Source organism: Solihabitans fulvus, assembly GCF_008386585.1.
Classification (GTDB): domain Bacteria; phylum Actinomycetota; class Actinomycetes; order Mycobacteriales; family Pseudonocardiaceae; genus Solihabitans; species Solihabitans fulvus.
In genome coordinates this window covers 228160-285124 of record NZ_VUOB01000022.1, presented here as the reverse complement: position 1 = coordinate 285124, position 56965 = coordinate 228160, and the positions used below count along the sequence as shown (strand labels likewise).

Below are 56965 nucleotides of genomic sequence, written 5' to 3'. Positions count from 1 at the left end.
ACTTCGTCGGACTGCGCAACTTCGTCTACCTGTTCACCGGGGACGAGATCGTGCGCACCGCCGCGTACAACACGCTGTGGCTGGTGGTGGTGCTCACTGTGCTGCGCGTCGCCTTCAGCCTCGGCGTCGCGGCGGTGCTGGCGAGGGTGCAGAAGGGCGGCGGCCTGTTCCGGGTGCTGTGCTACCTGCCGTCGCTGGTGCCGCCGGTCGCGGCGACCCTGACGTTCGTGTTCGTGCTGAACCCGCAGATCGGGCCGGTCAACACGCTGCTGCGGCACGTCGGCATCGACGGGCCGCTGTGGTTCAACGACCCGAATCTGTCCAAGCCGGCGCTGACGCTGCTGACGCTGTGGGGCTCCGGCGAGCTGATGATCATCATCCTGGCCGCGCTGCTCGACGTGCCGAAGGATCTCTACGAGGCCGCCCAGCTCGACGGGGCCGGGGCGTGGACCCAGTTCCGCAGGATCACGCTGCCGACGATCGCGCCGGTGCTGCTGTTCGGCATGGTGAACTCGATCATCTTCGCCCTCCAGTACTTCACCCAGGCGATCGTGGCCGGTTCGGTGGCGTCCGGCTCGGCCGACATGGTCGGCAACAGCCAGATCATCGGCTATCCCAACAACTCGACGCTCACCTTCCCGGTCTGGCTGTACCAACAGGGCTTCCGGGCATACCACATGGGTTACGCCTCGGCCATGGCCGTTGTGCTGTTCGTCGTGTCGTTCGCGTTCACCGCACTGCTGATCCGGCAGCTGCGCGGCGCGGCGCACACCGAGGGGGCGAGGTCCTGATGACGGCTCTGCTCGAAAGCTCGCCCCCGGTCACCCCGGCGGTCCCCAGGCGCAGGCGCAACGGGCGGCGCACGCTCGACTTCATCGCCGTGCACAGCGTCGCGCTCGCGCTCGGCCTGATGTTCACGCTGCCGCTGGTGTTCGTGTTCCTCACCGCGGTGATGTCCGACCAGCAGGCGCTGTCCTCGGAGCTGTGGCCGAGGGAGTGGCACTTCGAGAACTTCGTGGCCGTGTTCCAGAAGGCCCCGATGTTCACGTACCTGACCAACTCCCTGGTGTACTCGGTGCTCGCCACGGCCGGCATGCTGCTGTCGAGCATCCCGGCCGCCTACGCGCTGGCCCGATTCCGTTGGCGTGGCGGCAACCTGGCCTTCATGCTGGTCATCGCGGCGATGATGCTGCCGCCGCAGGTGACCGCCGTGCCGCTGTACAGCATGTGGGCCAGCGGGCACCTGACCGGCACGCTGTGGCCCCTGATCGTGCCGTACTTCGTCGGCGACGCGTTCAGCATCTTCCTGCTGCGTCAGTTCTTCCTGACCATCCCCGAGGACTATCTCGACGCGGCGCGGATGGACGGCTGTTCGGAGTTCCAGGTCCTCTACCGGGTGCTGCTGCCGATGACCAAGCCTGGCATCGCGGCCGCGGCGCTGTTCACCTTCCTGTACACGTGGAACGACTACTTCGGTCCGCTGCTCTACGTCGGCGAACGCCAGGAGAGCTGGACGCTGTCCGTCGCCCTCGCCTCGTTCCGCGGCATGCACCGCACCACCCAGTGGAACCTCACGATGGCCGCGACGACGCTCGTCCTGGTCCCGGTCGTCGTGCTGTTCCTGTTCGCGCAGAAGTCGTTCGTCCGGGGATTGACGTTTACGGGAATCAAAGGTTGACGTTTCCCGTCCGGCAGGGCCGGATTTTCCGCACGCCTCACGGCGCGCAGTTCCTGTTTCCGTCTCCTTGAAGGGAGGGTTGCGACAGATGCCTCGCCGACTTACGCCGGGTAGGTCTTGCTCCGTCTCCGCAGGCTGCAACCGCCCGTCCGGCGGCCAGAATATTCACCGCTGCGTTCACATCACGATCGTGAGCCGTTCCGCAAGCGGAGCAGGTCCACTCCCGAACGTGCAACGGCAACGTGTCGAGCAGATGCCCGCACTGCGAACAGGTCTTCGTGCTGGGCAGCCACCTGTCCACCGCGATCACCGTCCGTCCGTACCACCTGGCCTTGTATTCCAGCATCAGCCGGAGCGTCGACCAAAACGCGTCGGATATGGCGCGGGCAAGGCAGTGGTTACGCACCAGATTGCGGACCGGCAGGTCCTCGATCACGATCGTTTGGTTCTCACGAACGAGTCGAGTGGACACCTTGTGCAGAAAGTCTCTGCGTCGGTCGGCGATCCGCGTGTGGACACGGGCCGCTCTGCGATTGGCCTTGGCCCGATTGTTCGAACCCTTCTGCTTGCGGGCCGCAGCGCGTTGCACCCACGCCAAGCGGGCACGATCCCGTTTCTCGGGTTTCGGATTGACGATCTTCTCACCGGTCGGCAGGGCGAGGAGCGTCGTGATCCCCACATCGACGCCGACCGCACGTTGATTGCCCGGCAGGTGTTCAATGCTCGCGTCCACCAGGATCGACACGTGCCAGCGACCTGCCGCGTCCCGCGACACGGTAACCGTCGATGGCTCGCTTCCCACTGGCAACGGCCGCGACCACACGATCGCCAACGGCTCGTCCATCTTGGCCAGCCACAGTCGCCCGTCACGCCAGCGGAAACCCTGCCGGGTGTACTCCGCCGACGCCCCCGGCCTCTTCTTACTCTTGAATCTAGGATACCTGGCACGCTTGCCGAAGAAGTTCACGAACGCTCTCTGCAAGTGCCGCAGGCATTGTTGCAATGGCACCGAGGAGATCTAGTTCAGGAAGCCAAGTCCTTCCGTCCGCTTCCATCCGGTCAGCATCGCCGACGTGTCACCGTAGGTGAGCTGCCGTTGCTGGGCCCGAGCAGCCGTGCGGGCAGCCAATGCCTTGTTGTAGACCAGACGCACGCAACCGAAGGTGCGCAACAACTGCCGCTCCTGCCCCTCGGTCGGATAGAAGCGGTACTTGAATGCCCGCTTCGCGCGTGTCCTCGACATGCTGATCACGGTATCGAGATCGTCAGCCAATATAGAACATACGTTCGATATTTGACTCGATCGTGTCTGGCCTTCCCCGTGGATCAGCCCCGCTCCGGCCAGTGGGCCGGAGTTTCCCTCGATCGGAGTTCACGATGAAGCTCACCGTCGTCGGAGGCGGATCTACCTACACGCCCGAGCTGATCGACGGCATCGCCGGCCGCCGCACCAGCCTCGCCGTGGACGAGATCGTGCTGGTCGATCCGGACGAGCAGCGCCTGTCCATCGTCGGCCCGTTCTGTCAACGGCTGCTCGACCACGCGGGACACCCCGCACGGGTGCGCACCACGACGAACCTGGAGCGCGGCGCGGAGGGCGCGTCGGCGGTGCTGCTCCAGCTTCGGGTCGGCGGCCAGACCGCGCGCCGCTCCGACGAGACGTTCCCGTTGGCCTGCGGCTGCATCGGCCAGGAGACCACCGGGGCCGGCGGGCTGGCCAAGGCGCTGCGGACCGTGCCGGTGGTGCTGGACATCGCCGACCGGGTCAGGGCGGTCGCCGGGGAGAACGCCTGGATCGTCAACTTCACCAACCCGGTCGGCATCGTCACCCGCGCGCTGCTGTCGGCCGGGCACCGCGCGGTCGGCCTGTGCAACGTCGCCATCACCATCCAGCGCTGGACGTCCACGCTGCTCGGCGTCGAGCCGGACGCGGTGCGCCTGGAACACGTCGGGCTCAACCACCTGAGCTGGGAGCGGTCCGTGCACGTCGACGGCGTCGACGTGCTGCCGACGCTGCTGGCGGACCACGCGGACGGCCTTGCCGAGGAGATCGGCCTGCCGGCCAACCTGATCCGCAGGACCGGCACGATCCCCTCCTACTACCTCAAGTACTTCTACGCGCACGACGAGGTGTTGGCCAAGCAGCAGAAGGAGAAGCCGCGCGCGGAGGTCGTCGCGGAGACCGAGCGCGAGCTGCTCGCCCTGTACGCCGACCCGGCCGTGGTGACCAAGCCGGAGCAGCTGGCCAAGCGCGGCGGCGCCTACTACTCGGAGGCGGCCGTCCAGCTGGTGCACGCGTTGACCGGCGGCGCGGGCGCCGAACAGCACGTGGTCAACGTGCGCAACTCCGGCACGCTGCCGTTCCTGCCGGACGACGCGGTGATCGAGGTGTCGTCCACAGTGGACTCAACTGGCGCGGTGCCGAGGCCCGCCCGGCCGCTCGATGCCGGCATCGCCGGCCTGATCTCGCACGTCACCGCGTACGAGCACCTGGCGCTCGAGGCCGCGCTGCACGGCGGCAGGGATCGGGTGTCCGACGCGCTGCTCGCGCACCCGCTGGTCGGCCAGTACGCGACGGCCGAGCGGCTGACCGACGAACTGGTCGCCGCGAACCGCGACTTCCTGCCATGGGCGAAGGCATGACGGCCGACCGGGTGCTCGCGATCGACGGCGGCAACAGCAAGACCGACGTGCTGTTGATCAACGCCGAGGGCAGGGTGCTCAGCCAGGTGCGCGGCCCTGGCGCGTCGGCGCAGAACGTCGGCCTCCCGCGCAGCATGGAGGTGTTCGGCGGCCTGGTGCGCCAGGCCGCCGAGCTGGCCGGGCTGCCGGCCGGCGCGCGGATCGCCACGCACACCGCCGCCTACCTCGCCGGGGCCGACCTGCCCAAGGAGGAGGACGAGCTGCGGCAGGCGATCGACTCGCTCGGCTGGTCGACGACCACCGTGGTGGCCAACGACACGTTCGCGCTGCTGCGCGCCGGCACCCCGGACGGCGTCGGCGTCGCCGTGGTCTGCGGTGCCGGCATCAACTGCGTCGGCGTCGCCAAGGACGGCCGCGTGCACCGCTTTCCCGCGCTCGGCCGGATCTCCGGCGACTGGGGCGGCGGCGGCCACCTCGGCAGCGAGGCGCTGTGGCTGGCGGTGCGGGCCGAGGACGGCCGAGGACCGTGGACCGCGCTGCTGCCCGCGGTGCTCAGGCACTTCGGGGTGGACAGCACGGCGGAGGTCGTCGAGCGGCTGCACTTCGGCGAGCTGCCGATGGAGTGCCTGCACGAGCTGAGCCCGGTGCTGTTCGAGGTCGCCGCCACCGGCGACGCGCTGGCCGGCCAGGTGGTCGAGCGGCTGGTCGAGGAGGTCACCGTGCTGGCCACGGTGTCGTTGCGCCGCCTTGACCTGCTGGCCGAACCGGTCGACGTGGTGCTCGGCGGCGGCGTGCTGACCAGCACCGGCGAGACCGTCGTCGCGCAGGTCGCGAGCCGCTGCCGCGAGGTGGCCCCGCTGGCACGGATCCGGGTGGTCGACCTGCCGCCCGTGGTCGGCGCTGCGCTGCTCGGCCTTGACTCCGTCGGCGCCGGTCCCGCCGCCGAGCTGCGGCTCCGCTCTGCCTACGACGCCCGCCAACCGCCCGCCGATTCGATCGGCCTGGCGGCAGGCGGCTGAAGCCCCCGTCGCCGGGGACCTGTTTGGCGGCGGCGCTCCCCGGCGGCGGGCCCAACCCTTGACTATGTCCAACCTTAAATATGTCGGAGATCACGGAATACGGAGGCGCAACTTACGGTCGGGTAGGTGACGGTGGCGTAGGTCCGATTCCCGGGTGCATGCTGTCAGATCGGTCAGGGGGCCGAGCTACGCAGCAGTAAGGGGGAGGGAAGGCCGTGCACCACTGGAACACCATGGTCGCCATCGGGGACAGCTTCACTGAGGGCCTCAACGATCCGGCGCCGGACAGCGGTTTTCTCGGCTGGGCCGACCGGCTCGCGGCGATCATGTCCGAACGGCAGTCCGACTTCCGGTACGCGAACCTCGCGATCAGGGGCAAGCTGCTCGGCGAGATCGTCGAGGAGCAGGTGCCGCTGGCCGCGAAGCTGCGGCCCGCGCTGGTCACCTACGCGGCGGGCGGCAACGACATCCTGCGGCCCGGCAGCGATCCCGACGCGCTCGCCGAGCTGTACGAGCGCGGCGTGCGGGAGCTGGTCGACGCCGGCAGCGAGGTCGTCGTGTTCACCGGCTTCGACACCAGGTCCACCCCGCTGCTTCGGCAGCTGCGCGGCAAGATCGCCACCTACAACACGCACCTGTGGGGCATCGCCGACCGGTACCACTGCCGCGTCGCCGATCTCTGGTCGATGGGCGTGCTGCACGATTCGCGCGCCTGGAGCGAGGACCGGCTGCACCTGTCCTCGGCCGGCCACCAGCGGGTCGCGCTGCGGGTCGCCGACGCGCTCGGCCTCGACGACGTCGACGACTGGCGCACGCCGTGGCCGCCCGCCGGCCACCGGGACTGGATGACCATGCGCCGCGACGACCTGAAGTGGGCCAGGGAGCATTTCGTGCCGTGGGTCAGCCGCAGGCTTCGCGGGCAGTCCTCCGGTGATGGGATGGCCGCCAAGCGGCCGGACCTGCTGCCCCTGTAGGGACTTCCCCCGGCATTCGTGCCAGGGAATGCGGCTGGCCGGCGACCTCCCCCGGCGCCGGCCAGCCCATTCAGGTGGCTTCCCCCCTCATCCCCCAGTAACCACCCAGCACCAACCACGCGAGCCTGGTCAGCGCCTGACCACAAATTGCCACGACGGGCCAATTGGCGACTAAACATCGACTAAACGTCGGAAGCCAGTGCCGCCAAGTGCACCCTGATCTGACTCACCCTGGGTGAGTTGACCTGCTGGTACAGGCGCAGGGATTCCTCCAGCTCTACGATGGCCGCCCCGGTCTTCCCGAGCTCGGCGAGCACCTGGCCCAGAATCTGCCGCGCGAAGCCCTCCTGGCTCGTCATCCCCTCGGCCTCGGCGAGCGCGGCGCCCCGCCTGGCCAGCTCCTCCGCGTCGGCATGCCGACCGAGTTCCGCGTACAGCTCGGCCAGGTTGCACACCGCGATGACGTGGTTGTGCCGGTCGCCGGCCGCGAGGTTCAGCTCCATCGCCTCGAACTGGTGCGCGGCGGCCGTTTCGCGCCGCCCGAGCCCCCGCTCGACCTGGGCGATGTTGTTCAACGACCTGGCCTGCGCCGCCTTCTCGCCGCGATCCCTCGCCAACGACAACGCCTCCCGGTACCTGGCGAGGGCGTTGTCCTTGCGCCCCAACTCGAACAGCACGCCGCCAAGCTGCTCCAACGCGAGCCCGAGGTATCTGGCCTCGCCGAGTTCGGTGGCGATCTCCAGGGCGGCCTCCGCGTCGGCCAGGGTCTCCGCCATTCGACCGAACCGCTGGTGCGCCCCGCAGAGCGTGTTGAGCATCAGCAGTTCGCCGAGCCGGTCCCCGGCCAGCCGCGCCGAGGCGAGCCCGAAGCGCACGAGCGGGAACCACGCGTCGGCGGTCGCCCGCTGGTAGCAGTAGCTGTGCAGCAGCCGCACGAGCTGCCACACGTGCCGGTGCTCGCCCGCCTGGGCGGCCGCGTGGGCGAGCGCCACCTGGCTCTGCCACTCCAGCTCGAACCACTCCAGCGCCCGCGCCGGCGTGTCCAACGCGGGCAGCGCGGTGGCCCCGCCGTCCCGCGCGGCGAAGTCCAGCTCGTCGCGCGGCGGTTGCAGCAGCCGGCGACCGTGGTCGCAGGCCACCAGGTGGTAGTCGAGTAATCGGAGCAGGGCGAGGCGTCGCGTCGACTCGTCCAGCTCCGCCTCCGCCAACTCCCTGGTGTAGAGCCGAACGAGGTCGTGCATGGCGAACCGGCCCGGCCGCGGCCTGGTCAGCAGGTGCGCCTGGGCAAGCTCCTCCAGCCAGCCCCTGGCGATCTCCGGGTCGACCCCGCACAGCGCGGCGACGGTGTGCGGGCCGACCGAGGGCAGCTGCACCGCGCCGATCAGCCGGAACGCCTCGCGCAGCCGGCTGGGCAGGTTCCGGTATGAGACGTCCAGCGCGCAGCTCACGCTCGCGTCGGCCTCCTCGATATCCAGCCAGCGCAACCGGTTCCGCTCGTCGGACAGCGCGTCGACCAGTCCCCCCAGTGTCCACTGTGGACTTGCGGCGAGCCTGGCCGCCGCGATGCGCAGCGCGAGCGGCAGGTAGCCGCACAGCTCGGCGAGCTTGCGGGCGTCGGCGGGCTCGAACGCCGACGGCGGCGCGCCGATCGCGTCGTGCAGCAGCGCGACGGCGGCGTCCTCGGTCAGCGTGTCGAGGCCGAGCAGCCTTGCCCCGCTGCTGACCGCCAGCCCGTCCAGCCTGCGGCGGCTGGTGACCAGCACGACCGACCCGGAACCGGCCGGCAACAGCGGCCGGACCTGCTCGGAGTCCCGCACGTCGTCCAGCACCACGAACACCCTGCGGCGCGCCAGCAGCGAGCGGTACATGGCCGCCCGGTCGTCGACGTCGGACGGCACCCCGTCGGCCGGAACACCAAGGGCGACAAGGAACTTCGTCAGGACGTCGGCCGGGTCGACCGGATCGTGCCTCGGGTCGAACCCGCGCATCGAGCCGAACAGCTGCCCGTCGGGGAACCGCTCGGCGCGACGGTGCCCCCAGGTGATGGCGAGCGCGCTCTTGCCCACGCCGGGCGCGCCGGTCAGCACGCCGACGGCGGCCGCGCCGGGCCGGTGCTGCGCGCCGAGTTCGTCCAGCCAGGCCAGCTCGTCGTCCCGGCCGGTGAAGCCAGTCGCCGCGGGCGGCAGCTGGGCGGGGACGATCACCCCGACCCTCGGCGGCACGGTGCGCGCGGCGGAGTCGACCCGCAGCGCGGGGTCGTCCCGCAGCACCTGCTCGTGCAGGGCGCGCAGGTCCGGCCCTGGGTCGAGCCCCAGCTCCCCGACTACCCTGCGGTGGAACTGCTGGTAGGCGGCCAGCGCGTCGGCCCGCCGCCCCGACCGGTAGAGCGCCCGCATGATCTGGGCGACCAGCCGCTCCCGGAACGGGTGCTCGGTGACCAGCTGGCGCAGCTCGCCGACGAGCTCAAGGTGCCTGCCGAGCTCCAGCTCGGCCTCGATGCGCTCCTCCAGCGCGGCGAGCCGCAGTTCGTCGAGGTCCGCGGTCACCGGCCGGCCGGGCACGTCGGCGAGCACCGGGCCGCGCCACAGGCCGAGCGCCTCCCGCAGCAACCCGGCGCGCACCGCGGGCTGCTTGCCCCGCGCCGCGCTGACCAGCCGCATGGCCCGGTTGACGTCCAGCCGCTCCGGCTCGACGGACAGCAGGTAGCCGGGCGGCCTGGTCAGGATGCGGGCGGACCCGCTGGGGTCCACCTGTTCGAGCAGGCGGCGCAGCCGGGACACGTAGCCGTGCACGATGGTGCGGGCCGTGGCTGGCGGGTCGTCCTCCCACAGCCCGTCGACGATCCGGTCGATCGGCACGATCTGGTTGGCCTCGAGCACGAGCATCGCCAGCAGGCCGCGCATCGCGGGCCGTCCCAGCGTGATCTGCCGCCCATCCGCGAGCACCTGGACCGGACCGAGCACCCCGAACTCCAGCCCGCCCTCGGACCGTTCCGACGCACCGGCGGTTGTCTCCACGAACATGTCCCTCCCCTGGTCGTGGCCCCGAAGCCCTGGCTCGGCCGCCGCCGATCAGCAAGGTCACTCACGGTAGAAAGAGACCTCTGCCGTTCCGCAGATACGCGTTAGCGAACGCTCCGACTTGGCCCGGACCCACACACCGAGCGCCTCGGCCAGCTAGGGTTTTCGCCCTGGGACGCTGGCGCGCCGTGCCGGCCGGCCCGACAACGACCGGCCATGTGACGCGGCGCAGGAGGGGTTGTGCCACGAGATTCCGCCACCGTTGTCGACCGTGGTGCCGGCTGCCTGCTCGGTGGCGCGCTCGGTGACGCGTTGGGCGCACCGGTGCAGTTCCTCAGCAGCAGCGACATCCAGCGGCAGCACGGGCCCGCCGGGGTGATCGCGCCCCCGCGACCTGCGCTGATCACCGACGACACCCAGCTCACGCTGTTCACCGCCGACGGCTACTTACGGGCGTTCGTGCGCGGCAGGGACATCGGCAGCTGGGAGCCCGCCGAGACGGTGTGGCGCAGCTACCGGCAGTGGCTGACCACCCAGCAGCAGGAGCGGCCGGCCGTCGACGCCGACGGGCTGTTACGCCACGACGAGCTGTACGCCAGCCGGTCGCCCGGCCTGACCTGCCTGCGGGCGCTGGCCAGCAACGGGCCCCGGCACCACGACGATCCGCAGAACGACGCCAGCGGCTGTGGCGGGGTGATGCGCACCGCGCCCGCCGGGTTCGCGCCGAGCCCCCGGATCGCCTACGACCTTGGCAGCCGGTTCGCGGCGCTCACGCACGGCAGCCCGTCCGGTTGGGCGCCCGCCGGCGCGCTCGCGCTGCTCGTGCACCTGCTCGCGATCCGAGGCCGGCCGCTGCGAGACGCCGTCGACCAGGCGATCGGGCGGGTGCTGCGGGACGACCCGGAGACGGCGCGGCTGTTGACGACCGCGGTGCTGTTGGCCGAGGCGCACCGGGGCACCACGACGACGGCCGTCGGCGCCGACCGGCTCGGCGGGGGCTGGACGGGCCCGGAGGCGCTGGCGATCGCGGTCTACGCGGTGTTGTTGTTCCCGAGGGCGGGAGACTTCACGGACGCGGTCAGGGTGGCCGCGAACCACTCCGGCGGCAGCGACTCGACGGCGTCCATCGCCGGCAGCATCCACGGCGCGCTGCACGGGACGGCGTCGTTACCAAGCGATTGGTTGGCCAGGCTGGAACTCGCCGACGTGATCAGGGATCTCGGTCACGATCTCGGCAGGTCGGCGGCCGGGCTCGACTTCGACGAAGAGCGCTACCGCTGAGCGCCACCGGGAATGACTGGCGGGGATGATCGGCGCGCAAATGGTTGGCGCGCAACGACTTCAGCGTGACGAGAACATGACAGCGGCCCCGTCTCGCCCGTTCCCGATTACGGACGAAACAGGGCCGCTCTCCAACGGCTTGGTCGACAGCAGTTCGGGTCTCAACCCGAGCGTGAGCCCCGACTTGCTCTTGATCAACGCAGGTGGAGTTGGCAGCTAACCAGATCTTGGTGGACCTCGTCGCTCCCTGACTTGCTTGTCCAACCTAACAGAACGCGTGCGAACAGTCACACGCGCCCGCCCCTTGTTCCACCCGATCAGACCACCGTGCGCGAAATAATCTAACGACGTTAAGCTTTTGCCTAACGTCGTTAAGGATCGGAGAGCCGTCGCGCATGGGACTGGACCGCGAGTCGGTGGTGCGCACCGCCCTCCGGCTGCTCGGCGAGGTCGGCCTCGACGGCCTGACCCTGCGCCGGATCGCCGCCGAGCTGAACGTCCGCGCGCCGGCCCTCTACTGGCATGTAAAGGACAAGCGGGCGCTGCTGGACGCGATGGCGGCGACGATCTTCACCGACGCGCTCGCCGGGCTGGAACTGCCGCTGCGCGGAGAGTCCTGGGTCGAGTGGACGGCGGAGACCGCGCGGCGACTGCGGCGCGCGACGCTGCGACACCGGGACGGCGCGCGCGTGCTGTCCGGCCGCTACCTCGACAACGCGTGCGCGGGCCGGCCGATGGAACTGGCCCTGCGCACCCTGTGCGACGCGGGCTTCAGCCCCCGCGAGGCGGCCAGGGGCGTGACCTCGATCTACGCCTACGTGCAGGGCTTCGCGATCGAGGAGCAGGCGGCGCGCCAAGATCCGCCCGACGAGCAAGCCGAGCGCTTCCCGCTGGCCGCGCAGGCGCGACTCGACCTGCTGCACGCCGACGCCGACGCGCGTTTCGAACACGGCCTCCAGCTACTGCTGTCCGGCCTGCGCCTGTCCCGCTACGGCCGCTGACCCACCGCCACCGGTCGGCATCCAAGACCGACACAGCGAAGATCCTCGGCGAGCTGTGCGCGCTGACCGGCTGGCACCGCGACCACGCCCGCAAAGCCCTCCGAACAGCCCTGGCGTCGAAATCTGGTGCCAGGAAACAGAAGCCCCGCGACCCGGTCTACGGACCCGAGGTGATCGAGGCCCTGCGGAAGGTCTGGTCGATGCTGGACGCGCCGGACGGGAAGCGCCTCGCACCGTTCCTGCCCCAGATCGTGGACCGCCTCACCGCCTGCGGAGAACTCCACATCACCGACGCGACCCGCCACCAGCTGGCACGGATGTCCGCGGCCACCATCGACCACCGCCTGGCCGACGACCGCGTCCGCTGGCAGACCCGGGGCCGGTCGCTGACCAAACCCGGGTCGCTGCTCAAGTCGCAGATCCCCATCCGGACCTGGGCCGGCTGGGACGACGCCAGGCCGGGGTTCGTGGAGATCGACCTGGTCTGTCACGAGGGCGGCGACCCCGCCGGCGAGTTCGCCTGCACCCTGACCGTCACCGACATCGCCACCGGCTGGACCCCAGGTCCGCGCCGTCCGCAACAAGGCCCAAAAGTGGGTCCTGGCCGCGCTCAAGAACATCACCGCGGGGTTCCCGTTCCCGATCCTGGGCATCGACTCCGACAACGGCACCGAGTTCATCAACCACCACCTGCTCGACTACTGCCAGGACCAGGAGATCACCTTCACCCGGTCCCGACCGGGCAACAGCAACGACGGCTGCCACGTCGAGCAGAAGAACTGGTCGGTAGTCCGCCGCGCGGTCGGGTATCACCGCTACAGCGGCGACCTCCATGCCCGACGTCCTCAACGGCACCTACGCCCTGCTCCGCGACCACATCAACTTCTTCACCCCGCAACAGAAACTGGTCGCCAAGACCCGCCACGGCGCGAACGTGACCCAGAAATACGACACCGCCCGAACTCCGTTCGAACGGGTCTGCGCCCACACCGCCGTCGACGTCGCCGACAAGGCCGCCCCTGCACGGCCACTACCTGACGCTGAACCCCGCCGCCATCCGCCGCGAGGTCCTCGCCCTGTCCGACGCCCTGGCCACCGAGGTCACCCGCGACCATTTCCCCGTCAAGCCCTATCTGGGGCCGCGCGTCGCGGGCATTTCTCGTGAGGCAACGACCCCACCCACCTGTGAAGACACCCCCACCCACCTCGGGGGACGGCCCCTGGCCAGTCTATCGGCGCCTCCCGACCGGAGCCGTCCAACGGCGGTCGCCTGTGGACAGAACAGCAGGTTGTGGACAACTCGCCTGCGGGCCGGCCACCAACCCGCAGGCGGGCTGTCCACAACCGAGGGAATCGCGCCGCCGGTCAGCTACGCGAGCCGGCCCACAGGTCGATGCCGGACTCCACCGCATGCCGGTCGATCTCGGTCAGCTCCTCCGCGCTGAGGGGTTCCGCGCCAAGCGCGGCGAGGTTCTGCTCCAGCTGGCGCACCGAGCTGGCCCCGATGAGCGCCGAGGTGACCCGCTCGTCGCGCAGCGTCCAGGACAGCGCGAGCTGCGCGAGCGACTGGCCGCGCCGCTGCGCGATCTCGTTGAGCGCCCGCACCCTGGCCAGGTTCTCCTCGCTGAGCAGGTCGGTGGACAGCGACTTGCCCTGGCTGGCCCGCGATCCCGCCGGCACGCCGTTGAGGTAGCGGTCGGTCAGCATGCCCTGGCCGAGCGGGGAGAACGCGATGCAGCCGGCGCCGACCTCGGCGAGGGTGTCGAGCAGTTCCGGCTCGATCCAGCGGTTGAGCATCGAGTACGACGGCTGGTGGATCAGCAGCGGGACGCCCGCCTGCCGCAGCAGTTCGGCGGCCTCGCGGGTCTTGGCCGGCGAGTAGGAGGAGATGCCGACGTAGAGCGCCTTGCCCTGGGTGACGGCCGAGACCAGCGCCCCGACGGTCTCCTCCAGCGGGGTCTCCGGATCGAACCGGTGCGAGTAGAAGATGTCGACGTAGTCCAGGCCAAGCCGGCCGAGCGACTGGTCGAGCGAGGACAGCAGGTACTTGCGGGAGCCCCACTCGCCGTACGGGCCGGGCCACATGTCGTAGCCGGCCTTGGTGGAGATCACCAGCTCGTCCCGATACGGGCGCAGGTCCTCGGCCAGCATCCTGCCGAAGTTCCGCTCGGCGGAGCCGTAGGGCGGGCCGTAGTTGTTGGCCAGGTCGAAGTGCGTGACGCCGAGGTCGAAGGCGCGGCGGACGATGGCCTGCCCGGTCTCGAACGGCGTGTCGTTGCCGAAGTTGTGCCACAGGCCAAGGGAGATCGCGGGCAGCTTCAGCCCGCTGCGACCCGAACGGCGGTAGGTCATCCGGTCGTAGCGCGACTCGTCGGCGAGGTGGGGCATGACGCTCCTGATCTTGCTCGGGGCGGCGGATGGCTTGAACAACAACCATCTCACCACGCGCGTGCCAACCGAGCCTGCCCCCGCGCCTCGACAGGCGCGGGGGCAGGGGCGGGGTGCGAGGGCGAGGGTGCTGCCCAGGCTCGGCGATCGTTACTCGACGACGATCTCGACGGGGATGTTGCCCTTGGTGGCGTTGGAGTACGGGCACACCTGGTGGGTGGCCTCGACCAGCTTCTGGCCGGCCTCACCGTGCAGGTGCTCCGGCAGCTCGACGCGGAGCACCACGGACAGGCCGAAGGCGCCGCCCTCGAGCGCGTTCAGGCCGACCTCGGCGGTCACTGCGGCGTCCGAGGCGTCGACCTTCTGTCGCGACGCGACGAGCTGCATGGCACTGGCGAAGCAGGCGGAGTAGCCGGCCGCGAAGAGCTGCTCGGGGTTGGTGCCGTTGCCGTCGCCGCCCAGCTCGGTGGGGCGGGCCAGCGTCAGGTCGAGCGTGCCGTCGTTGCTGACCGAGCGGCCGTCGCGGCCGGACGAGGTGGCGATGGCGGTGTAGATGGCGCTCACGATGACTCCCTATACAGACCTGTCTGTTCGGACTGCCTAACCATAGACAGACCTGTCTGGTAGTGTCAAGGGCGTGAGTGAAGCCCGTCGCCGACTACTGGACACCGCCTCCCGGCTCTTCTACGCCGAGGGCATCCACACGGTGGGCATCGACCGGATCATCGCCGAGGCCGGCGTGGCGAAAGCGACCTTCTACCACCACTTCAAGGCCAAGGACGACCTCGTCATCGCCTACCTGACCGAGGAGTACGGGCGGCAGCGCGTGGTGTTCGAGGCCATCGAGGGATCCGGGACCGAGCGCATCGGGGCGATCTTCGACATGCTCGGCACGGCGAGCTGCGGTCCGGGCTTCCGCGGCTGCCCGTTCCTGAACGCCGCCACCGAGTTCGCCGATCCGACCCACCCGGTCCGCGGAATCGTGGACGACTACCGCGCCTGGTTCCGCGACTTCATGGGGACCCTGCTGACGGAGGCCGGCCGCGTCGAGGCCGCCCCCACCGCCGAGTTCCTGCTCGTCATGCGCGACGGCATCGCGGTCAGCGGCATGCTGAACGACGTCACGGCGGTCCGCTCCGGCGTCGCCACCGCGATGGCGACCATCTAGGCACGCCTTAGCTGACGGTCGCCTGCGTGATGGTGACCGGCAGGACCGGCTTGCCGTCGCCGGCGCCCTGGTCGCCCGGCACGACACCGCCCTGCACGATCTTGTCGAGCACGTCGAGGCCCGAGCTGACCGTGCCGAGCACGGTGTAGGACGGCGGGATCTCCGCGTGGCTGTGCACGATGAAGAACTGGCTGCCGTTGGTGCCGGGCCCGGAGTTCGCCATGGCCACCACGCCCCGGCCGTAGATTTCCTTGCCGGTCAGCTCGTCGTCGAAGGCGTAGCCGGGCGTGCCGGTGCCGACACCGGACGGATCACCGCACTGGAGCACGCCGAGCTGCGCGGCCGTGGTCAACCGGTGGCAGGGCGTGCCGTCGTAGAACTTCGACGTGGCCAGGAACACCAGGCTGTGCACCGCGCACGGCGCGTTGGCCTGGTCGAGGGCCAGCACGATCTCGCCCTGGTTCGTGGCGAGCCGCACCGTCGCCGTCCCGGACTTGGGCGCGTCCGGGGCCGGCATCCCGACATCGCGCGCCGCGCTGGTGGGATCCGGGCGGTAGGTGCACTTCGTCGTGGACCCGGCGGCGGGGGTCGCCGAGCCGGTGGGAACCGAGCCGGTGGGAACCGAGCCGGTGGCGCTCGACGAGACCCGCCCGACGCCGACGGGTGCGGAGGCGACGCCGGCCACCGTCGTGGCGCAACCGCTCAGCGCGACCGCCGCCGCGCACAGGGCGATGGCCAGGGCGCCGGTACTGGAGCGGATCATGGCCAGACCGTAGCGAGTCGGAGCGACGAACGAGCGCGTGTGGAGCCGGTGAGGGGAATCGAACCCCTAACCTTTCGCTTACAAGGCGAGTGCTCTGCCAATTGAGCTACACCGGCATCGGCCGCGAGGGCCTCGCACATCGTAAGCGCCCGCACGGCGTGCCACCTGCGGCGAACGGTCTGCTCAGGGTGTGCGCGCGTTGGTCCGACCGGACGGGCGCGCACCGGCCGAGTGGCCGAGCGTCGGACGGAAAGCCCTGCACAATGCCCTTGACCAGGCAACAGAGGGACGACAACACACAGTGAGACGCGTCGCCTGGTCGGGCTACCTCGGGCGAGGGTGTTCGACGCCACATTTGGCGACGTGCCCAGGCGGCCACTCCTCGAACGGGATCATGGAAACGAACGAGGAGGTACCGCACGTGCGGTTCGGGCGCCAGGGCAGGTGGAGGCAGCGCGCGGCCAGCCTGCCCCCCGCTGAGCAGGGCATTTCCGCCAGTGCCGTGGAGGGACCCGCGCTGCCCGAGGACTCCACGGTGCACCTCGTGCTGCAACTGGCCCTCCGGGTCGGCGAGGCGCAGTCGGCCAGCGGCGCGGGCGCGGCGGACGTCACCGCGACGATGTTGGCGATCACCGCCGCTTACGGCCTGCCACACACCGAAGTGGATGTGATCTACACCTCCATCTCCGTGTGCTGCCACCGGGGCACCGACAAGGCGCCGGTCACCGCGCTGCGCGTGGTCCGCTCGCGCGGCCTCGACTACACCCGGCTCGCCGCCGTCGACGGGCTGGTCCGCGCCATCACCGCCGGCACGATCGCCGCCGACGACGCGTGCGCCGAGCTCGGCCGGATCACCAGCGCCCCGCACCCCTACCCGCGCTGGCTGTCGACCCTGGCCTGGGCCGGCATGGCCGCCGCCGTCGCCGTGCTGCTCGGCGGCGACGCGCTGCTCGCGGTGACCGCCGCGGCGATCACCGCCGTGATCGACCGGGTCGGCAGGCTGCTCAACCGGCGCGCGCTGCCGTTCTTCTTCCAGCAGGTCGTCGGCGGGGTGCTGGCCACGGCCGCGGCGCTCGGCGTGTTCGCGTCCGGGCTGCTGCCCGGCGTCCGGCCGTCGCTGGTGGTCGCGGCCGGGATCGTCGTGCTGCTGTCGGGGTTGTCGCTGGTCAGCACCGTGCAGGACGCGATAACCGGCTACAACGTGACGGCCGCCGGCCGGACCATGGAGATCGCCCTGATGACGGCGGGGCTGATCGCCGGCGTCGCCCTCACTCTGCACACCGGGGTGCGGCTGGGGCTGCGGACCTCGATCACGGAGCCGCTGCCGCCGCTGATCAGCGACCTGCCGGTGCAGGTGCTCGCGGCGGCGGCCACCGCGGCCTGCTTCGCGCTGGCCAGCTACGCCAGGCCGAAGGCGCTGGTCGTCGCCGCCGTCGCCGGGGCGGTCGGCATGGCCAGCTACGGACTGCTCTACCTGGTCGGCTCGGACATGGTGACCAGCTCCGCCGTCGCCGCGGTGATCGTCGGCTTCGGCGGCGCGCTGATGTCCCGTCGGTTGCGGATCCCGCCGCTGGTCGTCGCCGTCTCCGGGATGACGCCGCTGCTGCCCGGCCTGACCACCTACCGGGCGCTCTACCAGCTCACCGCCGAACGGGACGCCGCCGGGCTGTCCACCCTGGTGCTCGCCGTCGGCATCGGGTTGGCGCTGGCCGGCGGGGTGGTGCTCGGCGAGTTCCTGGCGCAGCCGGTGCGCAGCGGCCTGAGCCGCCTCGAACGGAAGCTGGCCGGGCCGAGGCTGCTCGGCCCGCTCCGCCCCGCGCGACGCCGCCTGGAATGAGTTGGTCGGGACGGGTGCACTTCATGTGACCGGAACAACGACGAATGACCCGCGTCGACGGCTCCCACTAGCCTCGATGACAGCTCGTGAGCACGTGGGCCCCAGTGATACCACCCCAGCGACACCACCCCCAGTGACACCACAAGGAGGCGCGTCCCCGGTGAACAGCAACGCAGGTGATGCAGGCGCGGAGTTCATCGTCGTCGCGAACCGCCTGCCCGTCGACCTGGAGCGCCTGCCCGACGGCACCGAACGGTGGAAGCACAGCCCCGGAGGCCTGGTCAGCGCCCTCGAACCGTTCCTGCGGTCGCACAGCGGAGCCTGGGTCGGTTGGCCTGGTGTCGCCGACGCCGTCGCCGAGGAGTTCGAGGACGAGGGCCTGCGGCTGTACCCGGTGACGCTGTCCGCCGACGAGGTGCGCGACTACTACGAGGGCTTCTCCAACGCCACGCTGTGGCCGCTCTACCACGACGTGGTCGCGCCGCCGGTGTTCGACCGCGCCTGGTGGGAGTCCTACGTGCGGGTCAACCGCAGGTTCGCGGACGCGTGCGCCAAGATCGCCGCCGAGGGCGCCACCATCTGGGTGCAGGACTACCAGCTCCAGCTGGTGCCGGCGATGCTCCGCGAGCAGCGGCCCGACCTGCGCATCGGCTTCTTCCTGCACATCCCGTTCCCGCCGACCGAGCTGTTCATGCAGCTGCCGTGGCGGACCGAGATCGTGCGCGGCCTGCTCGGCGCCGACCTGATCGGCTTCCACCGGCCGGGCGGCGCGCAGAACTTCCTCTGGCTGGCGCGCCGGCTGGTCGGCCTCGAACCGAGCCGGGGCGCGGTCGGCGTGCGCACACGTCCGGGTGTTGTCCAGGTGGGTGACCGAACTGTCCGGGTTGGCGCGTTCCCGATCTCGATCGACTCCGCCGGGCTGGACGCCATGGCGCGGTCCAAGGAGGTCCAGCAGCGCGCCAAGGAGATCCGCTCCGAGCTCGGCAACCCGCGCAAGGTGCTGCTCGGCGTCGACCGGCTCGACTACACCAAGGGCATCGACCTGCGGTTGCGCGCCCTGCACGAGCTGTTGGAGGACGGCAGGGTCAACCCGGACGACGTGGTGATGGTCCAGCTGGCCACGCCGAGCCGCGAACGCGTCGAGCACTACCGCCAGATGCGCGGGGACATCGAGCAGGTGGTGAGCCGAATCAACGGCGAGTTCGCGAGGGTGGGTCACCCGGTCGTGCACTACCTCCACCAGTCGGTGGATCGAAAGGAACTCGTCGCGTTCATGAGCGCGGCGGACGTAATGGTGGTTACGCCGGTTCGGGATGGTATGAACCTGGTGTGCAAGGAGTACGTGGCCTGCCGTTATGACCTTGGCGGCGCGCTCGTGCTCAGTGAGTTCGCCGGGGCCGCCGCCGAACTCACCAGCAGCTTCCTGGTCAACCCGCACGACCTGGACGGGGTCAAGAACGCTCTGCACGCGGCCCTCACCGTTGATCCGGCCGAGGGTCGTCGTAGGATGCGCGCTTTGCGGCGCCAAGTGCTCACCCACGATGTCGACCGCTGGGCGCGGTCGTTCCTCGAAGCGCTGGGGACGCAGCACTTGAACTGAATCAGTTCAGCTCGTAGCTTCACCCATATAGTTCGCTGCTTCACCCAATGGTGTTAAACGTCTGCCTGAAACAAGCCGAGGAGATGGCGTGACTGCCGAGGCCCTCCCCGCTGAGCTGCGCCGTGCCATCGTGCAGTTGGCCCGTACTCCGCGACTGCTCGTGGCCTGCGACTACGACGGGACGCTCGCGCCCATCGTCGCCGATCCAGAACAGGCCCGGCCGCTACCGGAATCGGTCGGCGCGCTGCGCTCGCTGGCCGGCCTGCACGAGACGACCACCGCGGTCATCTCGGGCCGCGCGCTGCGCGACCTGGCCACACTGTCCCGTCTGCCCGGCGAGGTCCATCTCGTCGGCAGCCACGGATCGGAGTTCGACGTCGGCTTCGTGCACGCCCTCGACACCGAGGCCAGGGCGCTGCACCGGCGGATCGAGGCCGAGCTCGAACAGATCGTCACCGGCCAGGAGGGCGTCCAGCTGGAGGTCAAGCCGGCCAGCGTCGCCGTGCACGTGCGCCGCGCCGACCCCGAGACCGGGCAGCGCGTGCTCGACGCGGTCCGGTCGGGGCCGTGCACCTGGGACGGCGTGCAGGTCACCGAGGGCAAGGCCGTCGTCGAGCTGGCCGTGGTGCAGACCGACAAGGGCCACGCGCTCGACGTGCTGCGGCACCGGGTCGGCGCGACCGCCGCGATGTTCCTCGGCGACGACGTCACCGACGAGAAGGCGTTCGCCAGGCTGACCGGCCCCGACCTCGGGATCAAGGTCGGCGAGGGCAAGAGCCTCGCCGAGTTCTGCATCGAGGACACCACCGACGTCGCCACCGTGCTGGCGTTCCTGCTGGAGGAGCGGCGCGCCTGGCTCTACGGCGAGCAGGCGCCGCCCATCGAGCGGTTGTCCATGCTGGCCAACGAGCGGTCCGTCGCGCTGGTCACCCCCGACGCCAGGCTCACCTGGCTGTGCCACCCCGAGCCCGACTCGGCCGCGGTGTTCGCCGACCTGCTCGGCGGGCCGAGCGCGGGCCACTTCTCGATCAAGCCCGAACGCAACGGCCTGCCGCTTGGCCAGCGGTACCTGCCGGGCACGATGATCGTGGAGACCCGCTGGTCCCGGCTGCTGGTCACCGACTACCTCGACCACTACACGGCGCCGCACCGCACCGAGCTGGTCAGGGTGATCTCGGGCAGCACCAACGCGGTGGTCTCCTTCGCGCCCCGCCCCGAGTTCGGGCACGTGCCGGTGCGGCTGGAGCCGACGGGCGACGGCCTGCGCGTGCTGGGCACGTCCGACCCGATGGTGCTGCGGTCGCCTGGCGTCACCTGGGAGATCACCTCCGACGGCATGCAGGAGTCGGCCCGCGCGGTGGTCACGCCGACGCAGGACAACCCCGTCGTGCTCGAACTGCGCTGCGGCACCGACGACCTCGACACGAACGCGCTCACCGAGCCGGAGCGGCGGCAGCGGGCGGGCGCGTACTGGTCGGAGTGGCTGGCGGGCCTGACGCTGCCCAGCCGCGAACAGGACCTGGTCGCCAGGTCCGCGCTGACGCTGCGGGGCCTCTGTTACAACCCGACCGGCGCGATCATGGCCGCCGCCACCACCTCGCTGCCCGAGGAGATCGGCGGCATCCGCAACTGGGACTACCGGTACTGCTGGCTGCGGGACGCGGCGCTGACCGCGCAGGCGCTGGTGTCGGTCGGCTCGACCGCGGAGGCCGAGGCGTACCTGGGCTGGGTGCACGGCGTGCTGGCCACGCTGCCAGGACCGGAGCGGCTGCACCCGCTCTACACCCTCAACGGCACCATGCTCGGCCCGGAGGCCGTGATCGACACGCTGCCCGGCTACGCGGGCTCGCGGCCGGTGCGCGTCGGCAACCTCGCCAACCAGCAGGTGCAGCTCGACGTGTTCGGCCCGGTCGTCGACCTCGTCGCGCAGCTCGCCGAGACGCGCGGCAAGCTCACCGACGAGGACTGGCGGATGGTGTGCGCCATGACCGAGGCGGTCGCCAGGCGCTGGCACGAGCCCGACCACGGCATCTGGGAGGAGCGGCACGCGCCGCGCCACCACGTGTACTCGAAGGTCATGTGCTGGGTGACGGTCGACCGCGCGGTGAGCCTGGCCGAACGGTTCGGCCGGGAGGGCGAGCCGAGCTGGGTCTCGCTGCGGGACACGATCGCGGCGGACGTGCTGAAGAACGGCTGGAACGACGAGGTCGAGGCGTTCACCACCGCCTACGACGGGTCCGATCTCGACGCGGCCTCGCTGCACGTCGGGCTGTCCGGGCTGATCGACCCGAGCGACGAGCGGTTCCAGTCCACGGTCACGGCGATCGAGTCGGAGCTGCGCAGCGGCTCCACGGTGTACCGGTACCGCAGGGACGACGGCCTGCCCGGCGACGAGGGCGGCTTCCACCTGTGCGCCACCTGGATGATCGAGGCGTACCTGCTGACCGGCCGGCGCACCGAGGCCGAGGAGCTGTTCGAGCAGCTCGTCGACGCGGCGGGGCCGACCGGGCTGCTGCCCGAGGAGTACGACCCGATCGCCGAGCGGTCGCTTGGCAACCACCCGCAGGCGTACAGCCACCTCGGCCTGATTCGCTGCGCGCAGCTGCTTTCCCGCTAGTGCTCTAGTGCGCTAGCCCGTTCGGCCCGTGGCAGGGCGCAGGAAACCCTGCCACGGGCCGAATGTCGCGCAACCTTGATCCTAGCCCCGCGTCCTTTGGCTAGGTTGTCCGAATTGGGCACTGCCGAAGTTGGGGGCTCTCTTGCGCAAACCGATCCTGCTCCGCTTGCTCGTGCTCTCGGCGGTCCTGGCCGGTACGGCGGCGTGCACGGCGGCCAGACCGGAGCAGGCCAATCCCGAGTTAGCACAGCACGGCAGGACGATGACGACCGTCAAGCCGAGCCACCAGGACCTGTCGAACAAGGTGAGCCTGGCCGGGAAGGTCGCGCTGAGCCCCGTGTTCGGGGTCGTCGCGCCGATCGACGGCCAGGTGCGCTACCTCGACGTGAAGCCGCCGGACAGCACACCGACCAAACCCACCAAGATCGCGAACATCTGGGCGGGCGGCAAGGCGACCAGCGTCGAGATCCCGGCCGGCACCACGTTCTCCGGCAGGCTGGTCGACGACAAGTCCACCGTGACCGCAGGAATGCCCATCGCCTCGGCGAAACACGTCGGCTACGGCATCGTCGCGGACGTCGACGGCGCGCAGGCGTACCGGGTCTCCGGCGCGATCGCCACGGCGCAGGCGCAGATCAAGGACGGCCCGGGTCCGTTCCCGTGTGCCGTGCTCGGCCCGATCGCCGCACTGCCGGCCGGCACCATCCCGGATCCCCCGCCGCCCGCCGACCCCGGCACCGGCACCGGCACCGGCACCCAGCCCGGCCAGCAACCCGGCCAGCAGGGCCAGCAGCCGCCGGTGAAGTTGCCGCAGACTCCCGGCAAGGACAACGGAACCAAGCCGTCCGACCCGACCGGGCTGCGGCTCGTGTGCACCGCGCCGGACGATGTGAAGATGATCAACGGCGCGACCGTCACCCTCGAGGTGGTCACCGAGACCGCGACGAACGTCCTCGTGGTGCCGGTCGAGGCCGTCGCGGGCTCGGCAGGCAAGGGCAAGGTCGACGTCGTCGGCGCCGACGGCGCTCGCCAGACGAAGGACGTCACGCTCGGCCTGACCGACGGCAAGGTCGTGGAGATCAAGACCGGTCTGACCGGCGACGAGTCGATCGCGGTGCCCGGCCCGAACCTGCCGGCCGCTCCCCCCGGCGCCGACGGCAAGCCGGGGTCGAAATGACGCCACTGATCCAGCTCACCGGAATCACCAAGACGCTCAAGGGTCAGTCGGAGCCGAGGACGATCCTCGCTGGCGTCGACCTGACCGTCCACAGTGGAGAGAGCGTCGCCATCCTCGGTCGGTCCGGTTCGGGCAAGAGCACGCTGCTCAGCCTGATCGGCCTGTTCGACCGGCCCGACGGCGGCCAGTACCTGTTGGGAGACAGGGACATCACCAAGCTGTCCGAGCGCAGGTCCGCCGCGCTGCGCAGCGCGGAGTTCGGCTTCGTGTTCCAGCGGTTCTTCCTGCTCAAGCACCTCACCGCGGCCCAGAACGTGGCCATGGCCCTGGTCAACGGCCAGGGCTGGCGGTCCCGCCGCAAACGGAAGGCGCTCGTGCTGGCCGCGTTGGAACAGGTCGGCATCGGCCACCTGGCCAAGCACAAGCCGCCGAGGCTGTCCGGCGGCGAGCAGCAGCGCGTGGCCATCGCGCGGGCGCTGGTGCGCGAGCCGAGGATCCTGCTCGCCGACGAACCGACCGGCGCGCTGGACACCGAGACCGGAAACCTGGTGGTCGACGTGCTGCGCGCGGCGACCGAGCGGGGCTGCGGGCTGATCCTGGTCACCCACGACCGGGACCACGCCGACAAGATGGGCCGGGTGCTGCGGCTCAACGACGGGCTGCTCGCCCCGGCGCCCCAGCGGGTGCCCGCGTGATCGGGATGTCCGGCAGGCTGCGCTCCGCGCTCATCATCGGCGGCCAGGGCATCAGGGCGCGCAAGCTGCGGACGTTCCTGTCGATGATCAGCCTGTTCCTCGGCGTGCTCGCGGTGGTGATCGTGCAGGCCGGCTCGGAGATCGTGCAGCGCGCCTCGATCGCCGACATCGAACTCCAGTCCGGCAAGGACGGCACGCATCAGATGTACGTCGGCGGACAGGACCCCGGCGCCCTGACCACCGCGCTGGACACGGTGCGCGACAGGCCCGACGCGGTCGCGTTGTCGAGCGGCAAGGCCGTCATCGGCGAGCCCAACGTCACCCCGATCAACCCCGGTGGTTCGTCGTTCGACAACCTCGGTAGCCGCCCCGGCAGGGTGGACGTCATCTGCGACCAGACGGGCTGCTACCCCGATCCGAGCAGCCAGGGCGCGCCGAAGCCGAACGGCAAGGCCATCGAGTTGCGACTGAACGCGATGACCGGCGACGTGCGGCAGTTCAAGCCGTACCGGCAGGAATCCGGACAGTGGCTGGACTTCGCGTCGGCGCCGTCGCTCGCGCCGAGGATCGTGCTGAACAAGAAGGCCGCCGTCGGCTTCGCCAGGTACCAGGTGCCGGCGCAGCTGCACATCGACGGCGGGACGTCCGATCCGACGCCGCAGATCGTCGGCGTGGTGGACGACGGCAGCTACCAGCCGGAGGCGTACGTCCGCGTCGACGAGCTGACGAACTGGCTGCCGGCAGGGGGTTTGGGCAGCAGCCGGGGCAGCAGCCTCCAGGTGCTGATGTCGCCGGGGGCGGCTGACCTCGAACAGACCCTGCGCGCCAGGCTGGTCGCCGCCGGCATGAAGGCCGAGCAGATCAACATCAACGTGGTCCAGTCCAAGCAGCGGATCGAGTCGCAGCTGGCACTGATGCGGTGGATCTTCCTCGGCATGGCGGCGCTGGTGCTGCTGATCGGCGTGGCCGGCATCCTCAACGTCGGCCTCGCCACGGTCGGCGAACGCGTCGAGGAGTTCGCGCTCAGACGCGCCGTCGGCACGCCGAGGATGCTGCTGGCCGGCATCGTGCTCGCGGAAACCCTGCTGACGGGCCTGATCACCGCCGCGGCCGCGATCGGCGCGAGCGCGCTGGCCCTGCGCGCGGCACCCACGCTGGCCGGCGGCCGGGGTGCGTCGTACTTCCAGGACCTCACGTTCCCGTGGCAGGCCGGGGTGGCCGGTGTCATCGCGGGCCTCGTCGCCGGCCTGCTCGGCGGCGCGATCCCGGCCATTCGCGCGGCGCGAATCCCAATCGCCACGGTTATGCGGGCATAATGGCCTCGTTGCATTTCCTGCCTAGGTGGGAGATGACCGATTGAACGACCCTCGCCCGGATCGCGCGGAATTGTCGGACGACCGCGATGGTTCGGGCGAGGGAATCGGGCGCGACACCGGTGCCACACCCCCTGAATGACGCTACGATTCGCCCGAACGGCAATCGTGCGTCCAGGGGGATGTATGGCGAACCAGCCGGGCGATGCAACCGTGCAGGCTGCCCAAATGTCAGCGCAACAATACGCCGAACAGGCCAACCGACAGCTCGACAGTCCAAGCGACAATGCGGCATTCGGAATCGTCGGCGTGATCCAGGATTTCGGCGCACGTGCCGACGGGCTCGCGGCCGCGGCCAGGGCCGGCCAGTTCGCCGTCAGCCCCGACCTGGCCCAGGCGATGGCCAAGCAGTTCGACGACATGATCGACACGATCTCGCTGATGCGGGAGAAGTCGCGCATCCTCACCACCAAGACGCCACTGGGCGGCGGTTATGCCGACCAGATCGGCGATGTCAACGCCAAGGTGGGGCAGCTGGCGGCCGACCTCCTCACCGACTTCCACAAGAGGGTCCAGGGGCTCAGGGAGTCGGTCCTGAAATCGGTGGCCAACTACCGGTCCGTCGACCAGAACGCCACAAACGCCCTACAGAAGCCAGGACAGGGCGCGTGAGGACGTCGATCATGCGGACTCGCGGCGGCCGCTCCGCGCTGATCGCGCTGGGTATTGGGTTGGCGCTGTCAACAGCTGCCTGCGACGGGACTAGCTCGGGCACTCCTCGGCCGGTCTCCGACGCGGGAAGCCCAAGCGCATCGGGCACACCGACTGGCAGCAGTGCCAACGCCTCGCCCCTCGCGAGCATCAAGCCGTGCGACCTGTTGACCGCGTCGGACACGACCCCGGTCGGCATCACCACGCCCGGCAGGCCCGAGTCGGTCGGCGGTTCGCCGACCTGCCGGTGGAGCACCCCAGGAAAGTTCAGCTTCACGCTCGCCCTGAACCTCGACGCGAGCATCCGGACCTTGAACTACGCGGGAAAGTCCCCCACTCCGGTGTCAATCGGCAGGCATTCTGCCGCCGAACTTCCCGACAGTATCGAGACGAGGGCGAATACGGGCGACTGTAGCGTTTATATCGCCGTCTCCGACTCGTCAAGTGCCCAGATCGAAAGCACTGTGCAGGACACCAGCGACACCGCGCTGTCGTGCAAACGGGCCGAGCAAATCGCCAAGTTGATCGACTCGAAGCTGCCGTAGGGCCGGGGAGGGCTGCGCCATGAGCACGAAAGACAAGCCGGACATCCCGGCGTCGAACGCGAACTATCCTGGCATGCAACATCGCGATATGGAGAACCAGGTCGCCCAGAACAACAACCCCGGTGCGGCCGGCGAGATCGCCGACGCCTGGCGGCAGATCGGCCAGCAGTGGACGGACGTGTCCGTCGGACTTCAGATCGTCAACACCGGCTCGGAGGCGCAGTGGTCCGGCACCGCCGCCAGCGCCGCCCGCGACCAGTTCAGCAAGTTCCAGGACGCGGCCCAGCAACTCGGACAGCAGCACGCCATCGCGGGCGGTGCCGTCGAACTACAGACCTCGGCGGCGGCCACGGCGATGAACGCCATGCCGAAGCCCGTGCCGTACGACCCCGGCCAGATGATCAAGGATGCCGCCAGGACAGGGAATCCGCTCACCATGGCCGCGCTGCTGGTCACGATCCCGGCGCAGAAGAACAAGTCCGACGACGCCAGGAACCAGGCCGTGCAGGTGATGCAGTCGCGCGACACGTCGCTCCACACGGCCGCGTCCTCGCTCCCCGCGTTCACCGACCTGCCGACCACCGACGACGGCAGCGCGCCGGGCCAGACCCCAGGGCAGCTCAACCAGGTCCGGCCGCCGAGTGGGCAGATTCCCTACTACGGCAACACCATCAGCCACCCGTCGTACCGCACCACCACCCAGGGCAGCGACCCGAACCGCGGCGGCGTCGACAGCATCGGCGCCGCCCCGCAGGTCGGGCGCGGCCCGAACCCCGGCTATCCCAGTCCGAATCCGGTGGTGCCGCCCGGTTCCCAGCCAGCGCCCTACCCCCGCGACCGGACCACGGTCTCCGACACCACAGCGCCGCCACGCGGCGACTACGGTGATCTCCGCCCGCCCGATGGCGGCCGCGACGTCGTCAACCCCCGAGGCTCGAACCCGCCCGGCTTCGACGGCTTCCCGCCCGGTGGAACGGGTTTCGGCGACGGCCGGGGCCGTGGTGCCTCCGGGATCGGCCCGCGGGGCGTCGGGTCGCGCGGCGTCGGCCCCGGCAGTGGCGCGCCGGGATCCGGCAACGCCGGCAACCGGGCCGGCGCGCTGCCGGGTGGGCCCGGTGAGTCGGCTGGCGGTGCCGGTGGGCGCACCGCGGCCGGATCCCGTGGTGCGGCTGGACAGTCCGGCATGGGGGCCGCCGGCGGCGGTCGGGGCGGCCGGGGCGAGGAGGACCTCGAGCACAGGTCCGCCGACTACCTGATCGAGTCCGAGGACATCTGGGGCGACGGCGAACTGGTCGCGCCGCCGGTAATCGGCGAGTAAGAGCTCCTAACACAATGACTGTTCGGCTCGCGACGCCCAGGCAGACGATCTGCGGCGTTGTCGTCAGTCACCATGACTCCGTCATGCCTCCTTCCTCCGGTCACGACCCCTGCGAGACATCTCGCCCACCTGGCCGCCGCTCCCTGATCGAACGCCATTGTGTTAGGAGCTCTAAGCGTCCATGGACTCGATCGCAACGCTGTCCCTGCCCGCCTTCGACGTGCTCTGGGAGGATCTGCGGCTCGGCCCGATCCCCTACCCGCTCGAGGTCCGCGCGCACGGCGAGACGCTGGACGAACGCGCCGGCATCCGAGCCGCCGTGCACGCCGAGCTGGCCCGCGTCGGCCTGTTTCGGCACGGCCGCGTGGCACCCGACCTCGAGGACGCGCTGCGGTTGCTCGCCGGGCCCGCACTGCGGCTGGACGCCCTGATCATGCTCGATCTCGACGACGAGGAGCCGGTGAAGGCGACGGTGGCGGTCCGGCGCGGCCACGCGGTCCGTGCCGTGCAACGGGATCGCGCCATCGGCCTCGACCGGGTGCGCGACACCGCGGCGGCCGCCTCGGTGGTGGAGTTGGCCCCCGCCAACCGTCCCGGCGCCGGCCGCTCGGTCACGCTGCCGGCCTCGGCGGTCGACCACGGTCGCGGCAACCACGCGCGGCTCAGCCAGCAGGAGCGCGCCCAGCTGCGGGAGCTGGAGGTCATCATGGCCCGTCCCGTGCTGCGCACCGGACAGTTCGGCGTCGCGGCCGGCCACGGCGCCGCGCTGCCCGGGGTGAGCTGGTTCGACACCGACGCGGGCCGCTATCTGAACTCGGTGCGCGCCGGCCGGGACGGCGAGCGGTGGGTCACCGTCGCGCCAGCCGACAACCCGCGCATCGCGCACCGCCTCGGCGAGATCCTCGCCGAGGCCGCCGGCCGCTGAGTGGGGCGTGCAAACCTGTCCACGGGGCGTTCCGGGAACGTTTTGCGCGGCTGCGACCAACCAGCAGCGTGCGCACGAAGAACGCACGGACAGGAGCCTGACGTGGCAGGCGGAGACGAGCTCGTCTCGCTGTACGACACGCACGCGCGGCCGCTGCACCGCTACCTGGCGGCGCGGGTCGGCAGCCAGCTCGCCGACGACCTGGTCGCGGACGCGTTCCTGGCGATGTGGGCGCAGCGCGACCGCTTCGACCCCGAGCGGGGCAACGCCAAGTCGCTGCTCTACGGCGTGGCGACCAAGCTGGCGAGCAATCACGCGCGGGCGGAGGAACGGCGGCTGCGGGCGTGGACCCGAAGCGGCGCAAGGGATCTGCCGATCGCCGCGCCGGACGAACGGCTGACCGAGTCGCTGGACGCCGGCGTGCTGGCCGGTCGGCTCAGCCCGGAACTGGCCGCGTTGAAGGCGGAGCAGCGGGACGTGCTGCTGCTGGTGGCCTGGGCCGATCCGAGCGTGACGGAGGCGGCCGAGGCGCTGGACATCCCGGTGGCGACCGCCCGCACCCGATTACATCGCGCGCGAACCCGGCTGAAGACGTTCATCCAGGCGAGGGAGGGCAGCAATGCGTGACGCGATCGACGACCTGCTTGACGAGGCGCTGCGCGAGATCCACCGCAGCGCCCCCGAGATGAGCGAGCAGACCTTCGAGGAGGGCCGGGCGTGGTTGCTCTCCTCGGACGCCGAGGGCGCGGGTGTCCGCGTGACCGAGCCACGGCCGAAGCGACGACGAGCCTGGTTGCTGGTGGCCGCAGCGGCCACGGTGGTGATCGGGCTGGTCGCGGTCCTGGTGGTGGAGAACCATTCTCCGCCGGGCACCGCTTCAGCGACCGCACCACTCGTCGACCAGTTGAGCCCGGCATCGCGACGGCTGAACCAGCTCGCCGACCAGACATCACAGCATCCCGAACCGCCGCTTCGGCCCGGCCAGTACCGCTACACCATCGAGACCCAGCAGATCATGCAACCGGTCAAGGGCGGCCAGCTGACGGCTGAGCTGTGGGTCCCCGGCGACCGGTCCAGCGACTGGATGATCCGCGTGAAGCCGTTCGCCGACAAGGCCCCGACCGTAGTGCGGGCACCCTGTGGAAGCGTCGACGCGGCCCGTCGGGCAGCCTGCACGTCGCTGCTTCCGGGCTATGTGTTGCTCGATCAGCCCCACGACCCACACGGGATGCTCGACGAGCTGCGCCGGGAAGCGAGCAAGGCCGGCAGCTCTGACGACGCGGGACTGTTCACCATTGCGGTGCGGCTGCTGGGCAGCGGAACCTTGGCCGTCGACTCCCGCGCCGCGCTCTATCGAGCACTGGCGGCCCTGCCAACGCTCACCGCCACCGACGGCGTGCCGAACCTGGCGGGTCAGCGTGGTCTGGCCCTGCGCGTCACTGTTCCCAGCAAGGCCGCGTCGGAAATCCTGGTCGATCCGGACAACGGACAGTTCATCGGCCTGCGGCAGCTCGCGGGCGACGCTCTCGCCCCGATGGTTCCAGTCGGCGAGGTTCAGTCGATCTCCTCCATCAGCACGGCCGTCGTGAACGGGATCGGGGAAACGCCGTGATCTGGTCGCCTACTTGGCGGCGTTCTCGTAGAGGACCTGGAGCGCGCTGCCCAGGTCCGGCACGACGATGGCCTTGACGTCCTGCGGCAGGTCGCCCGACTCCGGCGGCACCAGGGCCCTGGTGAAGCCGAGCCTGGCGGCCTCCGCCAGCCGCCGCCCGACACCCGTCGCGCGCCGGACCTCGCCGGCCAGGCCGACCTCGCCGATGGCGACCATGTCCGGCGGGAACGGGATGTCCCTTGCCGCCGAGGCCACCGCGAGCGCCACGGCCAGGTCGGCGGCCGGCTCGACCACCCGCATGCCGCCGACCGTCGCGATGTAGACGTCCTTGTCGGACAGGCGAACCCGGCCGCGCCGTTCCAGGACCGCGAGCACCATCGCCATCCTGGCCGAGTCGAGGCCGCTCACCGCGCGCCTCGGCGCCGGCAGGTTCGTGGCCGACACCAGCGCCTGCACCTCGCTGAGCAGCGACCGCTTGCCCTCGACCATCACGGTGATCGCGGTACCCTCCACGGCGGTCTGCCGCTTGTTGAGGAACATCCCGGACGGGTCGGGCACGCCGACGATGCCGTCCTCGACCAGCTCGAAGCAGCCGACCTCGTCGGCGGGGCCGAACCGGTTCTTGACCCCGCGCAGCAGCCGCAGCGCGGAGTGCCGGTCGCCCTCGAAGTGCAGCACGACGTCCACCAGGTGCTCGAGCACCCTCGGCCCCGCCACGTCACCGGCCTTGGTGACGTGGCCGACCAGCAGCACGGGCAGGCCGCGCTCCTTGGCCAACGCCACCAGCCCAGCCGTGACCGCGCGGACCTGGGTGGTGCCGCCGGACGCGCTGTCCACGGTCGGCGAGAACATCGTCTGCACCGAGTCCACGATCAGCAGCCCCGGCTTGACGGTGTCCACGTGGCTGATCAGCGCGCCGAGGTCGCTCTCGGCGGCCAGGTACATCTCGCCGTGCACGTTGCCGGTGCGCTCGGCCCGCAGCCGCACCTGGCCCGCGGACTCCTCGCCGGTGATGTACAGCGACCGGCTCAGGCCCTCGCCCCGGTTCGACCACTGGTAGGCGACCTCCAGCAGCAGGGTCGACTTGCCGACCCCTGGCTCGCCGGCCAGCAGCACCACCGCGCCGGGCACCAGGCCGCCGCCGAGCACCCGGTCCAGCTCGTCGACGCCGGTGCTCTGCGCCCGCGCCGACTCGATGTCGACCTCGGCGATCGGCCGGGCGGGTGAGCTTGGCGCGCCAGCGGCCACCGTGCCGAGCGTCGGGCGGGACGGGGCGGACTCCTCGACGGAGCCCCACGCCTGGCATTCCGGGCAGCGGCCCACCCACTTGGCCACCTCGTGGCCGCATTCGGCGCAGCGGTAGCTCGGTCGGACGGGCTTGATGCTCTTCACCACGGCCGCAACGCTAGGGCACACCCCCGACATGTCATGAAGGGTCCCGCCAGGACACCGAGTGTCGTGACGGAACCCTTCGTGACTTGTGTCAGGCGTGCGAGGAGCGCGGGTCGGCGGGTGCGCCGATCGGCAGCGACAGCTCGAGCGTGCCGGCCTTCTCGAAGACGAACTTGACCTTGACGTTCTGGCCGGACCGGACGTCCCGCGACAGGTTCGGCAGGGTGATCCGGATCTTGCCGACCGGCAGGGCGACCGTCGAGCTGGTCGGCACGACCGAGCTGGCGGACGCGGAACCCGACGGAGCCGAGGACGCCGAGCCGGACGGGACCGACGAACCCGAGGACGGCGTGCTGCCCGAGGAGGGCGCCGACGGCGTCGAGGTCAGCGACGGCGCGCTGCTGGACGGGCGGGCCGAGGAGGCCGTGCTGTCGTCCTTGTCCACGCCCGCCTGGACGGCGACGCCGCCCGGCAGGTCGGTGGTGCCGACCACGATGGCCGCGTCGGAGGCGTCGCTGGTGACCGAGACCAGCCGGTCGGCGGTCTCGCCGTTGTTGGCGATCGTGACGATCAGCGGCGCGTTGGACTTCGCCGAGTAGAACGTGTCGCCGCTGGCCGGGAAGGCAAGCTGGGCGTCCCGCACGGCGATCCGCCCGAGCTGGCCCGACGCGCCGTTCACGGAGGCGACCTGGGTGTCGGTCTGGGTGATCTGGCCGGCACCGCAGCCGGCCACGGCCACGCCGAGGCCGATGGCGAGCGCGGCCACCGCGACCACACGCCTGCGCGCGGTGACGCGGAGGCCCTGCGGGCTCACCCCCGCCGGCGAGTTCTGCTGTGCACGGCTCACGGTTGCAGGATCCTTCCTGGTTTACCGGCGACCTTAGAACGAGTCGGAGCGGCCGGCACCGCGCGGCGCGCGGCGGTGGCCGTTCATCAACTCCGGAGCCTAACCGGGCGCATGACGCGGCCGGCACCAGGTGCCTCCTCCGCCGCGTGGAACGTCCACTGTGGATGGCTGTGCTGGGCCGATGCTTGCCCGATTGAGGGCCGCTTGCACGCGAACGTGTGGTTTGTCAACCCCTCAAGTGGCCGCTGACCTGCGGTTACCGATCGTTAGCGACTCGAAGAGGGATTGCTGGCCGTGTTAAGATGGGAGGTAGCGAAAGGGGCAGAGGACACATGGTTTTCAAGGTCGGAGAGACCGTCGTCTACCCGCACCACGGTGCCGCTCTCATCGAAGCAATTGAGACCCGAGTGATCAAGGGCGAGGAGAAACAGTACCTCGTCCTCAAGGTCGCCCAAGGCGATCTTACGGTCCGTGTCCCAGCCGACAACGCCGAGATCGTGGGCGTGCGCGATGTGGTCGGCCAGGAGGGTCTCAACAGGGTCTTCGAGGTCTTGCGTGCTCCTCACACCGAGGAGCCGACCAACTGGTCGCGGCGGTACAAGGCCAACCTCGAGAAGCTCGCCTCCGGCGATGTGAACAAGGTGGCCGAAGTGGTGCGCGACCTCTGGCGGCGCGAGAAGGATCGTGGGCTTTCCGCTGGTGAGAAGCGGATGCTGGCGAAGGCTCGGCAGATACTGGTCAGTGAGTTGGCGCTGGCCGAAGGCACCGACGAGGACAAGGCCGAGGTTCTTCTCGACGAAGTCCTCGCCACCGCATCCTGAGCACAACACCCTCCCGTCCCGGATTGCCGACATGAGCGTGGTGGCGCTCGTGCCGGCGGCCGGGCGGGGTGAGCGTCTTGGTTTCGGCATACCCAAGGCACTCGTACCGGTCGACGGGGTTCCACTGCTGGTCCGCGCGGTGCGCGGGCTGCTCGCCGCTGGTTGCGTGCGGCACGTGGTCGTGGCCGCCCCGCCGACCGATCTCGACACCGTCACCGCCGCGTTGGCCGAGGTCGGCGCGGCGGCGGACGTCGTTGCGGGTGGTGCGGAACGCACCGACTCGGTGCGGCTGGCGCTGGAGTTCGCGCTCCGCACGTTCCCCGACACGCGCGTCGTGCTGGTGCACGACGCCGCCCGCGCGTTCACCCCGCCCGAGGTGGTGCGGGCCGTGGTCGACGCGGTGCTCGGCGGGTCGCCCGCCGTGATCCCGGTGCTCCCGGTGGCCGACACCATCAAGCAGGTCGACGCGGACGGCGTGGTCATCGCCACACCCGACCGGTCGGCGCTGCGCGTCGTGCAGACCCCGCAGGGCTTCGATGCCGACGTGCTCCGTCGAGCCCATGTCACCTGCGACGGCCCGGCCACCGACGACGCGGGCCTGGTCGAGCGGCTCGGCGTGCCGGTGTCCACCGTCGCAGGCCATCCGAACGCCATGAAGATCACCACGCGGTTCGACCTCGCCGTGGCCGAGGCGATCCTGTCCCGGGGAGTGGGATGAGTCCGAGGGTCGGCATCGGCACCGACGTTCACCCGATCGAGGCCGGCCGGGAGTGCTGGATCGCCGGGCTGCACTGGCCGGACGTGGCAGGCTGCGCCGGGCACTCCGACGGCGACGTGGCCGCGCACGCCCTGTGCGACGCCCTGCTGTCGGCCGCCGCGCTCGGCGACCTCGGCTCGGTGTTCGGCACCAGCGATCCCCGCTGGTCCGGCGCGCACGGCGTGGTGCTGCTCGCCGAGGTGCGCAGGCTGGTCGAGGCGGCGGGCTACCGGGTCGGCAACGCCGCGGTGCAGGTCATCGGCAACGCGCCGAGGATCGGCACCCGCCGCGCCGAGGCCCAGGACGTGCTGTCGGCCGCCGTCGGCGGGCCGGTCGCGGTCTCCGGGACGACCACCGACGGGCTCGGGCTGACCGGCCGAGGCGAGGGCATCGCGGCGATGGCGACCGCGCTGCTGCTGCCCGCCTGAGCAACCGGCCGAGGACGCGAGGACGGTCCGGGAGCGGCGGCTCACGGCGAGCCGCCGCCCTCGGGCAGCCAGGCATTCAGGCCGGGAAGGTGATCTCCGGGAAGGCCTCCGACGGGCCGTCCAGCAGGCTTCGGTGGCAGCCGCGCAGCTGCTGGTCGAGGAACGCGGCGACGTAGGCCCGCTGCGCCGCGAGCGAGCGCCCCGCGTCGACCGGGCCGAACATGCCGCGCACCTCGTCGGGCACCGGCCTGCCCAGCCTGCCGTAGGCGTCGGCGACCAGCGCGTGGAAGTCGCTGAACGTGCCGTTCACCGCGCCGGCCAGGTTCAGCTCCCGCTTCCAGCCGGTCAGCTTGGGCCACAACGGCTGCCAGGCGGGGTCGGTGACGTGACTGCCGCGCGTGGTGGTCAGGTACAGCACCGAGCGGTCCAGGCCGTCCCGCTGTACCGGCAGGTCCAGGCCGGTGACCGGCCCCGACAGGTCCGACAGCGCGGCGACGGCCGCGAACCGGCGGTCGTCATGTGCGAGCTGCAACACGGTGACCGGCCCCATGGCGATCCCGCCGACCGCCGCCGCGCGGGAGGTGTCGAGCGAGCCGCGCAGGCCGCGCGGCAGCGGCTGCCGCTCCGCGTCCGGGTTGTGCCCTGCGTTGGCGAGCGCGAGCTGGTCCAGCACGAACCGCGCGTCGGCCACCCTGGTCTGCGTGGTCTTGACCAGCAGCGCCGGCAGCTTCGCCGGGTCGAGGTCGCCACTGGGCAGCCGCACCGGAACCGCCGAGAGCTGGACGGTCGCCACCCGCCCGCCGGGGAACTGCACGACGGGCGCCTCGTAGGTGTCGTCGACACCGACGACGACGTACCCGCGACTGGCCAGGTCCTCGGCGAGCGCGGTCATGGTGTCGACCGAGCTGAAGTGCGCCGGCGAGACGAACACCACGGGGTGTGGACCGCCGCTCCGGTCCATCGGCGCGCCCTGGTGGGCGTTGCCTCTGGTCGCGGCCCAGTCGACCGAGCCGGCGGGCAGCCCGAACGCCCCCTGCGCCAGTCCGGCCGCCTGCGGGGCGGTGAGGTAGGGCGCGACCGGGTGCCGATCCGCGTCCCGCGCCGGGTACCAGACGTTCGCCATCACCTCGCGGTCCGAGTGCTCGGGCAGCCACGGGTCGGGCCGGGAGTGGTCCACCAGGTGCAGGTCCACCCTGCCGACCTGGTGCGGTCCGGTCGGCGCCGGCAGCACGGGAGTGACTGGAGCGACGGGAGTGACTGGAGCGACGGCAGGGTCGGCCGAGGCAGGCGCGGCGGCCACGACGACGGCGGCGGTGGCCGCGGCGAGCGTGAAGGAGGCCAGGAGTCTCGTCCTGAGCATGTGTCCCCCTGTGGTTGCGCAGTTGTTGACGGACCAGACCTTGATCCGCTTCCGCTGAGAAACCGCTGAGGCGCTGAGAGAACCCTCAGGCTCGGCGGATCCGTCACGTCTCGTTGATCGCAGATGTCTGGACCACGTAGCGTGCGGTCGTGACGATCCGCGCGGTGCTGTTCGACTTCTCCGGCACGCTGTTCCGGCTGGAGCACGAGTCCTCCTGGTTCGACGGCCTGCTGGACGACGCCGGCGCGCCGATGGACGTGCGGGAGCAGGCCGAGCTGATGCGCAGGCTCACCGCCCCGGTCGGCGTCGCCGACGACTTGTCCGAGGAAATGCAGCTGGCCTGGGAGAAGCGCGACCTGGACCCTGAGCTGCACCGCGAGGTGTACGTCGCCACGCTGCGGGCGGCCGGGGTGACCGGCGAGGGCATGGCCGAGCTGCTGTACGAGCGGCTGCTCGACCCCGCCTACTGGCAGCCCTATCCCGACACGCTGGAGGCGCTGCGCCGCCTCTCCGACGCGGGGATCCCGGTCGCGGTGGTCAGCAACATCGCCTGGGACATCACCTCGGCGTTCGACCGGCACGGCGCGACCGTGCTGGTCGACGAGCTGGTGATGTCCTACCAGGAGGGCGTGATCAAGCCCGACCCCAAGATCTTCCTGCTGGCCTGCGACCGGCTCGGCGTCGACCCGGCGGACACGCTGATGATCGGCGACAGCGAGGAGGCCGACGGCGGCGCGGCCGCGGTCGGCAGCGTCGTGGCCATCGTCGAGCCGCTGCCGACGGCGCAGCGGCCGACCGCGTTGCTGGACGCGCTGACGGCGCACGGGGTCCTGTGACCCACACCGTGGGACCGTTCCTGCCCGCGTAGACGGTCCGGGGGCACATCGTCAAGCGGACGCCCGTACCATTCTGGCGTGAGCCTCCACCTGTACGACACCGCGACCCGGAGTATGCGGGAGTTCCACCCGCTGCGGAACGGAACGGCGTCGATCTACGTGTGTGGGGCGACCGTGCAGGGCGTGCCGCACATCGGCCACGTCCGCAGCGGCCTCAACTTCGACGTGCTGCGCCGCTGGCTGGCCCGCGACGGCGACGACGTGCTGCTGGTCCGCAACGTCACCGACATCGAGGACAAGATCCTCACCAAGGCCGCCGAGGCCGGCAGGCCGTGGTGGGAGTGGGCGGCCACGCACGAGCGCGCGTTCGAGTGGGCCTACGACGCGCTCGGCTGCCTGCCCGCTTCCATCTCGCCGCGCGCCACCGGGCACGTGCCGCAGATGGTCGAGCTGATGCAGCGGCTGATCGACAACGGGCACGCGTACGCGGCCGATGGCGACGTCTATTTCTCGGTGCGCTCGTTCCCCGAGTACGGCGCGCTGTCCGGGCAGCGGCTCGACGAGGTCAAGCAGGGCGAGTCGGAGGGCAGGGGCAAGCGCGACTCGCGCGACTTCACGCTGTGGAAGTCAGCCAAGCCCGACGAGCCGTCCTGGCCGACGCCGTGGGGCCGGGGCAGGCCAGGCTGGCACCTGGAGTGCTCGGCGATGGTGACCGCGTACCTCGGGTCCGAGTTCGACATCCACGGCGGCGGGGTCGACCTGGTCTTCCCGCACCACGAGAACGAGCAGGCGCAGTCGCGGGCGGCCGGTGACGGGTTCGCCAGGTACTGGATGCACAACGCCTGGGTCACCATGAGCGGCGAGAAGATGTCGAAGTCGCTCGGCAACGTGGTGTCCATCGAGCAGCTGCTCGACCGGGTGCGGGCGCAGGAGCTGCGCTACTACCTGGTCAACCCGAACTACCGGTCGACCATCGAGTACTCCCCGGCCGCGCTGGCCGACGCCGCGTCGGCCTACCGCAGGATCGAGTCGTTCCTCGGCAGGGTCGTGCAGCGCACCGGCGCGGTCGAGCCGGGCGCGCTGTGCGCCGAGTTCGTCGCCGCGATGGACGACGACCTGAACACCTCCGCCGCGCTGGCCGCCGTGCACAACGCGGTCCGCGAGGGGAACGCGGCGCTCGACGCGGGCGACGACAGGGGCGCGCGCGGCGCGGCCGGCTCGGTGCGGGCCATGACCGGCCTGCTCGGACTGGACCCGCTCTCGGACAGATGGCACGATGCGTCCACTGTGGATAGTGGCGCCGTGCGGGCGTTGGACGTCCTGATCAAGGCCGTGCTCGAAGAGCGGCAGCAGGCAAGGGCGGAGCGCGACTTCGTCCGTGCGGACCTCGTGCGGGACCGCCTGCTCGCCGCCGGAATCGCCGTCGAGGACACCCCCGACGGTCCACAATGGACATTGAAGGACGGCTGATGGCTGGCAACTCCAGGCGCAAGGGCGCGATGCGCAAGCCTGGCAGCAAGAAGGGCATGGTCGCCGGGTCCGGCGGCCAGAAGTCCAAGGGGCTCTACGGCAAGGGGCCGACGCCGCGCGCCGAGGAGCGGCCAGGGCACCCGAAGCAGCGTCAGGCCGCGATGAAGGCAAAGGTCGACCAGTCCAAGCAGCGCCGCCGCGACGCGAGCGAGTCCGGCCCCGAGACGGTGGCCGGCCGCAACCCGGTGGTGGAGTGCCTGCGGGCCGGCATCCCGGCGACCGCGCTGTACGTGGCCCTCGGCGTCGAGGCGGACGACCGGGTGGCCGAGGCCGTCCGGCTGGCCGCCGACCGCGGCATCTCCGTGCTGGAGGTGGCGCGCGGCGAGCTGGACCGGATCACCGGCGGCGCGCTGCACCAGGGCCTCGGCCTCCAGGTGCCGCCGTTCGAGTACGCGCACCCCGACGAGGTGCTCCAGCTCGCCGAGGAGTCCACCGAGCCGCCGCTGCTGGTCGCGCTCGACGGCGTGACCGACCCGCGCAACCTCGGCGCCGTGGTGCGCTCGGCCGCGGCGTTCGGCGCGCAGGGCGTGCTGCTGCCGCAGCGCCGCAGCGCGAGCATCACCGCAGTGGCGTGGCGGACCAGCGCCGGCACGGCGGCGAAGGTGCCGATCGCCATCGCCACCAACCTCACCAGGACGCTGCGGGACTGGGCCGCGCGCGGCCTGATGATCGTCGGGCTCGACGCGGACGGCGACGTGGACGTGGACGGCCTCGAGCTGGCCACCGGACCGCTGGTGGTCGTGGTCGGCTCGGAGGGTCGGGGCCTGTCCCGCCTGGTGCGGGAGACCTGCGACCAGACGGTGTCCATCCCGATGGCGGCCGGCGTCGAGTCGCTGAACGCCTCCGTCGCTGCGGGCGTGGTGCTCGCCGAGGTCGCCAGGAGGCGGCGCGCGGCCGGCCGCATCTGAGTCTGAGCTGGGCTTTTCCACCGCGCCCGCCGTCCCGATCCGGGGCGGCGGGCGCGGTACGTCGGCTAGGTCACGGTAGGAAACTGGCCAAGCTGGCGGAATGCGAGCACCGCGCGGATTAGAGTCGCTGGCCGTCCCCTAGTTGCAAGGCCAGGTCATGTCCTTCGCTACCCCGCTGTTCCTCTGGTACTTCATGCCCGCGGTGCTGCTTGCCGTGCTGGCGACGCCGAGGAGCTGGCGCAACGGGGTGGTCGCCGTGGCGAGCCTGGTGTTCTACGCGGCCGGCGCCGGGGCGACGACGCTGCTGCTGCTCGGCTGCATGGCGGTGAACTACCTGGCTGGCCCGGCGCTGGAGGTGCGCCGCGAGGAGCCATGGCGGCGCAGGCGGCCGCTGCTGATCGCGGTGGTCGGCATCGACCTCGCCGTGCTGGTGGTGTGGAAGTACGCGGGCTTCGCCACGCAGCAGTTCGCCAACCTGGCCAAGGTGTTCGGCGCGGACCTCGCCGTGACGCACCTGGCGCTGCCGATCGGCATCTCCTTCTACACCTTCCACCACATCTCCTACGTGGTGGACATCTACCGGGGCGAGCGGACGGCGCAGCGCAACCCCGTCTCGTTCATCGCCTACATCGCGATGTTCCCGCAGCTGGTGGCGGGCCCGATTGTGCGGTACCGGGAGATCTCCGACCAGCTGCCGCAGCAGCGCACGCACCGGCTGGACGACATCGCCGCCGGGTTCCCGCGCTTCGCGCTCGGGCTGTGCAAGAAGGTCATCGTCGCCGACTCGATCGCGCCGCTGGTCGACGCGTGCTTCGCGACGCACGGCGCCGACCTGACCTTCGGCACGGCGTGGCTCGGCGCGATCGGCTACACACTCCAGATCTACTTCGACTTCTCCGGCTACTCCGACATGGCGATCGGCCTCGGCCGGATGCTCGGGTTCCGGCTGCCGGAGAACTTCGCCAGGCCGTACTCCTCGGTGACGGTCACGGAGTTCTGGCGCCGCTGGCACATGTCGCTGTCCAGGTGGTTCCGCGACTACGTCTACATCCCGCTCGGCGGCAACCGGCGCGGGGTGGCCAGGACCTACCGGAACCTCGGCATCGTGTTCGTGCTGACCGGATTCTGGCACGGCGCGAACTGGACGTTCCTGATCTGGGGCCTCTACCACGGCGGGCTGCTCGTGCTGGAGCGGCGCATGCGCTGGGACCGCACCCCGGCCGCGAGGGGCAAGCGTCTCGCCAGGCGGGCACTGACCATGGTGCTGGTGGTGTTCGGCTGGGTGCTGTTCCGGTCCGCCGACATCGGCGAGGCGCTGAACCTGTTCGGGCACATGCTGGTGCCGGACTTCGACGGCGTCAGCAGGACGGTCGCCTCGGCGGCCACCAACCAGCGGGTGGTCCTGCTGCTGCTCGCCCTGGTGATCGTGGTGCTACCGACGCACCCGGTGACGGGGCCGTTCATCGAGTCCTCGCGCAGCAGGGGCGCGATGGCGGTGCGGATCGCGGTCATGACGGTCGGCGTCGTGTACGCGTCGATCCTGGTCGCCGCCGGCACGTTCAGCCCGTTCCTCTACTACCAGTTCTGATCCCCTGCGACGGCGGGCCGCTCACCTGCCCTGGTCGCGCAGCACGTCTAGGTCGACCTCGCCGGTGATCCCGGCGACGTGGGCATTGCCGTGCAGCTGCCAGATCAGCCAGTCGACGTCCGGTCGGGCCTCGGCGCGCAGGTACCACAGCGGGCGGGCGAGCGGCTGGCGCACCGGGTACATGACGTCGAAGTCGTCGCCGACGTACAGCACGACCTTCCGTGACCAGGCCGCCTCGACCTTGTCCAGGAACGCCGCGATCTCGCGCTGGATCACGGCCCGCTCGGGGCGCGCCGCGCAGTTGCCGGCCAGCTCCAGGTCGAGCGCCGGAGGCAGCGCGGTGGGGTCCGGTGGCGCGGTGTCCAGGAAGAACTTGGCCTGTGGTTCGCCGGCCGAGCACAGCGAGAAGAAGTGGTAGGCACCGCGCGGCAGGCCCGCCCTGCCCACGCCCGCCCAGTTGTTCGCGAACGTGCGGTCGAGGAAGTCCTCGCCCTCGGTCGCCTTGACGTAGGCGAAGGAGACGTCGTCGGCGGCCACCTTGGGCCAGTCGATGTCGCCCTGGTGGGCCGACACGTCGATGCCGTAGCGCTCCCCGGAGCGCAGCGCGGGCCAGCCCTTCGACGGCTTGGTCGGGTGGGCCAGCCACCAGACGCCCGCGACCGCCGCCAACACCATCGCGACGCCCGCGACCAGCAACCAGCGCCTCGCCATGAAATCCCCCAGACCACCCGAAACCACCCGATTGGCGGCGGGCCGAGCATAGGCGACCGACGCGGCGGGTCTCGACGGTGCGAGCGGACCCGCCCGCAGAGCACTCGCCTGTCGGCGGGTATTTCGGCCCGGTCGCGTCGCGCCCGGCGCGGGTTACCCGCTCACCGCGAGCCGCCGTCGACGCCATGCGACTCGACATCACTGGTTCCAGGTTCGAATGGCGGTCTTGTCCGACAAATCCTTAGTCACTGTGCGAAGTCGTCGACACAGTTGGGCTTTTCCGGTATCAATCCGAGTTCGCAAATTTATCGGCAACCCGGGATTCAACTACTATCTGTCACCTATATGCTCCGTTCAGGTAAACCCTGAGGTAGGGAGGGGATTGACCTACCACCAGCTTCTACCGTTCTTGCAGGCGAAACGGTTACTTCGTGCGGGGGTAACGTGACTCGGTCACCAGCGCGGTCACGCCGGGAGGCGGCGTGAGACAACCGGGTGCCCTCCGTGCCGTGATCGGCTGCCGCGAGTTCAGCGGGCTGTGGATCTCGGCGACCGTGTCGACGGCCGGCGACCAGCTCGCCGCCGTCGCGCTCTCCCTGCTGGTTTTCGAGCGAACCAGGTCACCGGCCTGGACGGCGCTGACCTACGCCATGATGACGCTGCCGACGCTCGTCTCCGGGCCGTTGCTCGCCTGGATGGCCGACCGCTACCCGCGCCGCGCGGTGATGCTCTGCTGCGCGTGGCTCCAGGCCGGCCTCGTCGCCGCGATGGCGCTGCCCGGCACCCCGCTGCCCGCGATGATCGCCCTGCTGATCGCCGTCCAGATGGTGGCCTCGCCGTTCCTGGCCGCCCAGGAAGCCACGTTGCCGCTGGTGTTGCCCCCAAAACACTACGACGACGGGATAGCGCTGTTCGGCTCATCGGCCGACCTGGCGCAGATGGTCGGGCTGGCCAGCGCCGGGGTCGTCGCCACCGCGTTCGGTCCGCACGTCGCGCTCGCCGCCGACGCGGTGACCTTCGTGTTGGTCGCGGTGCTGGTGCAGGTCACCGTGCTGCCCCGCCCCGCTGCCGCCCCGGTCCGCGTCCGCAGGGTGACCCCGGACGGTTCGCCGGCGCCGCACGCCCCGCTCGACGGCGGCGCGCTCGGCCTCATCTTCGGCAGCCCCCGGCTGCGCAGCATTCTCGGCCTCCGGCTGCTCGCCGGCTTCGCGATGGTCCCGCAGGGACTCGCGGTGCCGCTCGCCACGCAGCTACGCGCCCCGTGGGCCGCTGGCCTGATCCTCGCGGTCGAACCGGCCGCGAACGTCCTCGGTGTGCTCCTGCTCTACCGGCTCGTGCGCGACGAACGCCGGCGGGAACGCCTGGTCGGGCCGCTCGCCGTGCTGTCGCTCGCGCCCCTGGTGGTGCTCGCCGCCCATCCCAACCTGGTCGGCACCGTCACGCTGCTCGCGCTGGCGGCCATGGCCGGGGCCTATCACACGCCGGCCCGCTCGGCCTGGGGCCGCATCATGCCCAACGCCTACCGGGGCAGGGCGCACGGCATCGCCCGCACGGCGTTGCGCGCCAGCCAGGGCGGCGGAATGGCGCTGGGTGGGGTCCTTGCCCAGCTCCTCGGTTCCGTCAGCACTGCGGTCGCGGGCGCTGGCGGTGTCGGTGTGCTCCTGGCGCTGCGCGCGGCGCTCGGCTGGAACCGGGCGCGACGCATCGCGAACGCGGAGGTGACGACGTGAAACGCCTTCACCGGCACGCGCGATTACGAGGCAACACGCCCAGTTCGGACGATGCCCGCTGCGCAGCGGGAAACGGCCGGCCGACTCACCACTCACGGTCCTTACGCACGGTGCTCACCTCCCGGGCGACAACTGAAAAGACGACGGACTTCGACGGTGTCTGTTCACCACTCGCGGTCCTCGCGCATGGGACTCACCTCCCGGACGTCGACGCAGAAGAGGGGGGCTCCAATGGGATTCACCACTCACGGTCGTAACGCACGGCACTCACCTCCAGCCATTCCTGGGGACGCGCAGCCACTGTCCGTAGCTGGCTTGGGTTGTGTCGCTGGCGACCGCGTCGAACAGACCCGGTTGAGTAGGATTTTGACCGGCCAGCGCCATATTTGGGGTAACCGTACGCTCACAGATCCGCGCGCCTGGCAGCTGTGGTCACTCCCCGGCAAGGCCGTCGCCTATGTGCTGTGTTTCGAAGTGGCCGTCCTGGCCGGCGTGGTGTGGCTCGTCGCGACCGGCGGCGTGCCCGGTCACGCTGACTGGCTGCGGTTCGGCACCCTCGCTGCCGCGATAGTCGTGCACCTTTCCGTGGTCAAACGGGCCGAGGAGGACCGCCGCGATTCGGCCGCGGGGCCACATTTCACACTCACCTCGGTCTGGATGTTCGCCGCCGTCGTCGTGCTGCCTGCGGCGCTCGCCGTGCTCGTCGCGGTGCTGATCCGCGCGCTCACCTACCCGATCGCCCGCCGCCAGCCCTACCGCTACCTGTTCAGCTCGGCCGAGATGCTCGGCAGCATGCTCGCCGCGAGCACGCTGGTCCGCGTCACCGGCGTGCAGGCCCACGCTGGTGTGACGGGTCTGCGCGACCTGCTCGTCATCGCGGTGTTCGTGCTGGCGGGCGCGGTGTACTACGGCGCGCAGGCGCTGGCCGTCGGCGGCGCGATGAAGCTGACCCTGCCGGCGACGGCGTGGCGCGACGTGCTCGGCACCCGGTCCGAGAACCTCATGGAGATGATCACCCTGGCCGGCGGCGCCATTCTCGGGCTGCTGATGTCGGGGCACTGGGCCGCGCCGCTGCTGGTGGTGCTGCCGCTGAGCTACGCCAACCGGATGCTCGACGACGCCCGCCAGCGCCAGCAGCACCTCGAGCGGCTGGTGCGCGAGCAGTACCAGGCGCACCAACGGCTCAGCAAGGACGCGCACACCGACTTCCGCACCGGGCTGCTCAACTCCAACGGGCTGGCCGAGCAGGCGGGGCGGCTGGTCACGCGATGTCGCGAACTCGGCAACGAGGTCACCGTGCTGGCCATCGACCTCGACCACTTCAAGCGCATCAACGACAGCTGGGGCCACCCGGCCGGCAACGCGGTGCTCGCCGAGATCGGCCGGATCCTGCGCGAGAAGCTGCGGCCAGGCGATCTCGCGGGGCGGGACGGCGGCGAGGAGTTCGTCGTGGTGCTCGCGGACACCACCCTCGCGGCCGGGGTCGCCGCGGCGGAGCGGATCAGGCACGCCATCGGCGCGCTCGCGGTGCCGACCACCGACAAGCACAGCAACGCCATCACGCTGCTCGGGCGCGGCGAGGCCACCCCGGCCGAGTGCCGCGACGAGCTGCGCGCCATCTCCGCGTCGATCGGCGTCGCGTCCATCCCCACCTGCGGCGCGACCATGGCCACCGCGCAGCACGTCGCCGACACGGCGCTGTACGAGGCCAAGGAGAACGGCCGCAACCAGGTGCGCGCCGCGGAGGTCGGCGAGGTCGAGAAGCCCGTGCCGGCCCCTAGGTCCGGGGACCAGGTGGAGTCGGCCCTGTTCTGAGCCCCGAGCGGGCGCGCGCCACGGGTCCCTGCCGTGGCCGCGCTACGCGTCCCCTGCCGTCGCCGCGCCCTCGTCCGCCTCGCGCTCGTCCGCCGCGGCCGCCCGCTCGTCCCGCACCGCCATGAGCGCGAACCCGAGCAGGTTCTCGCCGCGCCACCGGCTGGGCGAGGCGGCGCGCTCGTCGTCGGCCGCGAGGCCGATCCCCCACACCCGGTCGACCGGGCTCGCCTCGACCAGGATCCGCCGCCCGGTGCCGCGCAGGTAGTCGAGCAGCTCAGGATGCTGTCCGAACTTGGCCCGGTTGGCGGCCACCACCAGGTCGAACCGGTGCCTCGCCCACACGTCCTCGGCGAACCCCCGCACCTGCCGGCCGAGCGCCTTGGCCTCCCCCGGCGAGCTGGCGTCGAGGATCCTGGCGACCATCCGCTCGTGCCCGAACAGCCGCGCCTTGCCCGCCATCATGTAGTGCTCGGCGGTGGCGTAGGCGACGCCGTCCACGGTGAACCGCGCAGGCCACCACTGGCTCAGGCAGCCCGGCCCGACGCCGCCGCCTGTCTGCGGCCGATGCCCCCAGAAGAACAGGAACTTCAGCCGCGCACCCCGCCGCTCGGCCGCCACCAGCTCCGCCACACTGCGCGGATTCGTCGTCGCGTCGCCCATCCACCCACTCTCGCCTGCCGAAGGTCACCGGGGCGACGGCTTTTCCGGCGACGTGTGGGACGCCACGAAACCGGGGTTCGGGGCATCCCCCTCGGCCGGCCGGGCTAGCGTGGGGTCGTGACAGCGCCCAACCAGCAGCCTCCGTCGCTGCCGCCGCTGCACGAGTCGCGGCTGCCGAACGTGCACCCGCTGTACCGGCCGAGGCACGGCGGTCACCAGTGGGTCGCGCTGGTCTGCGCGCTGGTCTTCTTCGTGCCGCCGGTGCTGGCGCTGCTGCTCGGCGCGCGCCCGGTCGAGTTCGAGAACCGCAAGCTCGCCGACTTCCCCAGCCTCGGCGCGGACTTCTTCCCCGGGCTGTCCCGGTGGGCGACCGACCACCTGCCTTTCCGCCCCGACGCGGTGCACGCCGCCAACGGCATCAGCCGGGGCGTCTTCGGCGAGCCCGCGCCGTTCAACCAGGGCCACAACGACCAGGCCGGTCCGTTGCCGGCGCCGAGCCCGGAGACCGAGACGCGGCCGGCGGTGCCCAACGGCCCCGACCCGAACCGCCCCAACCTCAACGACCCCAACCTGTACCGCAAGGTGTTGGAGGGCAAGGACGGCTGGCTGTACTACGGCTTCGACGCGGACGCCAAGTGCACGCCTGCCAAGCCGCTGGACGAGACGATCCAGCGGATCCAGCGGCTGCGGCAGGTGGTCGAGGCCTCCGGGCGGAAGTTCGTCTTTCTCGTCGCCCCGGACAAGTCCACGATGGAGCCGGACAAACTGCCGGACTCCTTTGCCGGCAAGGACTGTTGGGACGCCGCGAGCACGACGTTCTGGCAGCGGGTGCCGACGGAGACGGGCGCGATCGACGTCCGTCCCCGGTTGATCCAGACCGAGCAGGCCGTGCACCACCCGGTCTACCACCAGCTCGACACGCACTGGACCGACGAGGGCGGCATCGCGATGGCCAGGGTCGTCGCCGAGCGCCTCCAGCCGGGGATCACCGGGACCTGGCGGACCGAGCAGGGCAAGGAGTGGGCGAGCTACGCCGACCTGCCGCCGCTGCTGGGCAGCAGCGGCGCGAACCGGGGCAACTACTACAGCCTCGAACCCGACGGCCACGACAACCGCACGCAGGAGCTGAGGTCGGACTACAACAAGTCGATCGTGCACTTCGGCTCGGCCCCGACCACCGGGACCATCGCCGACCGGGTCGGGCTGCTCGGCGACTCGTTCACCCAGCCTGCGGCGCGCTACCTCGCCGCCGCGTTCAACGACATCCAGCTCGCCCACTACGGGATGCTGAGCACGAACCCCGACGACGTGCTGCGGATGCTCGACAGCCAGCAGACGATCGTCGTCGAGATGGTCGAGCGGACGGTCACCAACGGGAAGGCCGAGCTGCTCGACCCGGCGATCATCGACCGGATCGGGCAGGAACTGGCGAAACACCCGGTGCGCTGACCGCCCTGCGGTCGCGGGAGCGGCGGGCGCGGGCGGCACCGATCACCCGGCAGGCCAGGTAGATCACGAACGAGATGACGGTGACGAAGCCGCTGATCGGCAGGCCGGGCGCGAGCGAGAGCACGATGCCGCCGAGCACGGCCGTCTCGGCGAACACGACGGCGAGCACGGTGGCCAGCACCGGGTTCGCGGTGACCCGGCAGGCCGCGGCGGCCGGCGTGACCATCAGCGACAGCACCAGCAGCGAGCCGACGGTCTGCACGCCGAGCGCGGTCGCGACGCCGACCAGCACCGCGAACAGCGGCGACAGCAGCCGGACGGGCACCCCGCGCGCGGTGGCCACCTCGGCGTCGACGCTGGCGAACAACAGCGGCCGGTAGATCACCGCGAGCACGGCGAGCACGCCGACGGCGCACCAGCTCAGCAGTTGCAGGCTCGCCGAGTCCACGCCGACGATCTGGCCGACCAGCAGCCCGAACTTGTTGCCGGCCCTGCCCTTGTAGAAGGACAGCAGCAGCACGCCGACGCCGAGCCCGAACGCGAGCAGGACGCCGATCACCGAGTCGCGCTCGGAGTCGCGCAGCCCGAGCAGGCCGAGCAGCAGGGCCGCGACCACGGCGCCGGCCAGCGCGCCGGTGCCGATGCTGAAGCCGAACAGCAGGGCGGCGGCGGCCCCGGTGAACGCCAGTTCGGCGGTGCCGTGCACCGCGAAGGACATCTTCCTGGTCACCACGAGCGGGCCGAGCAGCCCGGCGACGAGCCCGAGCACGGCGGCGGCCAGCAGCGCGTGCTGCACGAAGTCGAGGCCGAGCAGGCTGCCGGTGAGGCCGAAGTCAAAGAGCTTGTCCACGTCAGTGCTCCCCGAGGTGGTGCGGCTGTGCCACCCGGCCGAGGCTGAGCAGGCTGCCGGTGAGGCCGAAATCGAGGAGCTTGTCCACGTCAGTGCCCCCACGGTGGTGCCGCTGCGCCACCCGGCCGAGGCCGAACGGGCCGCTGGTCAGACCGAAGCCGAAGAGCTTGTCCACGTCAGTGCTCTCCCAGGTGGTGCGGCTGCTCCACACAATGCGGTCCCTGCGCGCCGACCACCAGGATCTGGTCGCGGACGCGAACCACCTCCACCGTGGTGCCGTACAGCTCGGACAGCGTCTCCGAGGTCATCACCTCGGCGGGCGGGCCGACCCGGAACCGGCCGTCCACCAGGTAGAGCACCCGGTCGACCAGCGGCAGCACCGGGTTGATCTCGTGGGTCACGAACAGCACCGCGGTGTTCGCCGCGCGCCGCCGACGGTCGATCAGCTCGCTGACCACTCGCTGGTGCGCGAGGTCGAGGGACAGCAGCGGCTCGTCGCACAGCAGCACCTCGGGGTCGCCGACGAGGGCCTGCGCCACCCGCAGCCGCTGCTGCTCGCCGCCGGAGAGCAGGCCGACGGGCTGGTCGGCGTAGTCCGTCGCGCCGACGGCCGCCAGCGCCTCGGTGACCCGCCTGCGCCGGTCCCTGATGCCGCGCAGCCCGACGCCCCAGCGGTGCCCGTCGAGGCCGAGACCGACGAGGTCGCGGCCGCGCAGCGTGACCGAGGTGTCCATGGACCGCTGCTGCGGGATGTAGCCGATCCGCCGGTCACCCCGACCCGGCGTGCCGCCAGCCACCTCGACGGTGCCGCCGGACAGCCCCTGGAGGCCGAGCAGCACGCGCAGCAGGCTGGTCTTGCCGGAGCCGTTGGGCCCGAGCACCGCGAGGAACTCGCCTGGCCGCACGTCCAGGTCCAGCCCGTCCCACAGCAGCCGACGCCCGTAGGACAGGCGCGCGCCGCGCAGCCTGACCGCGTCCCGGTCCGTCGACGGCTCGGCCGGCCTCGGCGAGGCAGGCGCGATGCTCTGGTCGGCCGTCATTTCGCAGCCAGTGCCTTGGCCAGTTCGTCAACCTGCTTGGTCATCCAGTCAAGGTAACCCGCGACCCCGGCCGGCAGCGTCTCGGTCACGCCGACGACGGGCACCCTGGCCGTGCCGGCCTTGTCCGTCAACTGCCTGGTGATGGTGGACTCGGTCTGGGTGTTGTTGACCAGCACGGCGACCTGCCGGCCGGCGATGAGGTCGCCCGTCTGGGCGACGGCCGCGGCGGACGGGTCGGTCTGCTGCTCGATGGCCTTGGCGAACTCGGCCGGGGTCACGTCCTGCACGCCGCTCGCGGCCAGCAGGTAGTCGGGCACCGGCTCGGTCACCACGGCCTTGCTGCCGGGGTGGTCGACGCCGAGCTGCTTGGCCTTGCCGAGCAGCGCGTCGAGCTTGCCGTCGAACTCCTTGGCGTTGCCGGCGAAGGTGTCCTTCTTGTCGGGGGCGACGGCCGTGAGCTGCTCGGCGACGGAGTCCGCGACCTTGCGCACGGTGGTCAGGTCGTACCAGACGTGCTCGTTGCCGCCGGCCGGCTTGCCGGACAGGTCGAACGCGGCGATCTTCTTCGCGTCCTTGCCGGCCGAGCCAAGCAGCTTGGTGAAGAACTCGTCGTAGCCGCCGCCGTTGTAGATGGCCACCTTGGCGTCGTTGAGGGCGACGGCGTCGGTCGGCTTGCTGTCGTAGGAGTGTGGGTCGGCGGAGGGATCCTCGATGAGCGACTTCACCTCGACGGCGTCCCCGCCGATCGCCTGCGCGACGCTGCCCCACACGTTGGTCGAGGCGACCACCTTGATCTTGCCGTTCGAAGCGGTGTCCTGGCTGGCGCCGCCGCAGCCGGACAGCACGAGCGCGCCAATGGCCAGGCCGGCGACGGCCGCACCGATCCGCGTGTGACGGACAGTCATCAGGGCACTCCTCGGCAGGTCACGATCAGGTAATGGAAACCGTTGTCGAGTTCAGTTTAGAACGGAGTGCCGACGAGAATCCACCGACCGGGTGTTAGCCCCGCCACCCACCGGCGCAATGCGGACAACGCGGACACCAGCAGGCCGATGCAAGCCACGGCGTCGCCCACGACGCACCGCGACCAAAGGCCGATGGCCCCCACCCTGTTCGGGCGGAGGCCACCGGAGTCACTGCCGGACGGAACGAACTCACGCCTCCAGGCGGTCGCCGCTCTCCGGGTGGAACAGGTGGATCTCGGTGGTGTCGCGCACGGCCACCTTGACCTGCTGACCGAGGGTCGGCGGCGTGCGGCCGTCGACGCGGACCACGAAACGCTCGGTGCCCTCGCCGATCTTCACCGCGCCGTGCACCAGCGCGTCCGCGCCGAGCTCCTCGACCAGCTCGACGGTCATGTTCATGCCCTGCTCCTCGGAGCTGACCAGCGCCAGCGCCTCGGGACGGATGCCGAAGGTGACCTCGCCGAGGCTCTCGCCGGACGCCTTGTCCAGGGCGGCCCGCGACAGCGGCACCACGATGCCGTCGAGCTTGGCGCCCTCGGCGGTCAGCGGCACGGTCTTGAGGTTCATCGCGGGCGAGCCGATGAAACCGGCGACGAAGGCGTTGGCCGGGTGGTCGTAGAGCGCGCGCGGGGTGTCGCACTGCTGGAGCAGGCCGTCCTTGAGCACGGCGACCCGATGCCCCATCGTCATCGCCTCGACCTGGTCGTGCGTGACGTAGATCGTCGTGGTGCCCAGCCGCTGCTGGAGCGCGGCGATGTTCGCGCGGGTCTCCACACGGAGCTTCGCGTCCAGGTTGGACAGCGGCTCGTCCATCAGGAACACGCTGGGCTCGCGGACGATGGCCCGGCCCATCGCGACGCGCTGCCGCTGGCCGCCGGACAGCGCCTTCGGCTTGCGGTCGAGGTACTTGGTCAGGTCGAGCATCTTGGCCGCCTCGGCGACCTGCTCCTTGATCTGCGCCTTGGCCACGCCGCGCAGCTTCAGCGCGAAGCCCATGTTCTCCGCGACGGTCATGTGCGGGTACAGCGCGTAGGACTGGAACACCATCGCGATGTCGCGGCCCTTCGGCGGCACGTTGGTGACGTCCTTGCCGCCGATCTCGATGGCGCCCTCGTCGACGTCCTCGAGGCCGGCGAGCATCCGCAGCGCGGTGGACTTGCCGGAGCCGGACGGCCCGACCAGCACCAGGAACTCGCCGTCGGCGACGTCGAGCTGGAGCTGGTCAACCGCGCGCACCGGCGGGTTGCCCGAGAAGATCCTGGAGGCGTTGACGTAGGCGACCTCTGCCATGGGGCATCCCTTTCACTGCTCACTGCCCAACCGCGCAACCCTGCGCCGCGCGCTGCGTTTGCGGCAAAGCTAACGATTGAAAGCGCTTACGAGAACACCTCTCCGCCACCGAATTGGTGTGGACCGCCAAGGGTGACGAACCGGTCACCCCTTGACGCTGCCCGAGGCCAGCCCGGTCACCAGGAAACGCTGCACCAGATAGAAGACCAGCACCGCGGGGATCGCGACCAGGATCGACGCGGCCGCGAGATGCCCCCACTCCGTGCGGTTCTGCTGCACGAACACCTGCAACCCCACCGCGAGCGTCTTGGACTGGTCCGACGCCGACAGGAAGGCCGAGGCGAACGCGACCTCGCCCCACGCGGTGAGGAAGGAGTAGAACGCGGTGACCGCGAGCCCCGGCGTGGACAGCGGCAGCACCAGCCGCCAGAACACGCCGAACGGCGACAGTCCGTCCATCCGGCCCGCCTCGTCGATGTCCGACGGGATCGTGTCGAAGTAGCCCTTGAGCATGTAGGTGCAGAACGGCACCGCGGTGGTGCAGTACACCAGCACCAGGCCGATGCTGGTGCCCTGCAACCCGATGGCGATCAGGATGTTGTAGAGCGGCACGATCAGCACCGCGAACGGGAACATCTGCATCACCAGGAAGGACAGCATCAGCGGCCGCAGCCCGGGAAAGCGGAACCGGCTCACCGCGTAGCCGGTGGTCGCCGAAAGGAACACCGCGATCACCGTGGTCAGCAGGGCGATCAGCACGGAGTTGCCGAACCAGGCGAGGAAGTCGCCCTTGGCCCCGGACAGCACGTCCGCGTAGTTGTCCAGGCTGGAGTGGTCCACCAGCTTCGGCGTCGCCTCGACCGCCCGCGAGTCCGGCTTGAACGAGGTGACCAGCACCCAGAACACCGGGAACACGGCGATCAGCGCGGCGAGCACCAGCGCCGCGTGCAGGCCGACGCTGGACAGCCGGGACCGCCTGCCCCGCCGTCCGGCGACCCTCGTCCGCGCGGCCTGCGCCGCCACCCGCAGCGCTGCGGCATCCACGGTCACGTCACCACACCTCCCCCTGTTTGCGCAGCGCCCGCCGGTACACCGTGGCGAACACCAGCAGCACGGACAGGATCAGCACGCCGTAGGTGCACGCGATGGCGTAGTCCCGCGACGCCCCGGCGAAGAACCGCTCGAAGGCGTAGGTGACCAGGATCCTGGTGTTCGGGTTCTGCCCGGTGACCAGGTAGATCACCGGGAACATGTTGAAGGTCCAGATGATGCCGAGCAGCACCACCGTGCTGGACACCGAGCGCAGGCCGGGCAGCGTCACGTGCCGGAACCGCTGCCACGGCGTCGCACCGTCCATCTCGGCCGCCTCGTAGAGGTCGGCCGGGATCGACTGGAGACCACCGAGCAGCGCCACCATCATGAACGGCACGCCGAGCCACACGTTCACGATGACGACGGCGAGCAGCGCGAGGTCGGACTGGCCGAGCCAGACCGGTCCCGGCAGGCCGACCGCCCGCAGCACCTGGTTGACGATGCCGAACTGCGCGTTGAACATGTATTTCCAGGCGAACGCGCTGATGAACGCCGGCACCGCCCACGGCACGATCAGCAGCACTCGGTACAGCGCCCTGCCGCGCACCTGGCGGTTGAGCAGCATGGCCAGGCCGAGGCCGACCGTGTAGTGGCAGAACACGCAGCCGAAGGTCCACACGAGGGTGCGCAGCAGCGTCGACCAGAACGCGCCGTAGCTGGAGTCCCCGGACAGCACCTTCAGGTAGTTGCGGAAGCCGACGCCGACGTAGCTGGCCGCGCGGTCCAGCACCGGGTTGGCGATGTTCGCCTCGTTGATGTTGGTGAAGGTGAAGTAGACGCCCTGCGCCAACGGATAGAGCACGAGGACCGCGATGACCACCACGACGGGCAGCACCATCGCGTAGGCGTACCAGTGCCGATCGAGGAACCTGCGCACCGCACTCTCCTTCACGGCGGGCGGTTTCCGTTGTGTGGCAACGGAAACCGCCCACCAGATCAGCCGATGGCGTAGTCGGTGACGACCTGGTCCTTGTAGGCCTTGGCGACCTCGTCCAGCGCGACCTTGGGGTCCTTCTTGCCGGCGAGGACGTCCGCGTAGGCGGTCTTGAGCGGGTCGAAGAGCTGGCCGCCCTCGGGGATCCACGGGCGGGAGTGCGCCTGCGTGATCACCGGCTTGAACGCGGTCACGGTCGGCTGCGCCTGCACGTCCGCGTTGTCGTAGGCCGACTTCCTGGTCGGCAGCAGCCCGAGCTCCTTGGCGACCTGCGCCTGCGACTCGACCGTGCTCATGCACTGGACGAACTTGACCGAGGAGTCCTTCGCCTTGGTGCCCTGGCGGATCACGTAGTCGTGGCCGCCGACCGGGGCGCTGCCCTTGCCGGCGGTCGCGCCGGGCACCGGTGCGATGCCGAGGTTTGTCTTGTCCTTGAACGCGTCGCCCTTGAGGTAGTCGGCGACCGACCACGGGCCGTTGACGACCATCGCGACCTGGCCAGAGGAGAATGCGGCCTGCATGTTGTTGTAGGAGTTGCCAGGGTCGAGCGCGGTCTGCGCGGCCTTCGCGTCGAGCAGGCCCTTCGCGACCTGGAGGCCCTGCACGTTCTGGGCCGAGTTGACCACGATCTTCTTGGCCGAGGTGTCCAGCAGGTCGCCGCCGGCGCCGTAGAGGAACGGCAGCGCGTAGTAGGCGTCGTTGTTGAGGAAGAAGGACTTCTCGCCGCCGAGCTTCGCGGCAGCGGACTTCAGCTCGTCCCACGTCTTCGGCGGGGTGACGCCGGCGTCGGCGAGCAGCTTCTTGTTGTACATCAGGGCGAGCGAGTCGGTGACCTGCGGGACGCCGTAGCTCTTGCCCTCGTACTTGGTGGAACCCAGTGGCACGTCGAGGAAGTCGCTGGTGTCCTTGGCCAGGTCGGTCCCGGACAGGTCCTGGATCAGGCCGTTCTTGGCCAGCTGGGAGACCCAGGCGACCTCGGACCGGAACACGTCGGGGCCTTGCCCGCCCTGCGCCGCGGTCTTGTAGTTGTTCAGCGCCTGGTCGAAGGCGACCTGCTGCACGTCGACCTGGTAGCCACCCTTGCTGGCGCACGCTTCGGCGATCTTCTTGAACACCGGGGTCTCGCTGGGGCCGCTGGTGTCCCAGAAGACGACCTTGCCGGAGTCGGCGCCGCTGGTGGCGGTGCCGCCACCGCCGCAGGCGGTGAGCACGAGCGCGCCGGCAACTCCGGCCGCTGCCGCTTTGAGGATGTTTGCCGTGAGGGTGTTACGTCGCATCGTTGCTGTCGTTCCCTCCTGCTGGCCGGTCCGCGTCCCGCTGGTGGTCGAGGACCGGGGCGTTGCAAGGATTTGCGTCAAGGCTGACGCGGATTTCATACCCGAACGTGTCCCTCGGTCAAGGCTTTCGACGTAACCAAGCCGTAACGGAGGCACATGACCGGACGACATGACCGTGTGGTGCGAGCCTTCTTGCAAAAAGTTGCTGTCACCGGCAGGCTCGGGCCGACCGCGTCCGGCTCGTGTGCACGACACTGGCCCGCACGCGAGCCAGGGACCGTTGAGAGGGAGGCCGTCGTGTCCGGTCTGGCCGAGATCGCCAGGGCAGCCGGGGTGAGCATCTCGACGGTCAGCCGGGTGCTGAACCGGAAGGCCGGGGTCAACGAGGAGACCAGGCTGCGGGTGCTCGGGGTGCTCGCGGAGCTGCCCTACACCCCGCGCGGACTCGGTGCCCTGCAACGGACCGGGGTGATCGGGCTGCTTGTGCCCGAGCTGTCCAACCCGGTCTTCCCCGCCTTCGCCGAGGCGCTGGAGACCAGGGCCGCCCGGCTCGGCTACTCCTCGCTGCTGTGCAACACCCGCGCCGCCAGCGTGCGCCGCGACAACGGCAACGGGTCCGGCGCCGCGATGGGCGAGGCCGCGATGGGCGAGGAGGAGTACGTCCGCATGCTGCTGGCGCGCGGCGTCGAGGGCATGGTGTTCGTGTCCCCCGAGATCACCAACGTCGAGGTGCCCGTCGGCGAGGCGCCCCGGCCGAGCTACTACGCCAAGCTGCTCGACGACGGCGTGCAGATGGTCTTCCTCAACGGCGCGACCCCGGCGCTGGACGTGCCGGACGTGACGGTCGACGAGCAGCTGGCCGGATACACCGCGACCAGGCACCTGATCGAGCTTGGGCACCGGCGGATCGGCTTCGTGTCCGGCCCGGCCCGCTCGCTGCCGTCCCGGCTCAAGCGCGCGGGCTGGGCCGCCGCGCTCGAGGAGCACGGGCTGCCGGCCGACGCGGAGTTCGTCGCGCACGCGCCGTTCGGCGCGGAGGGCGGCGGCACGGCGGTGGCCGAACTGCTGGACACCGTGCGCCCGACGGCCGTGATCTGCTCCTCGGACCACATGGCGCTCGGGGTGCTGCGGGAGGCGCACCAGCGCGGCCTTTCGGTGCCTGGCGACCTGTCCGTGGTCGGCTTCGACGACATCCCGCTCGCCGCGTACTCGTCCCCGGCGCTGACCACGCTGGCCCAGCCGATCGAGGAGATGGCCGCCGCGGCCGTCGACGAACTCGTGCACCGCCTCGATCCGGACCGGCGGCGCCCCTCCGGCAACTACACCAGGGTGTTCCGCCCGAGGCTGGTGCTCCGGGAGTCAACCTCGGCACCACGGTAACCCTCGTTTTGGCCAATTGGTCTGGACCAACTTCTTGACTGTTCACATCCCCTGAACAGCACCGATGGGACATTTGAGGGACGCGCATCACCTGCGCTTCTCGTATTGGTTCTGAACCGTTACGGTCTCTGCATGGCGCGGTCAATGCATGTGCGGCGCCCCGCGACGCTGGCTTCACTGGCCGCCGAGCTGGGCGTGTCTCGGACAACGGTGTCCAACGCGTACAACCGCCCCGACCAGCTCTCACCCGAGCTGCGACGGAGGGTACTCGAGACGGCGCGGCGGCTGGGCTATCCCGGTCCCGACCCGGTGGCGCGCTCGCTGCGCACCAGGAAGGCCGGCGCGGTCGGGCTGCTGCTCACCGAGAACCTCTCCTACGCCTTCCGCGACCCCGCGGCCATCGGCTTCCTCGAGGGGCTGGCGCTGGCCTGCGAGGACGCCAACCAGGGCCTGCTGCTGGTGCCGGCCAACCCGGAGAAGGAGGACGTCGCCTCGGTGCACCGCGCCGGCGTCGACGGCTTCGTCGTCTACTCCGTGCCGGACGACGACCCGCACCTGGCCGCCGTGCTCGAACGGCCCGTGCCGACCGTCGTCTGCGACCAGCCGGAGCTGGCCTCCGTCGACCGGGTCGGCATCGACGACGAGGCCGCGATCACCCAGGTCGCCAACCACCTGATCGAACTGGGCCACCGGCGCATCGGCGTGGTGTGCATGCGGCTGGCCAGGGACCGCAACGACGGCTTCGTGCCGCCGGACCGCCAGCGGGCCGCGCACTTCCACGTGCAGCGGTCCCGGCTCGCCGGCCTCGCCGCCGCGTTCGCCTCGGCGGGCGTCGACTGGGCCCAGGTGCCCGTCGTCGAGCGGTTCGACCACAACACGAGCTGTGGCGCGTCGGCCGCCGCCCAGATCCTCGACCGCGATCCCGGCATCACCGCCCTGATCTGCACCTCGGACATCCTCGCGCTCGGCGCGTTGAACGAGGCGCGGCGGCGCGGCCTCCGCGTGCCGCAGGACCTCACC

At 70.7% G+C, this 56965-nt stretch carries 53 protein-coding genes and 1 tRNA gene (2 of these 54 running past the window's edge); 32 read left to right on the top strand and 22 right to left on the bottom strand.

The features are described from left to right. Positions 1 to 791 carry the 3' portion of a carbohydrate ABC transporter permease gene (locus F0L68_RS14045; RefSeq protein WP_438672280.1) on the top strand. Its footprint begins 208 nt before the window's first position, so the window shows 791 of its 999 coding nt (coding positions 209–999); the start codon falls outside the window, past its left edge; its stop codon occupies positions 789 to 791. Further along, positions 791 to 1678 carry a carbohydrate ABC transporter permease gene (locus F0L68_RS14040; RefSeq protein WP_149849962.1) on the top strand — a complete coding sequence of 296 codons (888 nt, stop codon included), beginning with the start codon at positions 791 to 793 and terminating at the stop codon, positions 1676 to 1678. The genes F0L68_RS14045 and F0L68_RS14040 overlap by 1 nt, the downstream gene beginning before the upstream one ends. 37 nt (positions 1679 to 1715) lie before the next feature. Here F0L68_RS14040 and F0L68_RS14035 read toward each other — a convergent pair whose 3' ends face one another. Then, positions 1716 to 2687 carry an RNA-guided endonuclease InsQ/TnpB family protein gene (locus tag F0L68_RS14035; protein ID WP_276313851.1) on the bottom strand — a complete coding sequence of 324 codons (972 nt, stop codon included), beginning with the start codon at positions 2685 to 2687 and terminating at the stop codon, positions 1716 to 1718. Between the two features lie 9 nt (positions 2688 to 2696). Next, complete coding sequence (locus tag F0L68_RS43510; protein WP_223198770.1) at positions 2697 to 2921, bottom strand: helix-turn-helix domain-containing protein; 225 nt, start codon at positions 2919 to 2921, stop codon at positions 2697 to 2699. 134 nt (positions 2922 to 3055) lie between these two features. On the opposite strand from F0L68_RS43510, the gene F0L68_RS14030 reads away from it, so the two are divergent. From F0L68_RS14030 to F0L68_RS14020, 3 genes are all read left to right on the top strand, one after another. Next, positions 3056 to 4321, top strand: a complete 1266-nt coding sequence (locus F0L68_RS14030; RefSeq protein WP_149849961.1) for a 6-phospho-beta-glucosidase — start codon at positions 3056 to 3058, stop codon at positions 4319 to 4321. Next, positions 4306 to 5340 (top strand): N-acetylglucosamine kinase, encoded by a 1035-nt coding sequence (locus F0L68_RS14025; protein WP_149849960.1) that lies wholly within the window; start codon positions 4306 to 4308, stop codon positions 5338 to 5340. The genes F0L68_RS14030 and F0L68_RS14025 overlap by 16 nt, the downstream gene beginning before the upstream one ends. A gap of 215 nt (positions 5341 to 5555) precedes the next feature. After that, positions 5556 to 6314 (top strand): SGNH/GDSL hydrolase family protein, encoded by a 759-nt coding sequence (locus F0L68_RS14020; RefSeq protein WP_223198769.1) that lies wholly within the window; start codon positions 5556 to 5558, stop codon positions 6312 to 6314. Positions 6315 to 6496: 182 nt separating this feature from the next. Here F0L68_RS14020 and F0L68_RS14015 read toward each other — a convergent pair whose 3' ends face one another. Then, positions 6497 to 9337 carry an AfsR/SARP family transcriptional regulator gene (locus F0L68_RS14015; RefSeq protein ID WP_149849959.1) on the bottom strand — a complete coding sequence of 947 codons (2841 nt, stop codon included), beginning with the start codon at positions 9335 to 9337 and terminating at the stop codon, positions 6497 to 6499. Between the two features lie 237 nt (positions 9338 to 9574). Between F0L68_RS14015 and F0L68_RS14010 the strand changes: the two genes are divergently transcribed. After that, the gene (locus F0L68_RS14010; RefSeq protein WP_149849958.1) at positions 9575 to 10615 is read left to right on the top strand and encodes an ADP-ribosylglycohydrolase family protein; all 1041 of its coding nucleotides are present in this window, start codon (positions 9575 to 9577) and stop codon (positions 10613 to 10615) included. 395 nt (positions 10616 to 11010) lie between these two features. Next, positions 11011 to 11616, top strand: a complete 606-nt coding sequence (locus tag F0L68_RS14005; protein ID WP_149849957.1) for a TetR/AcrR family transcriptional regulator C-terminal domain-containing protein — start codon at positions 11011 to 11013, stop codon at positions 11614 to 11616. Positions 11617 to 11773: 157 nt separating this feature from the next. On the opposite strand, the gene F0L68_RS42350 is transcribed toward F0L68_RS14005, so the two are convergent. From F0L68_RS42350 to F0L68_RS13990, 4 genes are all read right to left on the bottom strand, one after another. Then, a complete protein-coding gene (locus F0L68_RS42350; RefSeq protein ID WP_188316561.1) occupies positions 11774 to 12028 on the bottom strand; it encodes a hypothetical protein in 255 nt (84 codons plus the stop codon). A gap of 122 nt (positions 12029 to 12150) precedes the next feature. Then, on the bottom strand, positions 12151 to 12450 hold the full coding sequence (locus F0L68_RS42345) for a hypothetical protein (protein WP_188316577.1): 300 nt from the start codon (positions 12448 to 12450) through the stop codon (positions 12151 to 12153). Between the two features lie 531 nt (positions 12451 to 12981). Next, complete coding sequence (gene mgrA, locus F0L68_RS13995; protein WP_149849956.1) at positions 12982 to 14004, bottom strand: L-glyceraldehyde 3-phosphate reductase; 1023 nt, start codon at positions 14002 to 14004, stop codon at positions 12982 to 12984. Positions 14005 to 14154: 150 nt separating this feature from the next. Then, entirely contained in the window at positions 14155 to 14571 is a 417-nt protein-coding gene (locus F0L68_RS13990; protein ID WP_223198787.1) for an organic hydroperoxide resistance protein, read from the bottom strand. A gap of 70 nt (positions 14572 to 14641) precedes the next feature. Between F0L68_RS13990 and F0L68_RS13985 the strand changes: the two genes are divergently transcribed. After that, positions 14642 to 15172: a TetR/AcrR family transcriptional regulator gene (locus F0L68_RS13985; protein WP_149849954.1), complete on the top strand. Its 531-nt coding sequence runs from the start codon at positions 14642 to 14644 to the stop codon at positions 15170 to 15172. Between the two features lie 7 nt (positions 15173 to 15179). On the opposite strand, the gene F0L68_RS43505 is transcribed toward F0L68_RS13985, so the two are convergent. Together F0L68_RS43505 and F0L68_RS13975 are read right to left on the bottom strand one after the other, a co-directional pair. Beyond that, a complete protein-coding gene (locus tag F0L68_RS43505) occupies positions 15180 to 15935 on the bottom strand; it encodes a peptidylprolyl isomerase (protein WP_223198768.1) in 756 nt (251 codons plus the stop codon). A 40-nt stretch (positions 15936 to 15975) separates the two neighbouring features. Continuing rightward, a tRNA-Thr gene (locus F0L68_RS13975) sits at positions 15976 to 16051 on the bottom strand. Between the two features lie 278 nt (positions 16052 to 16329). Between F0L68_RS13975 and F0L68_RS13970 the strand changes: the two genes are divergently transcribed. From F0L68_RS13970 to F0L68_RS13920, 12 genes are all read left to right on the top strand, one after another. Further along, positions 16330 to 17772, top strand: coding sequence for a threonine/serine exporter family protein (locus F0L68_RS13970; protein ID WP_149849953.1), 1443 nt, complete (start codon positions 16330 to 16332; stop codon positions 17770 to 17772). Between the two features lie 160 nt (positions 17773 to 17932). Then, positions 17933 to 19372 carry an alpha,alpha-trehalose-phosphate synthase (UDP-forming) gene (locus F0L68_RS13965; protein WP_276313850.1) on the top strand — a complete coding sequence of 480 codons (1440 nt, stop codon included), beginning with the start codon at positions 17933 to 17935 and terminating at the stop codon, positions 19370 to 19372. Between the two features lie 88 nt (positions 19373 to 19460). Continuing rightward, positions 19461 to 21989 carry a trehalose-phosphatase gene (otsB, locus tag F0L68_RS13960; protein WP_149849951.1) on the top strand — a complete coding sequence of 843 codons (2529 nt, stop codon included), beginning with the start codon at positions 19461 to 19463 and terminating at the stop codon, positions 21987 to 21989. A 172-nt stretch (positions 21990 to 22161) separates the two neighbouring features. Further along, entirely contained in the window at positions 22162 to 23166 is a 1005-nt protein-coding gene (locus F0L68_RS13955) for an efflux RND transporter periplasmic adaptor subunit (protein WP_223198785.1), read from the top strand. Further along, positions 23163 to 23861 (top strand): ABC transporter ATP-binding protein, encoded by a 699-nt coding sequence (locus tag F0L68_RS13950; RefSeq protein ID WP_149849949.1) that lies wholly within the window; start codon positions 23163 to 23165, stop codon positions 23859 to 23861. The genes F0L68_RS13955 and F0L68_RS13950 overlap by 4 nt, the downstream gene beginning before the upstream one ends. A 5-nt stretch (positions 23862 to 23866) precedes the next feature. After that, the gene (locus F0L68_RS13945; RefSeq protein WP_223198784.1) at positions 23867 to 25177 is read left to right on the top strand and encodes an ABC transporter permease; all 1311 of its coding nucleotides are present in this window, start codon (positions 23867 to 23869) and stop codon (positions 25175 to 25177) included. Positions 25178 to 25360: 183 nt separating this feature from the next. Next, a complete protein-coding gene (locus F0L68_RS42340) occupies positions 25361 to 25846 on the top strand; it encodes a hypothetical protein (RefSeq protein ID WP_188316559.1) in 486 nt (161 codons plus the stop codon). Next, on the top strand, positions 25843 to 26430 hold the full coding sequence (locus F0L68_RS42335) for a DUF3558 family protein (RefSeq protein WP_188316558.1): 588 nt from the start codon (positions 25843 to 25845) through the stop codon (positions 26428 to 26430). The genes F0L68_RS42340 and F0L68_RS42335 overlap by 4 nt, the downstream gene beginning before the upstream one ends. A gap of 19 nt (positions 26431 to 26449) precedes the next feature. Continuing rightward, positions 26450 to 27748, top strand: coding sequence for a hypothetical protein (locus F0L68_RS13935; protein WP_149849947.1), 1299 nt, complete (start codon positions 26450 to 26452; stop codon positions 27746 to 27748). 181 nt (positions 27749 to 27929) lie between these two features. Further along, positions 27930 to 28673, top strand: a complete 744-nt coding sequence (locus F0L68_RS13930; RefSeq protein WP_149849946.1) for an ESX secretion-associated protein EspG — start codon at positions 27930 to 27932, stop codon at positions 28671 to 28673. A 102-nt stretch (positions 28674 to 28775) separates the two neighbouring features. Next, positions 28776 to 29300 carry an RNA polymerase sigma factor gene (locus F0L68_RS13925; protein ID WP_188316557.1) on the top strand — a complete coding sequence of 175 codons (525 nt, stop codon included), beginning with the start codon at positions 28776 to 28778 and terminating at the stop codon, positions 29298 to 29300. Beyond that, entirely contained in the window at positions 29293 to 30285 is a 993-nt protein-coding gene (locus F0L68_RS13920; protein WP_149849944.1) for a CU044_5270 family protein, read from the top strand. Before F0L68_RS13925 ends, F0L68_RS13920 begins: the two co-directional genes overlap by 8 nt. A gap of 9 nt (positions 30286 to 30294) precedes the next feature. Here F0L68_RS13920 and radA read toward each other — a convergent pair whose 3' ends face one another. Beyond that, entirely contained in the window at positions 30295 to 31710 is a 1416-nt protein-coding gene (gene radA, locus F0L68_RS13915) for a DNA repair protein RadA (protein ID WP_149849943.1), read from the bottom strand. Positions 31711 to 31768: 58 nt separating this feature from the next. Then, a complete protein-coding gene (locus F0L68_RS13910; protein ID WP_149849942.1) occupies positions 31769 to 32524 on the bottom strand; it encodes a copper chaperone PCu(A)C in 756 nt (251 codons plus the stop codon). A gap of 332 nt (positions 32525 to 32856) precedes the next feature. Here F0L68_RS13910 and F0L68_RS13905 point away from each other — a divergent pair, with 332 nt between their 5' ends. Genes F0L68_RS13905 through ispF form a run of 3 tightly spaced genes read left to right on the top strand, consistent with a single transcriptional unit; the run spans position 32857 to position 34530 of the window. Continuing rightward, a complete protein-coding gene (locus tag F0L68_RS13905; RefSeq protein WP_137813911.1) occupies positions 32857 to 33345 on the top strand; it encodes a CarD family transcriptional regulator in 489 nt (162 codons plus the stop codon). 31 nt (positions 33346 to 33376) lie between these two features. After that, the gene (ispD, locus tag F0L68_RS13900; protein ID WP_149849941.1) at positions 33377 to 34063 is read left to right on the top strand and encodes a 2-C-methyl-D-erythritol 4-phosphate cytidylyltransferase; all 687 of its coding nucleotides are present in this window, start codon (positions 33377 to 33379) and stop codon (positions 34061 to 34063) included. After that, positions 34060 to 34530: a 2-C-methyl-D-erythritol 2,4-cyclodiphosphate synthase gene (gene ispF / locus F0L68_RS13895; protein ID WP_149849940.1), complete on the top strand. Its 471-nt coding sequence runs from the start codon at positions 34060 to 34062 to the stop codon at positions 34528 to 34530. The genes ispD and ispF overlap by 4 nt, the downstream gene beginning before the upstream one ends. A 76-nt stretch (positions 34531 to 34606) precedes the next feature. Here the strand turns inward: ispF and F0L68_RS13890 are convergent, their stop codons facing one another. After that, entirely contained in the window at positions 34607 to 35890 is a 1284-nt protein-coding gene (locus F0L68_RS13890; RefSeq protein ID WP_149849939.1) for an alpha/beta hydrolase, read from the bottom strand. A gap of 149 nt (positions 35891 to 36039) precedes the next feature. Between F0L68_RS13890 and F0L68_RS13885 the strand changes: the two genes are divergently transcribed. The 4 genes from F0L68_RS13885 to F0L68_RS13870 all read left to right on the top strand — a co-directional run bounded on the left by F0L68_RS13885 (position 36040) and on the right by F0L68_RS13870 (position 40752). After that, positions 36040 to 36726, top strand: a complete 687-nt coding sequence (locus tag F0L68_RS13885) for an HAD family hydrolase (protein WP_149849938.1) — start codon at positions 36040 to 36042, stop codon at positions 36724 to 36726. Between the two features lie 78 nt (positions 36727 to 36804). Further along, positions 36805 to 38196, top strand: coding sequence for a cysteine--tRNA ligase (cysS, locus tag F0L68_RS13880; protein ID WP_149849937.1), 1392 nt, complete (start codon positions 36805 to 36807; stop codon positions 38194 to 38196). Further along, the gene (gene rlmB, locus F0L68_RS13875) at positions 38196 to 39164 is read left to right on the top strand and encodes a 23S rRNA (guanosine(2251)-2'-O)-methyltransferase RlmB (protein ID WP_149849936.1); all 969 of its coding nucleotides are present in this window, start codon (positions 38196 to 38198) and stop codon (positions 39162 to 39164) included. Before cysS ends, rlmB begins: the two co-directional genes overlap by 1 nt. 157 nt (positions 39165 to 39321) lie before the next feature. Further along, a complete protein-coding gene (locus tag F0L68_RS13870; RefSeq protein WP_149849935.1) occupies positions 39322 to 40752 on the top strand; it encodes an MBOAT family O-acyltransferase in 1431 nt (476 codons plus the stop codon). Between the two features lie 21 nt (positions 40753 to 40773). Here F0L68_RS13870 and F0L68_RS13865 read toward each other — a convergent pair whose 3' ends face one another. Beyond that, positions 40774 to 41463 (bottom strand): GH25 family lysozyme, encoded by a 690-nt coding sequence (locus F0L68_RS13865; protein ID WP_149849934.1) that lies wholly within the window; start codon positions 41461 to 41463, stop codon positions 40774 to 40776. Between the two features lie 482 nt (positions 41464 to 41945). Here F0L68_RS13865 and F0L68_RS13860 point away from each other — a divergent pair, with 482 nt between their 5' ends. Both F0L68_RS13860 and F0L68_RS13855 read left to right on the top strand, forming a co-directional pair. Continuing rightward, positions 41946 to 43193, top strand: coding sequence for an MFS transporter (locus F0L68_RS13860; RefSeq protein WP_149849933.1), 1248 nt, complete (start codon positions 41946 to 41948; stop codon positions 43191 to 43193). Positions 43194 to 43652: 459 nt separating this feature from the next. Then, a complete protein-coding gene (locus tag F0L68_RS13855) occupies positions 43653 to 45008 on the top strand; it encodes a GGDEF domain-containing protein (protein WP_223198766.1) in 1356 nt (451 codons plus the stop codon). A gap of 42 nt (positions 45009 to 45050) precedes the next feature. Here the strand turns inward: F0L68_RS13855 and ybiA are convergent, their stop codons facing one another. Then, complete coding sequence (ybiA, locus tag F0L68_RS13850; RefSeq protein ID WP_149849931.1) at positions 45051 to 45668, bottom strand: riboflavin biosynthesis intermediates N-glycosidase; 618 nt, start codon at positions 45666 to 45668, stop codon at positions 45051 to 45053. A gap of 117 nt (positions 45669 to 45785) precedes the next feature. Between ybiA and F0L68_RS13845 the strand changes: the two genes are divergently transcribed. Further along, a complete protein-coding gene (locus F0L68_RS13845) occupies positions 45786 to 47117 on the top strand; it encodes an alginate O-acetyltransferase AlgX-related protein (RefSeq protein ID WP_149849930.1) in 1332 nt (443 codons plus the stop codon). Here F0L68_RS13845 and F0L68_RS13840 read toward each other — a convergent pair. The 8 genes from F0L68_RS13840 to F0L68_RS13810 form a co-directional block, all read right to left on the bottom strand. Continuing rightward, entirely contained in the window at positions 47071 to 47967 is an 897-nt protein-coding gene (locus F0L68_RS13840) for a metal ABC transporter permease (protein WP_149849929.1), read from the bottom strand. The two genes, F0L68_RS13845 and F0L68_RS13840, sit on opposite strands and share 47 nt — an antisense overlap. Before the next feature lies 1 nt (position 47968). Next, the gene (locus F0L68_RS42330) at positions 47969 to 48142 is read right to left on the bottom strand and encodes a hypothetical protein (protein ID WP_188316556.1); all 174 of its coding nucleotides are present in this window, start codon (positions 48140 to 48142) and stop codon (positions 47969 to 47971) included. 1 nt (position 48143) lies between these two features. Beyond that, the gene (locus F0L68_RS13835; RefSeq protein ID WP_149849928.1) at positions 48144 to 49007 is read right to left on the bottom strand and encodes a metal ABC transporter ATP-binding protein; all 864 of its coding nucleotides are present in this window, start codon (positions 49005 to 49007) and stop codon (positions 48144 to 48146) included. Next, entirely contained in the window at positions 49004 to 49912 is a 909-nt protein-coding gene (locus F0L68_RS13830; RefSeq protein WP_149849927.1) for a metal ABC transporter solute-binding protein, Zn/Mn family, read from the bottom strand. Before F0L68_RS13830 ends, F0L68_RS13835 begins: the two co-directional genes overlap by 4 nt. 249 nt (positions 49913 to 50161) lie before the next feature. Beyond that, positions 50162 to 51262, bottom strand: a complete 1101-nt coding sequence (locus F0L68_RS13825; RefSeq protein ID WP_149849926.1) for an ABC transporter ATP-binding protein — start codon at positions 51260 to 51262, stop codon at positions 50162 to 50164. A 144-nt stretch (positions 51263 to 51406) separates the two neighbouring features. Beyond that, positions 51407 to 52312 (bottom strand): sugar ABC transporter permease, encoded by a 906-nt coding sequence (locus F0L68_RS13820; protein ID WP_149849925.1) that lies wholly within the window; start codon positions 52310 to 52312, stop codon positions 51407 to 51409. Between the two features lies 1 nt (position 52313). After that, positions 52314 to 53192 carry a carbohydrate ABC transporter permease gene (locus F0L68_RS13815; protein WP_149850059.1) on the bottom strand — a complete coding sequence of 293 codons (879 nt, stop codon included), beginning with the start codon at positions 53190 to 53192 and terminating at the stop codon, positions 52314 to 52316. A gap of 98 nt (positions 53193 to 53290) precedes the next feature. Further along, the gene (locus F0L68_RS13810) at positions 53291 to 54565 is read right to left on the bottom strand and encodes an extracellular solute-binding protein (protein ID WP_149849924.1); all 1275 of its coding nucleotides are present in this window, start codon (positions 54563 to 54565) and stop codon (positions 53291 to 53293) included. A gap of 297 nt (positions 54566 to 54862) precedes the next feature. On the opposite strand from F0L68_RS13810, the gene F0L68_RS13805 reads away from it, so the two are divergent. Both F0L68_RS13805 and F0L68_RS13800 read left to right on the top strand, forming a co-directional pair. Continuing rightward, the gene (locus F0L68_RS13805) at positions 54863 to 55945 is read left to right on the top strand and encodes a LacI family DNA-binding transcriptional regulator (RefSeq protein WP_149849923.1); all 1083 of its coding nucleotides are present in this window, start codon (positions 54863 to 54865) and stop codon (positions 55943 to 55945) included. A 132-nt stretch (positions 55946 to 56077) separates the two neighbouring features. Beyond that, on the top strand, positions 56078 to 56965 hold the 5' portion of the coding sequence (locus F0L68_RS13800; RefSeq protein WP_149849922.1) for a LacI family DNA-binding transcriptional regulator. It continues 213 nt past the right edge of the window; the window shows 888 of its 1101 coding nt (coding positions 1–888); it begins with the start codon at positions 56078 to 56080; its stop codon lies off the right edge, out of view.

Excerpts from the sequence above, each read along its gene's own strand:
- F0L68_RS14040 (WP_149849962.1), top strand. The coding sequence starts at position 791 with ATGACGGCTCTGCTCGAAAGCTCGCCCCCGGTCACCCCGGCGGTCCCC.
- F0L68_RS43510 (WP_223198770.1), bottom strand. The coding sequence starts at position 2,921 with ATGTCGAGGACACGCGCGAAGCGGGCATTCAAGTACCGCTTCTATCCG.
- F0L68_RS14030 (WP_149849961.1), top strand. The coding sequence starts at position 3,056 with ATGAAGCTCACCGTCGTCGGAGGCGGATCTACCTACACGCCCGAGCTG.
- F0L68_RS14025 (WP_149849960.1), top strand. The coding sequence starts at position 4,306 with ATGGGCGAAGGCATGACGGCCGACCGGGTGCTCGCGATCGACGGCGGC.
- F0L68_RS14015 (WP_149849959.1), bottom strand. The coding sequence starts at position 9,337 with ATGTTCGTGGAGACAACCGCCGGTGCGTCGGAACGGTCCGAGGGCGGG.
- F0L68_RS14005 (WP_149849957.1), top strand. The coding sequence starts at position 11,011 with ATGGGACTGGACCGCGAGTCGGTGGTGCGCACCGCCCTCCGGCTGCTC.
- F0L68_RS42345 (WP_188316577.1), bottom strand. The coding sequence starts at position 12,450 with ATGGAGGTCGCCGCTGTAGCGGTGATACCCGACCGCGCGGCGGACTAC.
- mgrA (WP_149849956.1), bottom strand. The coding sequence starts at position 14,004 with ATGCCCCACCTCGCCGACGAGTCGCGCTACGACCGGATGACCTACCGC.
- F0L68_RS43505 (WP_223198768.1), bottom strand. The coding sequence starts at position 15,935 with ATGATCCGCTCCAGTACCGGCGCCCTGGCCATCGCCCTGTGCGCGGCG.
- F0L68_RS13970 (WP_149849953.1), top strand. The coding sequence starts at position 16,330 with ATGGAAACGAACGAGGAGGTACCGCACGTGCGGTTCGGGCGCCAGGGC.
- F0L68_RS13950 (WP_149849949.1), top strand. The coding sequence starts at position 23,163 with ATGACGCCACTGATCCAGCTCACCGGAATCACCAAGACGCTCAAGGGT.
- F0L68_RS13945 (WP_223198784.1), top strand. The coding sequence starts at position 23,867 with ATGTCCGGCAGGCTGCGCTCCGCGCTCATCATCGGCGGCCAGGGCATC.
- F0L68_RS42340 (WP_188316559.1), top strand. The coding sequence starts at position 25,361 with ATGGCGAACCAGCCGGGCGATGCAACCGTGCAGGCTGCCCAAATGTCA.
- F0L68_RS13935 (WP_149849947.1), top strand. The coding sequence starts at position 26,450 with ATGAGCACGAAAGACAAGCCGGACATCCCGGCGTCGAACGCGAACTAT.
- F0L68_RS13930 (WP_149849946.1), top strand. The coding sequence starts at position 27,930 with ATGGACTCGATCGCAACGCTGTCCCTGCCCGCCTTCGACGTGCTCTGG.
- F0L68_RS13920 (WP_149849944.1), top strand. The coding sequence starts at position 29,293 with ATGCGTGACGCGATCGACGACCTGCTTGACGAGGCGCTGCGCGAGATC.
- radA (WP_149849943.1), bottom strand. The coding sequence starts at position 31,710 with ATGTCGGGGGTGTGCCCTAGCGTTGCGGCCGTGGTGAAGAGCATCAAG.
- F0L68_RS13905 (WP_137813911.1), top strand. The coding sequence starts at position 32,857 with ATGGTTTTCAAGGTCGGAGAGACCGTCGTCTACCCGCACCACGGTGCC.
- ispD (WP_149849941.1), top strand. The coding sequence starts at position 33,377 with ATGAGCGTGGTGGCGCTCGTGCCGGCGGCCGGGCGGGGTGAGCGTCTT.
- ispF (WP_149849940.1), top strand. The coding sequence starts at position 34,060 with ATGAGTCCGAGGGTCGGCATCGGCACCGACGTTCACCCGATCGAGGCC.
- F0L68_RS13890 (WP_149849939.1), bottom strand. The coding sequence starts at position 35,890 with ATGCTCAGGACGAGACTCCTGGCCTCCTTCACGCTCGCCGCGGCCACC.
- rlmB (WP_149849936.1), top strand. The coding sequence starts at position 38,196 with ATGGCTGGCAACTCCAGGCGCAAGGGCGCGATGCGCAAGCCTGGCAGC.
- F0L68_RS13870 (WP_149849935.1), top strand. The coding sequence starts at position 39,322 with ATGTCCTTCGCTACCCCGCTGTTCCTCTGGTACTTCATGCCCGCGGTG.
- F0L68_RS13865 (WP_149849934.1), bottom strand. The coding sequence starts at position 41,463 with ATGGCGAGGCGCTGGTTGCTGGTCGCGGGCGTCGCGATGGTGTTGGCG.
- ybiA (WP_149849931.1), bottom strand. The coding sequence starts at position 45,668 with ATGGGCGACGCGACGACGAATCCGCGCAGTGTGGCGGAGCTGGTGGCG.
- F0L68_RS13835 (WP_149849928.1), bottom strand. The coding sequence starts at position 49,007 with ATGACGGCCGACCAGAGCATCGCGCCTGCCTCGCCGAGGCCGGCCGAG.
- F0L68_RS13830 (WP_149849927.1), bottom strand. The coding sequence starts at position 49,912 with ATGACTGTCCGTCACACGCGGATCGGTGCGGCCGTCGCCGGCCTGGCC.
- F0L68_RS13825 (WP_149849926.1), bottom strand. The coding sequence starts at position 51,262 with ATGGCAGAGGTCGCCTACGTCAACGCCTCCAGGATCTTCTCGGGCAAC.
- F0L68_RS13815 (WP_149850059.1), bottom strand. The coding sequence starts at position 53,192 with ATGGTGCTGCCCGTCGTGGTGGTCATCGCGGTCCTCGTGCTCTATCCG.
- F0L68_RS13810 (WP_149849924.1), bottom strand. The coding sequence starts at position 54,565 with ATGCGACGTAACACCCTCACGGCAAACATCCTCAAAGCGGCAGCGGCC.